The sequence below is a fragment of the Serratia sp. MF1(2023) genome (assembly GCF_030954545.1).
Classification (GTDB): Bacteria; Pseudomonadota; Gammaproteobacteria; order Enterobacterales; family Enterobacteriaceae; genus Serratia; species Serratia sarumanii.
This window is the reverse complement of the sequence record NZ_JAVHUX010000042.1, coordinates 1-57,671: the sequence shown is the minus strand read 5'-3', so window position 1 is coordinate 57,671 and position 57,671 is coordinate 1. Positions and strand designations below refer to the sequence as shown.

General features: G+C 60.7%; 50 protein-coding genes (1 of these 50 running past the window's edge). 29 read left to right on the top strand and 21 right to left on the bottom strand.

The genetic code is table 11. The annotated features are described in order from the left end of the window. From glgX to asd, 3 genes are all read right to left on the bottom strand, one after another. On the bottom strand, positions 1-27 hold the beginning of the coding sequence (gene glgX / locus REA38_RS20155) for a glycogen debranching protein GlgX (RefSeq protein ID WP_060420149.1). The gene continues 1,956 nt to the left of window position 1, outside the view; the window shows 27 of its 1,983 coding nt (coding positions 1-27); it begins with the start codon at positions 25-27; the stop codon falls past the left edge of the window. Then, the gene (gene glgB / locus REA38_RS20150; RefSeq protein WP_047570194.1) at positions 24-2,210 is read right to left on the bottom strand and encodes a 1,4-alpha-glucan branching protein GlgB; all 2,187 of its coding nucleotides are present in this window, start codon (positions 2,208-2,210) and stop codon (positions 24-26) included. Before glgB ends, glgX begins: the two co-directional genes overlap by 4 nt. A 442-nt stretch (positions 2,211-2,652) precedes the next feature. Next, entirely contained in the window at positions 2,653-3,756 is a 1,104-nt protein-coding gene (gene asd, locus REA38_RS20145; RefSeq protein ID WP_308886520.1) for an aspartate-semialdehyde dehydrogenase, read from the bottom strand. Positions 3,757-3,949: 193 nt separating this feature from the next. Between asd and REA38_RS20140 the strand changes: the two genes are divergently transcribed. Beyond that, on the top strand, positions 3,950-4,543 hold the full coding sequence (locus REA38_RS20140) for a YhgN family NAAT transporter (protein ID WP_033654449.1): 594 nt from the start codon (positions 3,950-3,952) through the stop codon (positions 4,541-4,543). A 30-nt stretch (positions 4,544-4,573) separates the two neighbouring features. Here the strand turns inward: REA38_RS20140 and gntK are convergent, their stop codons facing one another. The 3 genes from gntK to gntR form a co-directional block, all read right to left on the bottom strand. Then, complete coding sequence (gntK, locus tag REA38_RS20135; RefSeq protein WP_033636338.1) at positions 4,574-5,101, bottom strand: gluconokinase; 528 nt, start codon at positions 5,099-5,101, stop codon at positions 4,574-4,576. Positions 5,102-5,202: 101 nt separating this feature from the next. Continuing rightward, entirely contained in the window at positions 5,203-6,519 is a 1,317-nt protein-coding gene (gene gntT / locus REA38_RS20130) for a gluconate transporter (protein WP_033636339.1), read from the bottom strand. A gap of 340 nt (positions 6,520-6,859) precedes the next feature. Continuing rightward, positions 6,860-7,855: a gluconate operon transcriptional repressor GntR gene (gene gntR / locus REA38_RS20125; protein ID WP_004930833.1), complete on the bottom strand. Its 996-nt coding sequence runs from the start codon at positions 7,853-7,855 to the stop codon at positions 6,860-6,862. A gap of 224 nt (positions 7,856-8,079) precedes the next feature. On the opposite strand from gntR, the gene yhfZ reads away from it, so the two are divergent. From yhfZ to REA38_RS20085, 8 genes are all read left to right on the top strand, one after another. Continuing rightward, on the top strand, positions 8,080-8,991 hold the full coding sequence (yhfZ, locus tag REA38_RS20120) for a GntR family transcriptional regulator YhfZ (protein ID WP_101427510.1): 912 nt from the start codon (positions 8,080-8,082) through the stop codon (positions 8,989-8,991). Positions 8,992-9,001: 10 nt separating this feature from the next. Beyond that, entirely contained in the window at positions 9,002-9,358 is a 357-nt protein-coding gene (locus REA38_RS20115; RefSeq protein WP_033654451.1) for a hypothetical protein, read from the top strand. 92 nt (positions 9,359-9,450) lie between these two features. Next, positions 9,451-10,614 (top strand): YhfX family PLP-dependent enzyme, encoded by a 1,164-nt coding sequence (locus REA38_RS20110; RefSeq protein ID WP_049235331.1) that lies wholly within the window; start codon positions 9,451-9,453, stop codon positions 10,612-10,614. Between the two features lie 48 nt (positions 10,615-10,662). Further along, entirely contained in the window at positions 10,663-11,892 is a 1,230-nt protein-coding gene (locus REA38_RS20105; protein WP_041037050.1) for a phosphopentomutase, read from the top strand. Then, complete coding sequence (locus REA38_RS20100) at positions 11,885-12,778, top strand: phosphotriesterase-related protein (protein WP_041037052.1); 894 nt, start codon at positions 11,885-11,887, stop codon at positions 12,776-12,778. The genes REA38_RS20105 and REA38_RS20100 overlap by 8 nt, the downstream gene beginning before the upstream one ends. A gap of 13 nt (positions 12,779-12,791) precedes the next feature. Continuing rightward, positions 12,792-13,145, top strand: coding sequence for a DUF2620 domain-containing protein (locus REA38_RS20095; protein ID WP_033654455.1), 354 nt, complete (start codon positions 12,792-12,794; stop codon positions 13,143-13,145). A 10-nt stretch (positions 13,146-13,155) separates the two neighbouring features. After that, entirely contained in the window at positions 13,156-14,466 is a 1,311-nt protein-coding gene (locus tag REA38_RS20090) for a YhfT family protein (RefSeq protein ID WP_047570181.1), read from the top strand. 54 nt (positions 14,467-14,520) lie between these two features. Continuing rightward, a complete protein-coding gene (locus REA38_RS20085; protein ID WP_308886518.1) occupies positions 14,521-15,375 on the top strand; it encodes a phosphatase PAP2 family protein in 855 nt (284 codons plus the stop codon). Between the two features lie 75 nt (positions 15,376-15,450). Here REA38_RS20085 and REA38_RS20080 read toward each other — a convergent pair whose 3' ends face one another. Further along, positions 15,451-16,335 (bottom strand): hypothetical protein, encoded by an 885-nt coding sequence (locus REA38_RS20080; protein WP_308886517.1) that lies wholly within the window; start codon positions 16,333-16,335, stop codon positions 15,451-15,453. Positions 16,336-17,028: 693 nt separating this feature from the next. Then, on the bottom strand, positions 17,029-17,724 hold the full coding sequence (locus REA38_RS20075; RefSeq protein WP_033636340.1) for a pirin family protein: 696 nt from the start codon (positions 17,722-17,724) through the stop codon (positions 17,029-17,031). Positions 17,725-18,113: 389 nt separating this feature from the next. On the opposite strand from REA38_RS20075, the gene REA38_RS20070 reads away from it, so the two are divergent. Then, the gene (locus REA38_RS20070) at positions 18,114-18,629 is read left to right on the top strand and encodes a GNAT family N-acetyltransferase (RefSeq protein ID WP_308886516.1); all 516 of its coding nucleotides are present in this window, start codon (positions 18,114-18,116) and stop codon (positions 18,627-18,629) included. Next, positions 18,622-19,803, top strand: coding sequence for a P1 family peptidase (locus REA38_RS20065; protein ID WP_060428690.1), 1,182 nt, complete (start codon positions 18,622-18,624; stop codon positions 19,801-19,803). The genes REA38_RS20070 and REA38_RS20065 overlap by 8 nt, the downstream gene beginning before the upstream one ends. Positions 19,804-19,861: 58 nt before the next feature. On the opposite strand, the gene iolE is transcribed toward REA38_RS20065, so the two are convergent. The 4 genes from iolE to iolD are packed head-to-tail and all read right to left on the bottom strand — an operon-like array spanning position 19,862 to position 24,732. After that, positions 19,862-20,758, bottom strand: coding sequence for a myo-inosose-2 dehydratase (gene iolE, locus REA38_RS20060; protein ID WP_033654461.1), 897 nt, complete (start codon positions 20,756-20,758; stop codon positions 19,862-19,864). A gap of 59 nt (positions 20,759-20,817) precedes the next feature. Next, positions 20,818-21,702 carry a sugar phosphate isomerase/epimerase family protein gene (locus REA38_RS20055; protein ID WP_004930845.1) on the bottom strand — a complete coding sequence of 295 codons (885 nt, stop codon included), beginning with the start codon at positions 21,700-21,702 and terminating at the stop codon, positions 20,818-20,820. Between the two features lie 40 nt (positions 21,703-21,742). Further along, positions 21,743-22,756, bottom strand: a complete 1,014-nt coding sequence (locus tag REA38_RS20050) for a Gfo/Idh/MocA family protein (RefSeq protein ID WP_033649354.1) — start codon at positions 22,754-22,756, stop codon at positions 21,743-21,745. A gap of 35 nt (positions 22,757-22,791) precedes the next feature. Continuing rightward, positions 22,792-24,732 carry a 3D-(3,5/4)-trihydroxycyclohexane-1,2-dione acylhydrolase (decyclizing) gene (gene iolD / locus REA38_RS20045; protein ID WP_308886515.1) on the bottom strand — a complete coding sequence of 647 codons (1,941 nt, stop codon included), beginning with the start codon at positions 24,730-24,732 and terminating at the stop codon, positions 22,792-22,794. A gap of 545 nt (positions 24,733-25,277) precedes the next feature. Here iolD and iolC point away from each other — a divergent pair. Both iolC and REA38_RS20035 read left to right on the top strand, forming a co-directional pair. Next, positions 25,278-27,209 (top strand): 5-dehydro-2-deoxygluconokinase, encoded by a 1,932-nt coding sequence (gene iolC, locus REA38_RS20040; protein ID WP_308886514.1) that lies wholly within the window; start codon positions 25,278-25,280, stop codon positions 27,207-27,209. Between the two features lie 203 nt (positions 27,210-27,412). Then, the gene (locus REA38_RS20035; protein ID WP_004930856.1) at positions 27,413-28,249 is read left to right on the top strand and encodes a MurR/RpiR family transcriptional regulator; all 837 of its coding nucleotides are present in this window, start codon (positions 27,413-27,415) and stop codon (positions 28,247-28,249) included. Positions 28,250-28,290: 41 nt separating this feature from the next. On the opposite strand, the gene REA38_RS20030 is transcribed toward REA38_RS20035, so the two are convergent. The 4 genes from REA38_RS20030 to REA38_RS20015 all read right to left on the bottom strand — a co-directional run bounded on the left by REA38_RS20030 (position 28,291) and on the right by REA38_RS20015 (position 31,492). Next, positions 28,291-28,629 carry a type II toxin-antitoxin system RelE/ParE family toxin gene (locus REA38_RS20030; RefSeq protein ID WP_060431496.1) on the bottom strand — a complete coding sequence of 113 codons (339 nt, stop codon included), beginning with the start codon at positions 28,627-28,629 and terminating at the stop codon, positions 28,291-28,293. A gap of 14 nt (positions 28,630-28,643) precedes the next feature. Continuing rightward, positions 28,644-28,913, bottom strand: a complete 270-nt coding sequence (locus REA38_RS20025; protein WP_033649358.1) for a hypothetical protein — start codon at positions 28,911-28,913, stop codon at positions 28,644-28,646. Between the two features lie 174 nt (positions 28,914-29,087). Beyond that, the gene (gene iolB, locus REA38_RS20020; protein WP_308886513.1) at positions 29,088-29,909 is read right to left on the bottom strand and encodes a 5-deoxy-glucuronate isomerase; all 822 of its coding nucleotides are present in this window, start codon (positions 29,907-29,909) and stop codon (positions 29,088-29,090) included. Positions 29,910-29,986: 77 nt separating this feature from the next. Continuing rightward, complete coding sequence (locus tag REA38_RS20015) at positions 29,987-31,492, bottom strand: CoA-acylating methylmalonate-semialdehyde dehydrogenase (protein ID WP_015379335.1); 1,506 nt, start codon at positions 31,490-31,492, stop codon at positions 29,987-29,989. A gap of 556 nt (positions 31,493-32,048) precedes the next feature. Between REA38_RS20015 and REA38_RS20010 the strand changes: the two genes are divergently transcribed. Then, a complete protein-coding gene (locus REA38_RS20010; protein ID WP_308886512.1) occupies positions 32,049-33,491 on the top strand; it encodes a sugar porter family MFS transporter in 1,443 nt (480 codons plus the stop codon). Between the two features lie 32 nt (positions 33,492-33,523). After that, positions 33,524-34,360: a TIM barrel protein gene (locus REA38_RS20005; RefSeq protein ID WP_033649361.1), complete on the top strand. Its 837-nt coding sequence runs from the start codon at positions 33,524-33,526 to the stop codon at positions 34,358-34,360. Positions 34,361-34,395: 35 nt separating this feature from the next. Here the strand turns inward: REA38_RS20005 and fetB are convergent, their stop codons facing one another. The 3 genes from fetB to REA38_RS19990 all read right to left on the bottom strand — a co-directional run bounded on the left by fetB (position 34,396) and on the right by REA38_RS19990 (position 36,311). Continuing rightward, positions 34,396-35,169, bottom strand: a complete 774-nt coding sequence (gene fetB, locus REA38_RS20000; RefSeq protein WP_033636352.1) for an iron export ABC transporter permease subunit FetB — start codon at positions 35,167-35,169, stop codon at positions 34,396-34,398. Beyond that, positions 35,156-35,833 carry an iron ABC transporter ATP-binding protein FetA gene (gene fetA, locus REA38_RS19995; RefSeq protein WP_308886511.1) on the bottom strand — a complete coding sequence of 226 codons (678 nt, stop codon included), beginning with the start codon at positions 35,831-35,833 and terminating at the stop codon, positions 35,156-35,158. The genes fetB and fetA overlap by 14 nt, the downstream gene beginning before the upstream one ends. A 190-nt stretch (positions 35,834-36,023) precedes the next feature. Further along, entirely contained in the window at positions 36,024-36,311 is a 288-nt protein-coding gene (locus REA38_RS19990; RefSeq protein ID WP_103773141.1) for a FaeA/PapI family transcriptional regulator, read from the bottom strand. Between the two features lie 1,116 nt (positions 36,312-37,427). Here REA38_RS19990 and REA38_RS19985 point away from each other — a divergent pair. The 9 genes from REA38_RS19985 to REA38_RS19945 all read left to right on the top strand — a co-directional run bounded on the left by REA38_RS19985 (position 37,428) and on the right by REA38_RS19945 (position 46,352). Continuing rightward, positions 37,428-37,964 carry a fimbrial protein gene (locus REA38_RS19985; RefSeq protein WP_033636355.1) on the top strand — a complete coding sequence of 179 codons (537 nt, stop codon included), beginning with the start codon at positions 37,428-37,430 and terminating at the stop codon, positions 37,962-37,964. Between the two features lie 88 nt (positions 37,965-38,052). Then, positions 38,053-38,604: a fimbrial protein gene (locus REA38_RS19980; RefSeq protein ID WP_033649363.1), complete on the top strand. Its 552-nt coding sequence runs from the start codon at positions 38,053-38,055 to the stop codon at positions 38,602-38,604. A gap of 79 nt (positions 38,605-38,683) precedes the next feature. Beyond that, positions 38,684-41,185: a fimbria/pilus outer membrane usher protein gene (locus tag REA38_RS19975; protein ID WP_374213803.1), complete on the top strand. Its 2,502-nt coding sequence runs from the start codon at positions 38,684-38,686 to the stop codon at positions 41,183-41,185. A 30-nt stretch (positions 41,186-41,215) separates the two neighbouring features. After that, positions 41,216-41,959, top strand: a complete 744-nt coding sequence (locus REA38_RS19970; protein ID WP_033636358.1) for a molecular chaperone — start codon at positions 41,216-41,218, stop codon at positions 41,957-41,959. A gap of 11 nt (positions 41,960-41,970) precedes the next feature. Beyond that, positions 41,971-42,585 carry a fimbrial protein gene (locus REA38_RS19965; RefSeq protein WP_308886508.1) on the top strand — a complete coding sequence of 205 codons (615 nt, stop codon included), beginning with the start codon at positions 41,971-41,973 and terminating at the stop codon, positions 42,583-42,585. Further along, positions 42,563-43,507 (top strand): fimbrial protein, encoded by a 945-nt coding sequence (locus tag REA38_RS19960; protein ID WP_308886507.1) that lies wholly within the window; start codon positions 42,563-42,565, stop codon positions 43,505-43,507. The genes REA38_RS19965 and REA38_RS19960 overlap by 23 nt, the downstream gene beginning before the upstream one ends. A gap of 8 nt (positions 43,508-43,515) precedes the next feature. Further along, a complete protein-coding gene (locus tag REA38_RS19955) occupies positions 43,516-44,046 on the top strand; it encodes a fimbrial protein (protein WP_223307131.1) in 531 nt (176 codons plus the stop codon). Between the two features lie 109 nt (positions 44,047-44,155). Then, positions 44,156-44,779, top strand: a complete 624-nt coding sequence (locus tag REA38_RS19950) for a LuxR C-terminal-related transcriptional regulator (protein ID WP_308886506.1) — start codon at positions 44,156-44,158, stop codon at positions 44,777-44,779. 79 nt (positions 44,780-44,858) lie between these two features. Next, a complete protein-coding gene (locus REA38_RS19945) occupies positions 44,859-46,352 on the top strand; it encodes a PLP-dependent aminotransferase family protein (RefSeq protein ID WP_060439534.1) in 1,494 nt (497 codons plus the stop codon). Here REA38_RS19945 and REA38_RS19940 read toward each other — a convergent pair. Continuing rightward, positions 46,349-47,266, bottom strand: coding sequence for a DMT family transporter (locus tag REA38_RS19940; RefSeq protein ID WP_374213802.1), 918 nt, complete (start codon positions 47,264-47,266; stop codon positions 46,349-46,351). The two genes, REA38_RS19945 and REA38_RS19940, sit on opposite strands and share 4 nt — an antisense overlap. A 283-nt stretch (positions 47,267-47,549) precedes the next feature. On the opposite strand from REA38_RS19940, the gene REA38_RS19935 reads away from it, so the two are divergent. The 4 genes from REA38_RS19935 to REA38_RS19920 all read left to right on the top strand — a co-directional run bounded on the left by REA38_RS19935 (position 47,550) and on the right by REA38_RS19920 (position 54,418). Then, complete coding sequence (locus REA38_RS19935) at positions 47,550-48,788, top strand: SrfA family protein (RefSeq protein WP_308886504.1); 1,239 nt, start codon at positions 47,550-47,552, stop codon at positions 48,786-48,788. Further along, on the top strand, positions 48,788-51,733 hold the full coding sequence (locus REA38_RS19930) for a virulence factor SrfB (RefSeq protein ID WP_308886503.1): 2,946 nt from the start codon (positions 48,788-48,790) through the stop codon (positions 51,731-51,733). Before REA38_RS19935 ends, REA38_RS19930 begins: the two co-directional genes overlap by 1 nt. Beyond that, on the top strand, positions 51,730-53,910 hold the full coding sequence (locus tag REA38_RS19925) for a virulence factor SrfC family protein (protein WP_308886502.1): 2,181 nt from the start codon (positions 51,730-51,732) through the stop codon (positions 53,908-53,910). Before REA38_RS19930 ends, REA38_RS19925 begins: the two co-directional genes overlap by 4 nt. 94 nt (positions 53,911-54,004) lie before the next feature. Further along, positions 54,005-54,418 carry a VOC family protein gene (locus REA38_RS19920; protein ID WP_060706893.1) on the top strand — a complete coding sequence of 138 codons (414 nt, stop codon included), beginning with the start codon at positions 54,005-54,007 and terminating at the stop codon, positions 54,416-54,418. A 77-nt stretch (positions 54,419-54,495) separates the two neighbouring features. Here REA38_RS19920 and REA38_RS19915 read toward each other — a convergent pair whose 3' ends face one another. Beyond that, positions 54,496-55,695: an NAD(P)/FAD-dependent oxidoreductase gene (locus REA38_RS19915; RefSeq protein WP_130042594.1), complete on the bottom strand. Its 1,200-nt coding sequence runs from the start codon at positions 55,693-55,695 to the stop codon at positions 54,496-54,498. Positions 55,696-55,995: 300 nt separating this feature from the next. Here REA38_RS19915 and pitA point away from each other — a divergent pair, with 300 nt between their 5' ends. Then, positions 55,996-57,498, top strand: a complete 1,503-nt coding sequence (gene pitA, locus REA38_RS19910) for an inorganic phosphate transporter PitA (RefSeq protein WP_033636373.1) — start codon at positions 55,996-55,998, stop codon at positions 57,496-57,498. Positions 57,499-57,671: the final 173 nt, after the last annotated feature.

Sequence of the window (57,671 nt, the reverse complement as noted above, 5' to 3'; positions counted from 1 at the left end):
GGCGAGGCCGGCAGTCAGCTCCGTCATGGCGCCTCCCGCAGCAGATAAATGGTCGCCAGCGGCGGCAGCGTCACGCAGATGGAAAAGTCGCGGCCGTGGCTACCGACCGCTTCGGAAGAGACCCGCCCCTGATTGCCGGCGTTGCTGCCGTGATAGTGGTGCGAATCGGTATTGAGGATCTCGCGATAGTCGCCGGCGCGTGAGAGGCCGATGCGGTAGCGGTAGCGCGGCACCGGGGTAAAGTTGCTGATGGCGATCAGCTCATTGCCCTGCGAATCGTAGCGCGCGAACGCGAATACCGAGTTGTCGTGATCGTCGACCACCAGCCACTCGAAGCCGTCCGGGCGGTAGTCACGCTCGTACAGCGGCGCCTGCTGCCGGTAGCAGTGGTTCAGATCGCGCACCAGCCGCTGCACGCCGTTGTGCCAGTTATCCAGCCCCTCCAGCAAATGCCAATCGAGGCTGGTATCGAAATTCCACTCGCGCCCCTGCGCAAACTCGCAGCCCATAAACAGCAGCTTTTTGCCCGGATGCGCCCACATAAACCCGTAATAGGCGCGCAGGTTGGCGAACTTTTGCCAGGCGTCGCCCGGCATGCGGTCGAGGATCGATTTTTTGCCATGCACCACTTCATCGTGCGAGATAGGCAACACGAAGTTCTCGGTATAGGCATACAGCATGCCGAAGGTCATCTGGTTGTGGTGATACTTGCGGTGCACCGGATCGCACTTCATGTAATTGAGCGTGTCGTGCATCCAGCCGAGGTTCCACTTGTAGTGGAATCCCAGGCCGTTGGCGTCCGGCGGCAGGGTGACGCCGGGATAGTCGGTGGACTCCTCCGCCAATGTCACCGCGCCCGGCTGCGCCTGGCCGATAGTCTGGTTGGTATAACGCAGGAAGGCGATCGCCTCCAGGTTCTCGTTGCCGCCGTAGTAATTCGGCACCCACTCGCCGTCGGCGCGGCTGTAATCGCGATAGATCATCGACGCCACCGCATCGACCCGCAGCGCGTCGATACCGAAACGCTCCAGCCAATACAGCGCGTTGCCCGCCAGGTAGTTGCGCACCTCGTGGCGGCCGTAGTTGTAGATCAGCGTATTCCAGTCCTGGTGGTAGCCCTCGCGCGGATCGGCGTATTCGTACAGCGCGGTGCCGTCAAAATTCGCCAGGCCGTAGGCGTCGCTCGGGAAATGCCCCGGCACCCAGTCGAGGATCACGTTGATGCCCGCCTCATGCGCCGCCGCCACGAACGCCCGGAAATCGGCCGGCGTGCCGAAGCGCCGGGTCGGTGCATACAGCCCCAGCGGTTGGTAGCCCCAACTGCCGTCGAACGGATGCTCGTTGATCGGCAGCAGCTCGATATGGGTAAATCCCATGTCCTTCACATAGTCGATAAGCTGCACCGCCAGCTCGCCGTAGCTGAGCCAGAAATGGTTGTCGGTGTGGCGGCGCCATGAGCCGAGATGCACCTCGTAGATGGCGATCGGCTGGTCAAAATCGTTGGCGCGGCGGCGCGCCTGCGTCGACGGCACCACCTCCGGCAGCGGCGCCACCAGCGAGGCGGTGTCCGGGCGCATCTGCGCCTCGAAGGCGTAAGGATCGGCTTTCAACTGGGTATTGCCGTAGCAATCGACGATTTCATATTTGTACAGCTGGCCGGCCCGCACGCCGGGCAGGAACAGCTCCCAGATGCCGTTTTCACGCCGCAGACGCATCGGATGGCGGCGGCCGTCCCAGAAGTTGAACTCCCCCACCACCGAGACGCGCTGGGCATTGGGCGCCCAAACGGCAAAGCTGACGCCGTCGACGTCATCCAGCGTGGCGAGATGAGCCCCCAGGCGTTCATAGGGGCGCAGGTGCGTGCCCTCGGCCAATAGCCAGCTGTCGATGTCCTGCAGCAGCGGGCCAAACCGATAGGGATCGTCGACAGTCTGTTGGTGATCGCGCCAGCTGACCTGCAGCTGATAGCGGAAAGGATTTTTGCGCCGCGGCACCACGGCACTGAAGAAGCCGCGCGGATCGTCGCAGTTCAACTGCACCAGCCGCCGGCCGGTTTGCTGTTCCACCAGCCAGACTGCGCCAGCGTCCGGCAGCAGCGCGCGCACCTGCAGACCGTTATCGGTCGCATGCATGCCAAGCAGAGCAAAGGGGTCGGCGTAATGGCCGGAGATGATCTGATCAATCACGTCACGATCGGGAAGTACAGGCATAGTCTTCTTCCTTAGATTAACAGCATGATCTAAGCACGGCTTGTTGGTTATTCCTTGGCCGTTTTGGTCATCATGCAATGCATTCGGTATCCAAAGCGTGATTGCGGTCGGTTATTGACCAATCTTTACTCTGCCGACCTGAATTTCGCTCTTTATGCTTATTTTTAGAAATATTTCAGTCATGGTGAAAAATTGTTCGCCCATGCGTTAAGCATAGCCAATGTCTGTTAAAAACTGCTCAGCATTGCTCAGGAAAATTCTTCATTAAGAAAACTGCCAGCCTGGCGGCGCCGGCATGCGGCGGCCGACGAGGAGATATGCGGGGTACAGCTCATTGAAGCAGGGCTTGCGATGACGTTGCCCGACGCGGACGCGGCGAACAAAAAAGTGGAAAATAAGGCTTTAGGGGGCTGAAAGTAGCCAGCCCCCAGGAAGTGCGGGTTTACAGCAGAATACGCAGCATGCGGCGCAGCGGCTCGGCCGCGCCCCACAGCAGCTGGTCGCCCACGGTGAACGCCGACAGGTACTCCGGCCCCATATTCAGCTTGCGCAGACGGCCGACCGGCGTATTCAGCGTGCCGGTCACCGCCGCCGGCGTCAGTTCGCGCATGGTCAGCTCACGGTCGTTCGGGATCACGCGCACCCAGTCGTTGTGCGTCGCCAGCATCTGCTCGATTTCCGGCAGCGACACGTCTTTTTTCAGCTTCAGGGTGAACGCCTGGCTGTGGCAGCGCAGCGCGCCGACGCGCACGCACAGGCCATCGACCGGGATCACGCTGCCGGTGTTCAGAATCTTGTTGGTTTCCGCCTGGCCTTTCCACTCTTCGCGGCTCTGGCCGTTGTCGAGCTGCTTGTCGATCCACGGGATCAGGCTGCCGGCCAGCGGCACGCTGAAGTTATCGGTAGGCAGTTTGCCGCTGCGGGTGGCCTCGGTCACCTTACGCTCGATATCCAGAATGGCGGAAGCCGGATCCTGCAGCTCCTTCGCCACGTCGGCATGCAGCATGCCCATCTGGGTCAGCAGTTCGCGCATGTGGCGCGCACCGCCGCCGGAGGCCGCCTGATAAGTGGCGACCGACGCCCACTCCACCAGATCGTTGGCGAACAGGCCGCCGAGCGACATCAGCATCAGGCTGACGGTGCAGTTGCCGCCGACGAAGGTTTTGATGCCGTTGTCCAGGCCCTGCTGAATCACCGCGTGGTTGACCGGATCCAGGATGATGATGGCGTCGTCCTGCATGCGCAGCGAAGAGGCCGCGTCGATCCAGTACCCCTGCCAACCGCTGGCGCGCAGCTTAGGATAAACTTCGTTGGTATAATCGCCGCCCTGACAGGTAATAATGATATCGAGCGCGCTCAGCGCGTCGATGTCATACGCATCCTGCAGCGTGCCCTGCTGGCCGCCGAAGGCCGGCGCGGCGGAACCGTGCTGCGAGGTGGAGAAAAAGACCGGGCGAATGGCGTCGAAATCGCGCTCTTCCGTCATGCGTTGCATGAGAACCGAGCCGACCATTCCGCGCCAACCGATGAAACCAACGTTTTTCATAATATCTGTGTCCCGCCCGGATAAGGGCTTATGTAGGTGATAACGAGTTGTGTGCAATATCTCCTCACCTTACAAAATGTCGGCGCGGGCGCAAAGTGAATTTATTCGATGGCTGGGGATTTCTCAGCAATCCTTCTTATAGGCAAGGACGCGGCCGGAAAGGCCGAGGCGTTTTCCCGATCACGAGGTCACCATGACAGAGATGATTTCCGCTACGGTATTGCTGTTTTTAATTATGGATCCGCTGGGCAACCTGCCGATTTTCATGTCGGTGCTCAAGCATCTGGAACCGCGCCGCCGCCGGGTAGTGCTGATCCGCGAGCTGCTGATCGCCCTGCTGCTGATGCTGATCTTCCTGTTCGCCGGCGAGAAAATTCTGGCGTTCCTCAACCTGCGCACCGAAACCGTCTCCATTTCCGGCGGCATCATCCTGTTTCTGATCGCCATCAAGATGATTTTCCCCACGCAGGAGGGCAACAGTTCGGGGCTGTCCGCCGGCGAAGAACCCTTTCTGGTGCCGCTGGCGATCCCGCTGGTGGCCGGGCCGTCGATTCTGGCGGCGCTGATGCTGCTGTCGCACCAGTATCCGCACCAGCTGCCCCATCTGGTGGCGGCGCTGTTGATCGCCTGGGGCCTCTCTGCGGCCATTTTGCTGATGTCGAACCTGTTCCTGCGCCTGCTGGGCAGCAAAGGCGTCAGCGCGCTGGAACGGTTGATGGGGCTGATTCTGGTGATGCTGTCGACCCAGATGTTCCTGGACGGCATACGGGCTTACATGAAGCTGTAGGCGCCTGGCGGCGCCGACGACGGCCCGCGCTCAGCGGGCGGTGATGCGGTTGATGCAGGCGAGCGTGTCGGCGACCACGCCGTCCAGCGGCTGGTTGATGTCGATCGCCTGCACATCCGGCTCCTGCTCGCCCGGCTCTTCCAGCGTGGCGAACTGCGAAACCAGCATCTGCGGTTTGAAGAAGTGGCCCTTGCGCTGTTTCAGGCGCTCCTCAATCACCGTCTTGTCCCCTTTCAGGTAGAGGAAATGCAGGTTGCGATTGCCTTCGCGCAGGCGGTCGCGATAGCTTTTTTTCAGCGCCGAACACACCAGCAGCGACACCGGGTTGGTGCGTTGCATGGCGAAGATGGCGTCGTTCAAGGCCGCCAGCCACGGGGCGCGATCGTTGTCGTCCAGCGCGTGCCCGGCGGCCATTTTGTTGATGTTGGCGCGCGGGTGCAGGTAATCGCCGTCCAGCATGGCGGCATCGGCCTCGTGGGCGACGGCGCTGGCTACGGCGGATTTGCCGCTGCCGGAGACGCCCATCAGGATAAATACGTGATTCTGCGGATTACTCATTGTGTCATGCCCTTATGGGAACTGGCGCGAGCGCGCCAAATGCGTCCCGACTGATAAAGATACTCTGGAACGCCGACGCCCCGCAGGGCGCCGGATAAAGATTATACGACCGTCGCCAGCAGCAGGCAGCCCACCAGGCCGCACACCGAGATGATGGTTTCCAGCACCGACCAGGATTTGATGGTTTCCATGATGCTCAGGTTGAAGTACTCCTTGAACAGCCAGAAGCCCGGATCGTTAACGTGCGAGAAGATAACGCTGCCGGAACCGACCGCAATCACCATCAGCTCAGGGCTGACGCCGGTGGTGGCGATCAGCGGGGCGACGATGCCGCCGGCGGTGATCGCCGCCACGGTGGCGGAACCCAGCGCCAGACGCAGCGCGGCGGCGATCGACCAGGCCATCAGAATCGGCGAAACGTTGCTGCCTTCCATCAGGCCGGCGATGTACTGCTCGACGCCGCTGTCCACCAGCACCTGCTTGAAGGCGCCGCCGCCGCCGATGATCAACAGCATCATGGCGATGATTTTAATCGAATCGGTGATGGTGCCCATCACTTCATCCATGGTGCGGCCGCGGTTCAGGCCGAAGGTGAAGATAGCGATCAGCACGGCGATCAGGGTCGCCATCACCGGGTCGCCGAAGAACTCGGCGAAGCGCAGCAGGCTGTGGCCCTTCGGCAACACCATTTCAGCGACCGCGCGCAGCGCCATCAGGATCACCGGCACCAGCGACGTGGCGACGCTGACGCCAAAGCTCGGCATCTCCGCTTCGGTAAAGGTTTTCGGGTTGTACAGGCCTTCCGGCACCGGCTTGTCGATGCCTTTCAGGAAGCGGGCATAAACCGGGCCGGCCAGGATCACCGTCGGGATCGCCAGCAGCGTGCCGTACAGCAGGGTTTTACCCATATCGGCATGGAAGATGGTGGCGATGGCGGTCGGGCCCGGGTGCGGCGGCAGGAAGCCGTGGGTCACCGACAGCGCGGCGGCCATCGGCACGCCGACGTACAGCAGCGGGATGCGCGCGGAGGCGGCGATGGTGAACACCAGCGGCAGCAGCAGCACGAAGCCCACTTCGTAGAACAGCGCGAAGCCGACGGTGAAGCCGGTCAGCACCACCGCCCATTGAATGTGTTTTCTGCCGAACTTGTCGATCAGCGTGGTGGCGATGCGCTGCGCGCCGCCGCAGTCCGCCAGCAGCTTGCCGAGCATGGCGCCGAAGCCCATGATCAGCGCCAGGCTGCCCAACGTGCCGCCCACGCCGGCCTTGATGGAGCCGATGACTTTATCGACCGGCATGCCCTGTGCGATCCCGACCGCCAGGGCAACCAGCACCAGAGAGATAAAGCCGTTCAGCTTGAAGCGGATCATCAGCAGCAGCAGCAGCGCTACGCCGCCTGCAACAATCACTAATGGCATAATTTTTCTCCAACCTTTTATCGCGACTCTCTTTACGATAGGCGTAAAGCGTGCGGTTGTTTTATTTTTAGGCTCTTTCCCGGTGTTTAAGAAGAGCTGTAGGTGTTGTTGAGTCAGAGGTTCAGTCTTGCAGCAAGATGACCGCACACTCGTTGTTACCGGTATCATGATACCGGTAACAACATGAGCGCCGGAACCGGGTAAGCGGCTAAAATTCGCGTTCTGGGACAGAGATCAAACTTATGCCGGCAACGAGCGGCGGGCTTACAGGCGGGATAACCCGCGCGCCTCAGGGCGCGCTGCAAAAAGAAAGGGTGTTAAAACAGAACGTTAAAATGGCTCAGATACTGCCGCCGGGGATCACGGTGAAACCGACGTCCACCATGCGCGGGCACACCGTTTCGCCGCGCAGCCGGGCCAGCAAGCGCTCGGCGCCGATCTGCCCCATGCGTTCGCGCGGCGTCAGCACGCTGGCCAACTTCGGCACCATCACCTGGCCGATATCATGGCCGTGGAAACCGGCGATCGCCATGTCCTGCGGGATCGACAGCCCCTGCCGCTGGCACTCGAAGGCCGCGCCGATCGCCAGGTCATCGTTGGTGCAGAAGATACTGTCGATCTGCGGATAGTCGCGCTGCGCCTGGCGCAGCAGCTCGCCGCCGGCGGAATAGGAGGAAGAGCGTGCGGTCATGATGCTGTACGGCTCCAGGCCGGATTCGCGCATCGCCTGCTCATACCCCTGCTGTTTGATGATGGTACGTTCATCCTGTCGGGCGCCGAAATAGACCACGTGACGGTGGCCGTGCGCGATGATCTGCTGGGTCATCTGGCGCGCCGCCTCGAAGTTGTTGAAGCCCACCGCCAGATCGATGCACGGCGAGACGCAGTCCATCAGCTCCACCACCGGAATGCCCGCCACCTCGATCATTTTCAGGGTGCGTGGCGTGTGATGGCGTTCAGACAGGATCAGGCCGTCGATATTGTAAGAAAGCAGCGAGGTCAGACGCTCTTCTTCACGCTCCGGCAGGTAGCCATAGTGCGCCAGCATGGTCTGGTAGTTGTGCGCGTCGGTGACGCTTTCGATGCCGCGCAGCACTTCGGCGAACACCTGGTTGGTCAGCGACGGCAACAGCACGCCAATCGCCCGGCTGGTGGCGTTGGAGAGGATGTCCGGCGCGCGGTTGGGGATGTAACCCAGCTCATCCAGCGCGACGGCGATTTTTTGCTGCAGGGCGGCAGAAACCTGGTCGGGATTGCGCAGATAACGGCTCACCGTCATCTTGGTCACGCCCACCTTGTCCGCCACATCCTGGAGTACCGGCCGTTTTTTCTTCATTATCAATGAACTGACTAACCGTGAATGGGCAGTCATTTTAGCAAAAAAAACGGCGGGCCGATATTGTCGGTTATGCGACGGCCAACAGAACTCACAGATTCTCCGCGCCAAGCGGAAACCGATAACCGCTACGTGCACTTCATCACACATTCGCCGTAATTTTTGGATCTCTCCACGCTTTTGGTGTATCCCTGACATAAATCTTCACTTAAATGAATATTTAAATGAGCCGCAGTCAATTTATAAAAAAAGAAGGGTTATCGCTGAGCTGTCTGGCGATGTACTTGCTGGGATGCCAACCGGGGGAGCGATTAAAAACGATTGGCGAACTGGCCCACGACAACGCCCTGTCCATCGGTTTGATGCAGGCGGCGCTCAAGACACTGGAAAACGCAGGCTGCATAACCGTACAACGCAGCGGGCGCAACGGCAGCTTCTTAACCCATGTGGACTATAGGTCGCTGCTGGATTACGCCAACATTTCCCGCGTTGTTTGCGCCATGCCGTTACCCTATACCCGCGAGTACGAGGGGCTCGCCAGCGGATTGAAGCGCGAGTTTTCCGACGTACCGTTCTACTTCGCACATATGCGGGGAGCGGATATTCGCGTGGAATGTTTGCGCAATGGCATTTATGACCTGGCGGTCGTCTCGCGTCTGGCCGCCGAAGAGTATGTAAGCCGGCCGGAAAACGGGGTGAAGATCGCGGCGACGCTTGGAGAGCATTCTTGGGTATCGCATCAAATCATTCGCCGCCGCGGGGATCACGGCGCGGTGCGCAGAGTCGGCGTGGACTGCCGTTCGATGGACCAAAAGCTGCTGACGGATATGATTTATGACCCGGCGGCGGTCGCACGGGTGGAAATTCCTTACCACGACTGCCTGAGCCGGCTCGAAAACGGCACCATCGATGCCGTCGTCTGGAACGTCGAGAACCGCCAGGTGTTGGCTCGCTACGGGCTGGAGGCCGTGCCCCTGGAAGGGGATCAACGCGTCGTGCTGGCGACGGAGGCTACCATTTTAATCCGCAGCGATGACCGAAGCACCGGGAAACTGCTGGATACTTTTGTCGATACGCATCGGGTTCGCCAGCATCAGCGCGCCGTGGTGTCAGAAGAGATTGAGCCCAGCTATTGAAGGAGAGATTGTGGAAGAGAAGATGAAGCTGCTTTGCCAGGCCGGAGTGATAGATGAAGATATCTTCCGCGGCATGTTGCAAGTCATTGACGATCTGGAAACGCGCTGGGGGCGCCCGCTGCCCGAGGAACAGGGATGGATGGCCATCGCGCATATGGCGAACGCGCTGATGCGTTCACGGCGCGGCGAAATCATCGCACCGCTGGGCGAGGATTTTCTGCAGGAGATCGCCGCATCGGGTGAACTGCCCCGCCTGCGGCGGCTGAATGATGGGCTGCTGGCAAAGTTCAGCGTACGGCTGCATCCCAACGAGGAAGGTTATCTCTTGGCCAACCTGTTCGGCTTGTCTCCCCAACAGCGGCATTGATTTTTTCGCAACAAATGTTCAAAAAAATGAATATTTAAACAACGGCCAATCTGATGTTCCGGAAACCGCTGTCTTAAGGAGTTGCCAACCCTATGTTTTTAGATGCGCTACGCAAACAAAATCAGCCGCTGATTGACGCGTCGATCGGGCTGCTGCGCCAGCACAAACTCACGCCGGACACCTGGGTGATCGATGTGGATATGGTGAAACAGAATGCGCGCCGCATTCTGCAAACGGCGGAAGAATATCGTGTGACGCCGTATGTGATGAGCAAGCAGTTCGGCCGCAATCCCTGGCTGACCCAACAAATTATCGACCAGGGGTTCAGCGGAGCGGTGGCGGTGGATTTCCGCGAGGCGCGATGCCTGGCCAATAACGGCGTGCCGCTTCGCCATCTGGGGCATTTAGTGCAAATTCCGGACGGGGAAATCGAGAGCGCGCTGCGATGCCGGCCGGAAGTCATCACGGTTTTCTCATTTGAGAAAGCGCGCAGGATCGCCGAATGCGCCCGGCGTCTCGGCATGCGGCAACGCCTGCTGCTGAAAGTATGCCAGACCGGCGATATCGTCTACCCCGGTCAGGAAGGCGGCTTCCAGCCTGACGAGCTGGTCGATGTCGCGGCGCGCATCGCCGCGCTTGGCGGCGTGGAGATCGTCGGCGTCACGAATTTTCCTTGCGCCCTGGCGTCGGCAACGGCGGGCGAAAGCCTCACCACGCCGAACTTTACCACGCTGGTCAACGCGGCGAAAACGCTGCGCGCGGCGGGCTTTCCTATCGAGCAGGTTAACGCCCCGTCGGCCAATAGCTGCAACACCATCCCTGCGCTTGCCCGCGGCGGCGCGACGCATATTGAACCTGGCCACGCGTTTACCGGCACCATTCCGGCCAATGAATACGGCGATCAACCGGAACGCATCGCCATGCTGTATCTGTCGGAAGTGTCTCATAACGCAGGATCGAACAGCCTGTGCTTCGGCGGCGGCTATTACCGCCGCGGCCGCCTACGGAACGCACTGGTTTTCGCCGGGGATACCCCCAGCGAGACGCGGACACTGCCGTTCAAATCGGACAATATCGATTACTACCTGGGGCTGGAGGGCAATTTCGCGGTTGGCAGCCCGGTAATCATGTGTTTCCGCACGCAGATCTTCGTCACCCGCAGCGACGTAGCGCTTATCCAGGGCATCAGCGCAGGCCGGCCAACGCTGGCCGGGCTCTACGACAGCCTGGGCAATCCCATCGTCTCGCGGCAATAGCCAAACGCCGTCGGCGTCTTAGCCGCCAATATCAGGGGGGAACACAGCATGAACAAATTTGTAGTCCTGGTGATCGACAGCTTTGGCGTCGGCGCCATGGAGGATGTGCCGCAAGTCAGGCCGAACGACGCAGGCGCCAATACCTGCGGCCATATCTTGCAGCAATGTCCCGACCTGCGCCTGCCCGCAATGGAAAGATTGGGCCTGATCAACGCGCTGGGATACCGGGCCAACGTGATGGGGCCCAATCCGCAGGCAAACGTCGGCAAAGCGGCGCTGCAACATGAAGGCGCCGACTCGTTCATGGGGCATCAGGAAATTATGGGAACTCAGCCCAAACAGCCCTTCAGAATGCCGTTCGGCGAAATCATGGATAAAACGGCTGGCGCCCTGCGGAAAGCGGGCTACCGGGTGCAGCGGCTCCCGGTGACGGCGAATACGGCATACCTTTGGGTCAACGACGCCGTGGCCGTCGGCGATAACCTTGAAACCGACCCCGGCCTGGTCTACAACGTGACCGCCAATCTGAACCTGATCGATTACGACACGGTCAGAAAAATCGGCGCCATCGTTAGGCGATGCGCGCCCGTGAGCCGCGTCATTGTCTTCGGCGGAGAAAGCACCAGCAACGAAGCCATCGCCGCAGCGGCGCAAAGCCGGCAAGACATGTACGCCGGCATCGATGCCCCGCGTTCGGGCGTCTACCGGCAAGGCTTCCGGGTCGTTCATTTGGGTTACGGCGTCGATGAGGCCGTACAGGTTCCCGCCTGTCTGCAACGTCAAGGCATCCCGACATCCCTGATAGGGAAAGTGGCGGATATCGTCGCCAATCCCGACGGCGATAACTTCGGCGGGATTGTCGATTCCGCGCAAATCATGGCGCTGACCCTGAGCGAAGCGCAACGACCGGGCCGGCGGTTTATCTGCACCAACATTCAGGAAACCGATCTGGCCGGGCATGCGCAGGATGTGGCGCGTTATGCGGAGCGCCTGCAACTGGTGGACGGATATCTGGCGCATCTCATGTCGCTGCTGGATAAGGACGACGCGTTAGTGGTCATGGCCGATCATGGCAACGACCCGACGATCGGGCATTCACAGCACACGCGCGAGTGCGTGCCCCTGCTGGTCTGGCGCCCGGGCGTTACTGGCGTCCGGCTGGGAGATCGGGCCACGCTGTCCGACGTGGGCGCCTCCGTTTGCGACGCCTTCGGCGCTCCCGCACCGCAGAACGGCACCTCTTTTTTCTCATTATTGCAGGGGAATTCTCATGGCTGATCAGATTGAATGGCTCAACGCCGACGGCTACACCTATGCGCATGAACATCTGCACATCGATCTTTCACCGTTTAAGCATAACGATGACTGTCGCCTCGACAGCTATGCTCTGCTGCGCGATGAAATGGAGGCGTTGATGGCGCGGGGAGTCCGCAACATCGTCGAGGTAACGAACCGCTATATGGGGCGGGATGTCCACTTCATCGCGCGCCTGATGCGCGACACCGGTATCAACGTGCTGCTCTCCACCGGCTACTACCAACAGGATTTCTATCCCGAACACGTCGCCACCCGAGACGCGCAAACGCTGGCCGCCGAAATGATTGCCGAAATTGAATGCGGCATCGACGGCAGCGGCCTGTGCGCTGGCGTGATTGCCGAAATCGGCAGCAGCGAGGGCCACATCACGCCCGACGAATCAAAAATGTTCCACGCCGCCGCCCTCGCTCACCACGCCACGGGGCGGCCAATCTCCACGCATACCAGTTTCAGCACCATGGGGCCGGAGCAGCTCGCCCTGCTGCAATCTTACGGCGTGCCGGCCGACCGCATCGTGATTGGCCACTGCGATCTGAAAGACAATCTGGAAACTGTCTTGCACCTGATCGATCGGGGCGCGTGGGTGCAGTTCGACACCATTGGCAAAAACAGCTACTACCCGGATGAAAAACGCGTGGCGATGCTGAGCGCGCTGTCGCAACGCGGCCTGCTCGAGCGGGTGATGCTGTCGATGGACATCACGCGCCGTTCGCATCTGCGCGGCAACGGCGGCCCCGGCTTCAGCTACCTCATGGACAGTTTCGTTCCGCTGTTGCTGGAGGCGGGGATCGGTCAGCAAGCCGTGACCGCAATGCTGCAACACAACCCAAATCGGTTCTTCAAATAATAAGGTGATAGCCATGAAAAAAATCGGAATTGCAGGTTTACAGCGGGAACAGATTAAACAGGCCATCGAGAGCGCCGCCCCAGGCATTTTTGACGTCAGCATCTTAAGCGACATGGACGCCGCCGCCCGAGTCAAAAACGGCGAACTGGACTATTTCATCGGCGCCTGCAATACCGGCGCCGGCGCTGCGCTGTCCATCGCGATAGCCATCATCGGCTTCAACAAATGCTGCACGATCGCCAAGCCGGGCATTCGTGCGAAAGAAGAGCAAATAACGAAGTGGGTGGCGGAAGGAAAAGTCGCGTTTGGCCTTTCGGTCGAGCACGTCGAACATGCGATCCCGCTGTTGATTCGGCAACTGTCATAAGGAGGCGAAAATGGACCCTATCCTTTCCGTCATTCTGGTGTCCCTGTTGACGGGCATGACGGCGCTGTTATCTCACCGTTCGGCGGCAGTCTTTCATGACGGCATTCGCCCTATCCTTCCGCAACTGGTGGAAGGCCATATGAACCGTCGGGAAGCGGGCAGCATCGCTTTTGGCCTCAGCATAGGGTTCGTGGCCTCCGTCGGTATTTCATTTACCTTGTCCACCGGCTTGCTGAACAGCTGGCTGCTGTTTTTGCCTACCGACATCATCGGCGTGCTGGCCGTCAACGTGTGGCTGGCATTCATTCTCGGCGCCATCTGGGGCATTCTGGTCTTCACCAGCCTGCAGCCCATCAACCAACTCCTGACCTCGCTGCCGGTAGACATCATTGGCGCGCTGGGGGAACTGAGTAACCCGGTCGTGTCGGCCTTCGCGCTCTTTCCCCTGGTCGCCATTTTCTACCAGTTCGGCTGGAAACAGAGCGTGGTCGCGGCCCTGCTGGTGTTGCTGTCGCGCCTGATCGTCGTGCGTTATTTCCCGCATCTGTTCCCGGAGTCGATCGAAATCTTCGTCGGTATGGTTTTGCTGTTGGGCATCGCGATTTTCCGCGATCTGAGAGATCGGCGGACTTCCCCAACGGGTGAAGAGGCTTCGGCCCCGTCGATGTTTGAGGAGCGCACACAGCGCATTATCAACAACCTGCCGCTTATTGCCGTAACCGGCGCGCTGATTTCTGCCGTCGCCAGCATGAAGATCTTCGGAGGCTCCGAAGTCTCGATTTATACGCTGGCGAAAGCCTACGCGCCCGGCATCTCGCCCGAAGAATCAGACGCCCTTCTGCACCAGGCGGCGCTGGCCGAATTCATGCGCGGGCTTGGATTCATTCCGCTGATCGCCACTACCGCGCTGGCGACCGGGGTATATGCGGTGGCGGGCTTCACGTTCGTCTTTGTCGTCGGTTACCTTTCCCCCTCGCCCTGGCTTGCCGCACCGGCGGGCGCCATCGTCATCACGCTGGAAATCCTGCTGCTGCGCTATATCGGCAAATGGCTGGGCCGATATCCTTCAGTGCGCAATGCATCCGACAATATCCGCAACGCGATGAATATGCTGATGGAATTCGCCTTGTTGATCGGCTCCACTTTCGCGGCCATCAAAATGGCCGGGTACACGGGCTTCAGCATGGCGGCGGCGCTCTATTTCCTTAACGAAGCGCTCGGCCGCCCGGTGCTGAAAATCGCCGCGCCGGTGGTGGCGGTCATTATCACCGGCATTCTGCTCAATATTTTCGGCTGGATCGGCCTGTTTGTGCCGCAGTGATCAAACCGTCGCCATTACTGAAACAGCGTCATGCCAGGAAGGGAATATATAACGATGGCTATATTCGCTCTGAACATAAAACGAAGCGCCGTTACAGGGCTCGCCCTGATTTGTCTGCAAAACGCGCCGGCGCATGCCGAGTCCATCGCGCCCAACAGCGATACCCGCGAGCGGTGGCGGGTAGACTATTCGGATATCGGCTATCCGAATGTAGGCTTTTCTCCCTACATAGAAGGCTGGATCAACGGTTATCTTACGCCTGCAGACTATCCGGACGGCGCGGCAATCCTGCCGGCCCCGCCGATTGAAGGCAGCGCGGCCTGGAAAGCCGACGAGGAAAACTTTTACCAGCTTCGCAAACTGCGCGATACGCCCCGGGGCAGGTTGGCGGTGGAGGATGCCAATCTGTCCTTCAATGCCATCGGTCGGGCTTTCTCCGCAGCGTTGGGGACGGAGATATCGCGCCAGCGCACGCCGCATACCCACCTTTTGCTGAGCCGCCTGCTCACGGACGCCGGCTATGCTTCCAACGGCGCGAAAAAGGCCCACGCCCGCATTCGCCCCTACTCCGCGCTGCGGGTGGAGAGCTGTACCCCGCAAGAGCACAGTGCGCTCAGCAACGATGGCGGTTCCTATCCCTCCGGGCATGCCGTAACCGGTTTCGTATGGGCGATGACGCTGACGGCCATGGTGCCGCAACGTGCGACGGAGCTCATGCGCAAGGGTTATGAGTTTGGTCGCAGCCGGCTGATTTGCGGCGTACACTGGGCCAGCGATGTCGAAGCCGGCCGCGTGTTGGCGGCCGGTGCCTTTGCTCGATTGCAAGCCAGCGCGGAATATCAGCAGCAATTTCGGGAAGCAAAACGAGAGATAGGTCGGCTGTTGCAGCAGCAAACGGAAGAACGCTGACCCTTAGCCCGCGTCGATTCCCCCGCGCTTGCGCGCGGGGGAATCATGCCATTCCGCGGCGACTATGGAAGAGCATTAGGGGTTAAACGGTGTGTCATAGCCAGCGAACTGATAGACATACTGCAAAATCGCCGTGCCGTTTTCATCCGCCCGATTTTCACGATCGACCAGCAGGGCGGTAATGCCCTCCGCGCCGCGCAGATGGGCGCCGCCGAGTAAACCCGACAGCGTGATTTCCACCGCATCCGGCACGCCCGGCGGCGGCGTCAACACGGGATGGCATTCAGACCAACGAATAGTGGTGCCCAAATAATCATTCAGGGTTTTGCCTCTCTCCGCCAGCAAACGCACCATGCCCTCGTACTTATCGACAAAATGATCTTTGGCGACATAGTCCTGTTTATCCGGATCGAGAACATCGTCAAAACTATTAATGCCGTGTTTGCCGGTAAAGGTCCCTTGCCAGGTATTCACATCCGTGACATGCACTTCGCCTTTGCCAGGCAGATTCATGACCTTATCCCGCACGCCGTTGGCCCAATTTGACACCGGCACGTCGGAATAATATTTAGGGAGATGGTTTTCATCATAATGCGTGTAATATCCCAGATCCCAGAAGTCTTGTTCGCTGAGCTGGTAACCGATAAAACCGAGATAGTTCATCGTCGCATACTGCATTTGCTTGAACATCTGAGGATCCGTTGAACCTTGAGTATAGTATTTGCCGATACCCAAACGCTCGAAATATTCTTTTATCGAGACATTGCTTTTGGTTGTCGTGCCATCCTGGGCCCGAATAACCCGGCCGGGATACTCCACATCCTGATAAGATGTCGCGGTTGGATTATCATAATTTTCCGCATAATATTGCGCTTTTTGTGGATCGATCGTGCTTTCGAAAATGAGTATCGCATTTAAGAAATCATCATAAGTGCCGTTACGTTCATTTTTAATTTTCATCATTTTTCCTCTATCTCCAGGTATGAGATTGTTTTCTGCAATGGCATTCAGCGTATCGAAATCCCGTACGCGTGAGCTCGGACGCCCCTCTGTGGCGCGATTGGAAAACCAAAAAATAAACTGACGAAAGAAATTAAAAATATATTTAGCACGCAACCCACTAAGCGGCTATCGTCCAAGTCAAAAATCAGCCACCGTTCTGGCACTCATTTCCGGACCGTTTTATTTCCGTATTTCAGCCCGTCAATATTATTTGACCATCAGTTCACAGACGCCCTACCTGAAATTAACATCATGCAAACACAAACAATGGCATTGCCTTTGCAATTAATACGTTATCAGGAAATAATTTATTTATATAATAATTCTAAATCCTTTATTAAATCGCTCGATAAACAGACAGGCTGTAAATATTATTATCAATAATGTAAAGCCAGCTTAATTTAATCGTTGCCGCTCTTATGTCAGGCGTATAAAAATCACACAGCGGCTCCAGAATTAACTTTCTTGCTCAAAAGAAGGCAAACACTTTTTGCAGCCTGGCGCGAAGGAAACGCCAGAAAACCGAGGAAATAACCGGGCCATAACAAGAAAACCAACCCGCACTCCAGGCTAAGCCTGAAGCACCAGGTTGGTCATATTGCGCCGCCAGCCGCATCAGCGGAAGGCAACAACTTGATATTTACCGCCTAATCACACCGGCGGCAGATCGAACAGCAGGATTTCGCTCTCTTCGTCGGCCTGAATCGTCAGACCCGATTCATCCCACACCGCAAACGCGTCGCTGATGCCGGCGGCCTGGCCGTTGACCGAGACCTTGCCGCGCACCACCTGGATCCAAATGCGACGGCCGGCGGCGATCGGATACTCACCCTGCTCGCCTTTATTCAGCGCCCAACGCGACAACGTCATATCCTGGAACACCTTCAGCGAACCGTCGCGCGCATCCGGCGACAGCACCAGCTGACGGCCCTGCGGCGCGTCGAACATACGCTGCTCGTAGCGCGGCTCCAGCCCGACCTGATCCGGAATGATCCAAATCTGGTACAGGTGCAGCGGACGATCCTGATTGGCGTTGTACTCGGAGTGACGTACCCCGGTGCCCGCGCTCATGATCTGGAATTCGCCGGCCTGGATCTGCTCCTTGTTGCCCATGCTGTCCTGATGCTCCACCGTGCCGCTCAGCACATAGGTCAGGATTTCCATGTCCTTATGCGGGTGGGTGCCGAAACCCTGCCCGGCGTCGATCACATCTTCGTTGATCACCCGCAGCGCCGAGAACCCCATAAAGTTCGGATCGTAGTAGTCGGCAAATGAGAAGGTGTGCCAGCTATCCAGCCAGCCATGATTGGCGTGGCCGCGGTCTTCCGCTTTACGTACATAAATCATATTCAACTCTCCTCAATGTTTTTTTACAGTCTAGTCCTGCGGGCAGAATAAGAAAGCGTAAAAAACTCATGCCTCTGTTCAAAAATTTCGATGGAATGAAACGGCGGATGGGCAACGGATTTGTTGAAGGCGGAAGCGGTTGAAAAAGGGCAAAAAAAAAGCCAGCACCCGAGCTGGCTAAGTAAACACTGGAAGCAATGTGAGCAATGTCGTGCCTTCGCAGCGAGAGTATCAAGGGTTGATGCCCTCCCCGGAACGCATCGCAATAATAATCATTATCATTCGCACCTGTAAAGCGTTTTTTTTGACCCGTTGAAATAATATTGACTCAAGGCAGTAAACGGATAAATTCAGAGGTTATTCAACCGGTAAGCAACAGGAGCAGCGAGATGAGCGAGATCGTGATACGCCACGTGGAAACAACGGATGCGCAGGCCCTGCATCATCTTTATTCGCTGGCGCCCGTCTACCGCGATACGCTGCAGCTACCGCTACCGTCCGTCGAGTCCTGGCAGAAGCGCCTCGCCAATCCCGAACCGGGTACGCATAACCTGGCGGCCTTCATCGACGGGCAGCTTACCGGCCAGTTGGCCGTCATGCTGAATCAGCGCGTGCGCCGCCGCCACGTGGCCACCTTCGGCATCGGCGTCGATCCGCGCTACCACGGCAAAGGCGTCGGCAGCCGCCTGATGCAGGCGATGATCGACCTGTGCGACAACTGGGCGGCCATCGAACGCATCGAGCTGACGGTGTTCACCGACAACCCGGCGGCCATCGCGCTGTACCGCAAATTCGGTTTCGAGATAGAGGGCACCAGCCGCGCCTATGCCATGCGCGACGGTGTGCTGGTCGATGCCTACCATATGGCGCGTTTGCGCTCCGGGCAGCCGCACGGCGATGCGTAATCGTCCCCACCCGCAGGGGCCGCTGCGCCGGCCCCTGAACATCAACCGCCGAACCTTTTTACAAGCGCTGGCCGGCCTGACCGCCGCCGTCGGCATATTCTCTCCTCTCACCCCATTAGGTGCCGCTATGCCAACTTCCGCCGCCGGGCGCCCAGGCGCCCGCAACCTGATTACCGATGTGCCGGGCCTGAAGGTCGGCGTGGCGCAGGACAGCCGGGTGCGCACCGGCGCGACGGTTATCCTGCCGGACAGCCCGGCGATCGCCGCCGTGGACGTGCGCGGCGGCGGCCCCGCCACCCGGGAAACCGACGCGCTGGGTGAAGACAATTTGGTGCAGACCGTCGATGCGCTGACGTTCAGCGGCGGCTCGGTTTACGGCCTGGCGGCGGCGGACGGCGTCGCAGCCTGGCTGGGGCAACAGGGTAAAGGCTACGCGCTGCGCCCGGCGCCCGGCGTGCCGGTCTCCCCGATCGTGCCCACCGCCTGCCTGTACGATCTGGCCAACGGCGGCGACAAAAACTGGCAGCTCACGCCGCCGTATCGCCAGTTGGGCATCGATGCAGTCGGCAAGGCCGGGCTGGATTTTCCGCTCGGCACCGTCGGCGCCGGCTATGGCGCCATGACCGGCATGGGCAAGCTGAAAGGCGGCCTCGGCTCGGCATCTATCATTGCCGCCAATGGCGCTACCGTCGGCGCGCTGGTGGCGGTCAACAGTTTGGGTGCGGTGGTAGCGCCCGGCACCCGCGCCTTCTGGGCGACGCCCTATGAAATTGACGGTGAATTCGGCAACGGCGGCGCGGCGGCGCTGGCGCAACTGCGCGCCCAAGGCGAAGATTGGATGGAACAAGAGCCGCAGGGCGGCAGAAAGAACACCACCCTGGCCTGCATCGCCACCGATCTGGCGCTGACGCGAGTGGAGTTGAAACGGGTGGCCATCATGGCGCAAGACGGCATGGCGCGCGCTATTCGCCCGCTGCACAGCCCGTTTGACGGCGACGTGGTGTTCGCCCTGTCCACCGGGCAGCGCGAGGTTCAGGGCAGCCGCGAACTGGCGGTGCTGCAAATCGGCGCGCTGGCGGCGGACACCCTGGCCCGGGCGATCGCCCGTGGCGTGCATGCCGCCACGCCGTGGCCAGGCAGCCAGGTCGCAACCTGGCAAACGCTCGGCGGCTAACACGCCGCCACCAAAAAAGGGGCGCTGGCGCCCCTTAATCATGATTAACCCTCGCCGCTTAAATGCCGGCGGTTTCCCGAATATAACGGCGCGCTTTTACCGCATACTCGAACGGGTTGGCCAGCGCCGGGTCCTGCTCGGCCTCCACCACCATCCACCCTTTGTAACCGCGCTCGTCCAGCAGCTTGAACACCGGCCTGAAGTCGATCACACCATCACCCGGCACGGTGAAGGTGCCCTTCTTCACGCCGTCGAGGAAGCTCAGCTTGTTGGCCTTCACTTCCGCCACCACCTCATCGCGCACGTCCTTCAGATGGACGTGGTTGATGCGCGGCAGATACTTCTCCAGGATCGCCATCATCGCCTGCTGGCTGCCTTCCGAATAGTAGGCGTGGCCGGTATCGAACAGCAGGTAGACGTCATCGTTGACCATGCTCATGTAGCGATCGATTTCGGCCGCGGTTTGAATGCCGGTGCCCATGTGGTGGTGCAGACAAACCTGCATGCCTTTGCCGGCAGCGATCTTCGCCAGCTCGTTGTAACCTTCGGCCACCCGCTGCCACTCTTCATCGCTGAAGTACGGCTTCTCTTCGAATACGCCTTTGGTGGTGCCCTGAATGCTCTTGCTCTGCTCGGAGCAGCCGATCACCCTGGCGCCCATGGCATGCAGGAAATTCATGTGGTTGATAAATTCATCGATGGTTTTGTCTTTCTGGCCGTCGGCGAAAAAGGTGCTGAACCAGGCGTTGCAGATCTGGATACCGCGAATGTCCAGCATCGGTTTCAGCACCGCCGGATCGCGCGGGTATTTGCTGCCTACTTCGCTGCCGGTGAAGCCGGCCAGCGCCATTTCGCTGACGCACTGCTGGAAGGTATTTTCCTTGCCCAGATCGGGCATGTCGTCGTTGGTCCAGCCGATCGGCGCAATGGCCAATTTCACGTTGTCTTTATTCATGGTCTGCCTCGGTGCTTGGAGGGCCGCCGGCGCAAACGCCGCCGGCGAGCCGAATAAGATTATTTGCCCAACAGCTCTCTTTCGATGCGCTCTCTGGTCGCCACCGCCTGGCTCGGCATCTTTTCCGGGTAGCCGAACAGCGAAGTGCAGATGATCGATTCGCCGCCGACCTTGAAGCTGCGGTTGGCAAACTCCATGTCGCGCAGCGTCTGAAACAGGGCGTCGAAATTCACCTCGCCTTCGCCGATGCCGACGTGCTGATGCACCGCTGCGTCTACCCCCGGCGGGTTGACGATATAGCGGCAATGCTTGGTGTGGTTCATGGTGTCGGCAATCAGCACGTGGGAAAGATCGTCCCCGGCGTACTGCAGCATGCCGGCCACGTCGCCCTGCCCCTTGTCGTAGTAGAAGGTGTGCGGCACGCTGTAGAGGTATTTGACGTGATCGCTGCGCAGCGATTTCACCAGATCGGCGGTTTCGTTGCTCAGTTCGCAGAAGTCCCACGGGTGCGACTGGATCTCCATACGAATGCCCTCGCGCTCGACGATCGGCAGCAGCTCCTCCATCGAGCGATACCACAGCTCCTCGCAGATCTCCGGTTCGTTGGGGTTGCCCGCCAGTTCGGTGTTGATCACCTGCACGCCCATTTCCACCGCGATTTCGATCATCCGCCGCCAGTTTTTGACCGCCGCCTGGCGGCGATCCTCCCCCGGCCCGGACCAGCGGTACACCACGATAAATGAGGAGATCTCAACGCCGGTCGCTTTCAGGGCGTTTTTATACTCCGCCATGATTTCGCGGCTGGCCTTCGGATGCTTGTAAAACGGGTTGATCTGCGGGTGCGGCGACTGCTCGATATATTTGTAGCCCCAGTCCGCCACCTGTTGAACCATTTTGGTGACGCCCAAATCCCGGATAACGTCGACATCAAAAGCGATCTTCATGGTCACTCCTCTGCAATCGTAGGTATGGGGGACAAGCCGATTATTTGTTGTAGAACGCCGGGCGCGCCGGCAAGGTCACCGGCACAATCTCGCCGCTGAGCTGGGCCGCCACGCAGGCGTCGGCGGTCACCGCGGCGGCGTAGCCGTCCCAGGCGGAAGGCCCGGTCAACTTGCCCGCGGCCACGTCGTTGATGAAGCCCTGTAGCTCAACGTCATAGGCGTCGATAAAACGATCCTTCCAGTCGGTCAGGATTTCGGTCGACAGGCGGGCGCCGCTGCGCATCTGCACCGAAGACGGCTCCGGCAGTTTGGCGATGCCGGTTTCCCCTACCACTTCACACTGAATGTCGTAGCCGTACTGGCAGTTGACGAAGATTTCGACGTCAATGCGCGTGCCTTTGGCGGTTTCGAACAGCACAATCTGCGGATCTTTTAGGTGTGGGAACGCCTTCGGGCTCTTGCGCGGGAACACCACCTGCACCGACACATAGTCGTCGTCGAGCAGCCAGCGCAGCACGTCGATTTCGTGGATCAGGGTGTCGGTGATCGCCATATCGGTGGTGTAGGCTTCGCCGACCGTCGGGTTGCGGTGCGCGCAGTGCAGCATCAGCGGCTCGCCGATCTGGCCGCTGGTCAGCACCTGTTTCAGCGCGCGATAGCCCTGGTCATAGGGGCGCATAAAGCCGACCTGCACCAGCCGCTTGCCGTGTTTCGCTTCGGCATCGACGATGTTTTTGCAGCCCTGCGCGGTCACCGCCAGCGGCTTCTCGCAGAATACCGGTTTGCCGGCGGCGATGGCCGCCAACACGAACTCTTCGTGGCTCGGCCCCCAGGAGGTGACCAGCACCGCCTGCACATCGGCGGCCTTGATCAGATCGTGGCCGTTGTCATACACCCGCGCATCCAGCTGCAGATCGCTCACCACCTTGGCGGCGTTGTCGCGATTGATGTCGTTCACCGCCACTACGCGGGCGCCCTGCAACACTTTGCTGCAGCGACGGATATGATCGCGGCCGATGGCGCCGGTGCCGATAACCCCAATGTTCAATGTCATTTTCGCTACCCTCGAGATTTATGTATGAAAACGAATCAGTAATCGCGCGCCTTATCGATGTTTTCCTGCAGCTTGCGCGCCACTGCGACGATTTTCTCGCTGTCGGCCACCTGAGCGCCGCCCACGCGCCACCAGCTGAGATACTTGTGCACCATGGTCTTCGGCAGCACCTTGATGTCCAGCAGCGTGGACACGGTCTGCCTGCGGGCGTCGGCCAGCGCATCGAGCAGCTGCTGCTCGGTGGTGACGCGATAGGTTTTGCAACCGTAAGCCGCCGCCAGCATGGCGAAATCGACCGGCACCAGTTTGCCGTCGAGCTTGCCGCCCTGTGGATTACGGAAGCGGAATTCGGTGGTGTAGCTGTCCATGCCGTGTTCCATCTGCAGGTTGTTGATGCAGCCGTTGGTTATGTTGTCGAACAGCATCACGTTGATCTTGCAGCCTTCCTGAATCGAAGTGACCAGTTCGGAATGCAGCATCATGAAGGCGCCGTCGCCCACTATCGCGTACACCTCGCGCTGCGGCTCGGCCAGCTTGACCCCCAATGCGGCGTTCACCTCATACCCCATGCAGGAGTAACCGTACTCCACGTGATAACCGTGCTCGCCGCGGTTGTGCCACACCCGCTGCAAATCGCCCGGCAGGCTGCCGGCGGCGGCGACGATCACGCTGTCCGCCGGCAGCTCGCGGTTCAGCACCCCCAGCACCCGGCTCTGGGTCAGCGCGGAATCGGTCTGGGCGATAAATTCGGCGAACACCCGCTCGCGATCGAGGTGATCGTCTATCTCCGGCACAAAGCCTGCGCCGCCGTATTCCACCGCGTAAACGCGCTCGGTCTCTTCACGCTGGGCGCTGCGCGCCGCGGCGATGGCGTCGCCCCAGCCGGCGCGGTACTCGGCCTGCGCCAGCAGTGCGCCCAGTTCGCTCAGGGCCTCGCGGGCGTCCGCCAGCACCTGCACGCCGTCGAGCTTGCCGGCGTCAAAGGCGCTGACGTTGATATTGAGGAAGCTGACGTCCGGATTTTGGAACAGCCATTTGGACGAGGTGGTGAAATCGGTGTAACGGGTGCCGACGCCGATCACCAGATCGGCCTGACGAGCCAGCGTATTGGCCGCCAGGCAGCCGGTTTCGCCAATGCCGCCGAGGTTGAATTCATGGTCGCTCGGCACCGTGCCTTTGCCGGCCTGGGTTTCGGCGAACGGAATGCCGAAGCGCTCGGCGAATTCGCGCAGCGCCCGCCCGGCCTGCGAGTATTTCACGCCGCCGCCGCACACCAGCAGCGGTTTGCGTTTGGCCGCCAGCAGCGCCAACGCGTCCGCCAACATGCCGTCGGTCGCCGGGCGGCGATCGAGCCGATGCACGCGTTTTTGGAAGAAATAGTCGGGATAGTCGTAGGCTTCACCCTGCACGTCCTGCGGCAGACACAGCGTCACCGCGCCGGTTTCCGCCGGATCGGTCAGCACGCGCATCGCGTTGATGCAGGCGCTCATCAGCTGTTCCGGCCGCACGATGCGGTCCCAGTATTTGCTCACCGCGCGGAACGCGTCGTTGGTGCTGATGCTGAGATCGTAAGACTGCTCGATTTGCTGCAGCACCGGATCCGGCTGGCGGGATGCGTAAACGTCGCCCGGCAGCAGTAATAAAGGAATGCGGTTGGCGGTGGCGGTGGCCGCGGCGGTGATCATATTGGCGGCGCCGGGGCCGACCGATGAGGTGCAGGCGTAGATCTGCCGGCGCAGCTTCTGTTTGGCGAAGCCGATCGCCGCATGGGCCATCCCCTGCTCGTTGCGGCCCTGATGCACCCGCAGATCGCCGCTATCCTGCTCCAGCGCTTGCCCCAGCCCCAGCACGTTGCCGTGGCCGAAAATCGCAAAAATGCCCGCGACGAATTTGGTTTCCACACCGTCGGCCAGCAGATACTGGTTATCGAGGAATCTGACGAGCGCCTGCGCCATGGTTAGCCTGATCTTGCCCATTTACTCACCCTTTAGATTGAGGGCCGCCCCGGAAAGGGCTCGCGCCGAGCCGACAATTCCGTGTTTGTGTTACGCGGCGGCAGCTATTATCTTGAGCAGGCGATGCTCGCTGCTCACGAAGTCGACAACCTGAAACGTGAAGCGATTATAAACAAATATATTTTTCATAAAATCACATTACAGAAGAAACATTTCATTTTGCGATAAAGATCGCATAATGCATGAAAAGCCCGTTTCATCTCGTGATTCAGCCTTCACTGGCTTCGCGCCACGCACCGGCCAATAAAAGCCGTTGGCTCATGGGCTGACCGCCTTTTACTCTGTCATTTTCCCTCTTTTATGCGCGCCCCGGCCCCCCTCCCGTAGCCGTTTCACCGCCTTTTCCCACGCCTCTGTCGATGTTTTAAACGCATCACATTTTTGGGGTGTAAATTTCATTCTATATTGAAATTGAAATTTTCATTCCCCATACTGTCCACATGCTTCCTGCAGGGCGCCACGCTCGGGCCGCCGCCGGAGTTTTGCTTAAACAGAAGGAAACGGGTATGGCTACACAAGAAAAACAGCTTGATGTCATTTGTCTCGGGCGCATCGCCGTCGATTTCTATGCTCAGCAGATCGGCGCGCGGCTGGAAGACGCCGGCACATTCGCCAAGTACCTCGGCGGTTCTTCCGGCAACGTGGCCTACGGCACCGCCATTCAGGGGTTAAAATCCGGCATGCTGGCGCGCGTCGGCGACGAGCACATGGGCCGCTTTCTGCGCGAAGAACTGCAGCGCGTCGGGGCCGATACCCGCTGCCTGATCACCGACAAACAGCGATTAACCGGCCTGGTGATCCTCGGTATCAAGGATCAGGAAACCTTCCCGCTGATCTTCTACCGCGAAAACTGCGCGGACATGGCGCTGACGCCGGACGACATCGATGAGGCCTACATCGCTTCCTCGCGCGCGCTGGCCATCACCGGCACGCACCTGTCGCACCCGAACACCCGCGCCGCGGTGCTGAAGGCGCTGGAATACGCGCGCCGCCACGGCCTGCGCACCGCGCTGGACATCGATTACCGCCCGGTGCTGTGGGGGCTGACGTCGCTGGGCGACGGAGAAACCCGCTTTGTGGAATCGGACCAGGTGACCCGCGAGCTGCAGGAGGTGCTGCACCATTTCGATCTGATCGTCGGCACCGAAGAAGAGTTTCATATCGCCGGCGGCAGCACCGACACGCTGACGGCGCTGAAAAACGTGCGCCGGGCCACGGCGGCCACGCTGGTGTGCAAGCGCGGCGCGCAGGGTTGCTCGGTGTTCGAGGGCGAAATCGCCGATGGCTGGGAACAGGTGAAACTGCACGCCGGCGTGCGGGTTGAGGTGCTGAACGTGCTGGGGGCCGGCGACGCCTTTATGTCCGGCCTGCTGCGCGGCTACCTGAGCGATGAGGGCTGGGATCAGGCCTGCCGCTACGCCAACGCCTGCGGCGCGTTGGTGGTCTCGCGCCACGGCTGCGCGCCGGCGATGCCGACCAAACGGGAGCTGGACGACTACCTGCTGCGTGAACGGCAGGTCACGCGCCCGGACCGCGATGCGCGCCTGAACCACCTGCACCGGGTCACCACCCGCAAGCAACAGTGGCCGGAACTGTGCGTCTTCGCCTTCGATCACCGCAAACAGCTGGCGGACATGGCACGCGAAGCCGGCGTCGGCGAGGAGCGCATTCCGCGCCTGAAAACCCTGCTGCTGACCGCGGCGCAACAGGCCGCCGCGCAGGCCGGCCTGAACGGCAACAGCGGCATTCTGGCCGACACCACCTACGGGCAGGCGGCGCTGAACGAGATCACCGGCCAGGGATGGTGGATCGGCCGGCCGGTAGAGCTGCCCAGTTCGCGCCCGCTGCGCCTGGAGCACGGCAATATCGGCTCGCAATTGATCGACTGGCCGCAGGAGCACGTGGTGAAGTGCCTGGTGTTTTATCACCCGCACGACGCGGCGGAACTGCGTCGCGAGCAGGATGAGCTGATCGCCGACGTCTACCGCGGCTGCTGTAAGTCCGGCCACGAGCTGCTGCTGGAAGTGATCCTGCCGGACAACAACCCCGACAAAGACGAACGTTATTACCTGGAGATGATTGAGCACTTCTACCGGTTGGGCATTCAGCCGGACTGGTGGAAACTGCCGCCGCTGAGCGCGGAAAACTGGCGGCGGGTCGGCGCGCTGATCGACACCTACGATCCCTACTGCCGCGGCGTGCTGATCCTGGGGCTCGACTCCCCAGAAGCGGTGCTGAAGGCGGGCTTTGCCGCCGCCGCGGATGCGCGCTGGGTGAAGGGTTTCGCCGTCGGCCGCACTATCTTCGGCCAACCTTCGCGCCGCTGGCTGCAGGGGGAAATCGACGACGCCGCCCTGATCGAGCAGGTGAAACAAAAATACCTGACGCTGATCGGTTTCTGGCGCCAGTACCGCCCGCAGGCGGGCGGCGCGCACTGACAGCGAGAGCAGGTTCACGTCCCCTTAAGGCCATTTCGCCGCTTTAAGGGGATTTTTTTGCCTATTTTCTGTGAAGTCGCGCAATGTGCGATCGAATAAATCGCTTTTTGAGGAAATGAAATTTCCGCTCCGTCTGTTAAAATACCCTGTCAATATTTCAGGCGTCAGGCCAATGCGCCTTCACCCCACTGCGAGCCGAATGGATGAACAACCCAACTCAACTTTCGCTGTTACAGGACGAGATCCGCCACCGTTATGAAACGCTGAGCAAGCGTTTGAAGCAGGTGGCGCGCTATATTTTGGATAACAGTAACAGCATCGCTTTCGATACCGTTGCCTCCATCGCCGCACAGGCCAGCGTGCCGCCTTCCACCCTGATCCGTTTCGCCAACGCCTTCGGCTTCAGCGGCTTCAACGAAATGAAGCAGGTGTTCCGTCAGCATCTGATGGAAGAGACGGTGAACTATACCGAGCGCGCGCGCCTGTTCCGCCAAACCTCTACCGACGACAACGTCGCGCCGGAGAAACCGGCGGAAATTCTCAACGTATTCACCATGGTCAACGCGCAGGCGCTGCAGCAGCTGGCGATGCAGATCGCCCCCGAGCAGCTGGATCGCGCCGTCGAGTTGCTCAACAACGCCGAAAACATCTACGTGATCGGCCTGCGCCGTTCGTTCAGCGTCGCCTCCTATCTCACCTATGCGCTGCGCCATCTGGAGCGCCGCGCGTTTCTTATCGACGGCCTGGGCGGCATGTTCACCGAACAGCTGAGCATGGTGAAACCGAAGGACGTGGTGATCGCCATCAGCTATTCGCCGTACGCCCGCGAGGCGGTGGAACTGGTGGAATTGGGCGCCAAGCGCGGCGCGCAGCAGATCGCCATCACCGACAGCCAGGTCAGCCCGCTGGCCGCCTTCAGCGACGTCTGTTTCGTGGTGCGCGAAGCGCAGGTGGACGGGTTCCGTTCGCAGGTGGCCTCGATGTGCCTGGCGCAGACGCTGGCGGTTTCGCTGGCGCTGAATAACGCCCGGGACGAGTAAGGCTGGGGTGAACGCGCCCGACAGGCTCGGGCGCGGCGGGGTTATTGCAGCAACAAATAGCGGTAGAGCGCGCTTTCCAGATCCTGCTTCATGCTGATGAAAAGCAGAATCTCAACCGTCTGGCCGCCGTAGTCATAGATGACGCGGTATTCGCTGTCGGGATCCAATCGCTCGTGCAACCGCACTCCCATGCCCGCCAGCACGGCGTTGAAGCGGTAGCGGGCAGGATCGTCGGCAATTGCCGCGAGGGACGATAACAACAGATTGTCCACGAACACCCCGGCCGCGACTGCTCCTATCGTTCCGCTCTTATAAGACTCGATGTCTTTCAGGCTCCATTCCGCCGCCGGCGCGACGGTAAAACGTATTTCCTGGGGCATCCTGCACCTCGGGCCTATTTCCGCGCGTCACGCAGCCGCTGCAAGGTTTCTTCGGGCGACAGACCACGCTGATTTTTAATCTCTTGCTTCGCCAGCATAGTCAGTTTCAACAACGCGTTGGACTGGCGCTCCAGATTGCGTTCCCGAATTTCGGCCTCTCTCTCAGCCGCCGTTTGTACAAACAGCTCGGCAACACCATTTTTTGTGACGTAAACCCCGCCTTCAAACAGGTCGGGCGAACCTAATCCTTCGCGCGCCGCTTTTTGGGACATGGTAGTCGTCATGGTTCTTCCTCCTGTGTACCGGCAATTTCGTTGCATAACAGCGGTTCGTTAGATTCACTCAGCCAGGGAGCGATCGCGTGCGGACAGATTATCATTTGAGCAAGATGGAGGGCAAATTTAGGTCAAATTTATACCCTGATAAAGAATAAGCCCGGCAAGCCGGGCCTCAGGCGCTTATTGCGCGGCGGGATAGCCGTCGCCGTTAATCCAGGCGTGGTCTTTTTCCCAGGTGAATTTCCACTGCCGCACCGGCCCGGCCATCACGTTGAGATAATAGTTGTCGTAGCCCGCCAGGGTCGCCACCGGGTGATAACCGCGCGGCACTTTCACCACGTCCCGATTGTAGACCGGCATGCATTCGTCGAGCGTGCGATCGTCGGTATAGATGCGCTGCATGCAGAATCCCTGCTCCGGCTGAATGCGGTGATAATACGTCTCTTCCAGATAGGTTTCGTCCGGCGAGTCTTCCCGATCGTGCTTGTGGCTCGGGTAGGAACTGGTGTTGCCCTCGTCGGTGTAAACCTCCACCACCAGCAGGCTGTCGGCCGGCTCGCTGTCCGGCAGAATGTTGTGCACCAACCGCTGGTTGCGCCCCTTGCCGCGCCGCTCCACGCCGATATCCGCCGGCGTAATCAGCCGTGAAGGCAGGTGGCCGCTGCCGGGCGCGCTGCACACCGCCAGCTCCAGATCGGTTTCTGCCCGCACGTCGATGCGATCGTGGTGCGGCACATACACCGCGTAAGGCGGCGTGCGCTCGAACGGGCTCATGCGTTTGCCGATATGCGGGTATTCGGCGCGCAGCGTGGCGACGGAGGCGATACCGACCACCAGCACCAGGCACAGCTCCTTGTCACCGCACTCCAGCTGCAGCGACTGCCCGGCGGCCAGGCGATAAACGTCGAAACCGACATAGCGCCACCCGGCATTTTCCGGCGTCACGTGCTGAATACGCCCCTCGGCGTTCGGCGTCTGACATTTGGCAAGCAGTGAAGACATCTCGATTCTCCTGTTAACTCCCCGTGCAAAGGCCGTTGCCCCGAAGGAGCAACGGCCCGCTCATACTTTGCGATCGCTTAACCCAGCGTCGGCATGCTGAATTCGGACACCGTCTGCTGCCCGGCCGGCCAGCGCGCGGTGGCGGTCTTCATGCGCGTGTAGAAGCGCACGCCGTCGGTGCCGTGCACGTTAAGCGCGCCGAACACCGAGCGCTTCCAGCCGCCGAAGCTGTGGAACGCCATCGGCACCGGCACCGGCACGTTGACGCCGACCATCCCGGCCTGCACTTCCTGCACGAACTGGCGCGCGTAGTGGCCGCTGCCGGTAAAGATGGCGCTGCCGTTGCCAAACTCGTGGCCGTTCACCGTGTCGATGGCGGTGCGGTAATCCGGCACCCGCACGATGCCCAGCACCGGCCCGAAGATCTCTTCACGGTAGATGCGCATGTTCGGCTTCACATGGTCGAACAGCGTGCCGCCGACGTAGTAGCCTTCAGGATAGCCCGGCACCTGATAATTGCGGCCGTCGGCCACCAGGGTGGCGCCTTCTTCCACGCCCAGATCGATGTAACCCAGCACCTTTTTCTGGTGGGCGGACGACACCAGCGGCCCCATTTCATTCTCTTCTCCGCCCTGCTGCAAGCCCGGCCCGACGCGCAGCTGCGCGATCAGCGGCTTCAGTTTGGCGATCAGTTTATCGGCGGTGTCGTCACCGACCACCACGGCGATCGGCAGCGCCATGCAGCGCTCGCCGGCGGAGCCGAACGCGCCGCCCATCAGCGCGTTGACCGTGGCGTCCAGATCGGCGTCCGGCATGACGATCGCCTGGTTCTTCGCCGCGCCGAAGGCCTGCACCCGCTTGCCGTGCGCGCTGGCGGTGGTGTAGATATGTTCCGCCACGGTGGAGGAGCCGACGAAGCTCACCGCCTGAATGCGCGGATCGGTGCACAGCTGCGCCGCGTCTTCATTGGCGCAGTGCACCACGTTGAACACGCCGTCCGGCAGGCCGGCTTCTTTCAGCAGTTCCGCCAGGCGCACCGAGGCGGAAGGCACCAGCGCCGGCGGCTTGAGGATGAAGGTGTTGCCGCAGGCCAGCGCGATAGGGAACATCCACATCGGCACCATCGCCGGGAAGTTGAACGGGGTAATGCCCGCCACCACGCCCAGCGGCTGCATCAGCGAGAAGCTGTCGACGCCGCTGCCGACGTCCGGCGAATACTCGCCCTTGATCAGATGCGGGATGCCGCAGGCGAATTCGACCACTTCCATGCCGCGCGTCAGTTCGCCCAGCGCATCCGAGTACACCTTGCCGTGCTCGCTGACGATAAGCTCGGCCAGCTCGTCGCGGTGCTGTTCCAGCAGCGCCTTGAAATTGAACATGATGCGCGCGCGGCGCAGCGGCGTGGTGCGCGACCAATCGGCAAACGCCCGATGGGCCACGTCGATGGCCTGCTTGACTTCGGCGGCGGTGCTCTGCGTGACGCGCCGCTCAACCTGCCCGCTGGCCGGGTTGTGCACGTCTACGGTTTGATTGCTGCTGCTCAGGCACACCTGCCCGTCAATAAAGTTACCCACGGTTTTCATGTCACGCCCTCTTTTCAAGTCCGCTGTCGCCTGGCCACTCGCCGGCGGCGCGGCGTTAATCGTCCCGCTCGCCAAACCCCGTCGGCAAGCCGGCTACATCCTGACCGGATGCAGCAAACTCTATTTCATTGAAAAAAAAGTTTCAAATAAATTGTTTTGAAAAATTTGTTTTTAGTGCGTGAGGTCGCAATTTTGCGGTGTCGATCGGGTTGGCGCTTTCATTACCGCGCCAGGGAAAGCGCAACGGCGCAGGAGAAACCAGGGGCAATACACACTGACTTTGCTACAGAAAACCCGCACCGCGCCTGCCCTGTCGCCGTTACCGCCCGCCCCAGAACGCCCAAGGCGCCCGGATCGCGCGTGACGGTTTTTTTTGAACTGGATCTAAAAATCAATATTCCATTATTCACTAATTATGAAATAAATGTTCTTGTTTGTTCCAGCATTTATCGACGACATCGCCTTGATGACAGGCACGGTTCACACCCTTCCGCTCGCCCTCTTCCCGATAACCCAACCGTGCGGATGGAAGCCAGGATAAAAATCGGAGCAACACATGTCATATCAGCGTAAGCACAATACCGGCTACATATTGCGAATTTGCGGCATCGCCGCCCTGGGCGGCATTCTGTTCGGCTACGATACCGCCGTGATCTCCGGCGCGATCGAAGCGCTGAAAACCTATTTCAATCTCAGCCCGGCCGAAACCGGTTGGGCGGTCTCCAACGTGGTGATCGGCTGCGTGGTCGGCGCCTTCGCCGCCGGGCCGCTGGCGGCGCGCTGGGGCCGTAAAAAGGCGCTGATGCTGGCGGCGCTGCTGTTCACCGTTTCCGCCGTCGGCGCAGCCTTGGCCCCGACCTTCACCTGGTTCGTCATCTACCGCATCATCGGCGGGCTGGCGGTCGGCATCGCCGCCACCGTGTCGCCGATGTACATGTCGGAAGTGTCGCCAAAGGACATGCGCGGGCGCGCGCTCAGTATGCAGCAGTTCGCCATCGTGTTCGGTCAGATCGTGATTTTCTACGTCAACTTCAAAATCGCCAGCCTCGCCAGCGAAGCCTGGCTGGTGGAAATGGGCTGGCGCTGGATGTTCGCCTCGGGCGTCATCCCTTGCATTCTGTTCTGCATCCTGGTGTTCGTCATTCCTGAGTCGCCGCGCTGGAACGTGATGATGGGCCGCGACGATCAGGCGCTGGCGATGTTGACCAAGGTTTCCAACGCCGCCCACGCGCAGAATCTGCTGAAAGAAATCAAAGACTCGCTGCAGCAGGATCAACAGCAGCGGCATCGGAAGCTGAACTACGGCGATGTGCGGGTGCGTTTCATCCTGTTCGTCGGCTGCATGATCGCCATGCTGCAGCAGGTGACCGGCGTCAACGTGATGATGTACTACGCGCCGGTGGTGCTGAAAACCGTCACCGAAAACGCGCAGGAAGCGCTGTTTCAGACCATCTGGATCGGCGTGCTGCAGCTGGTCGGTTCGGTCATCGGCGCCATGCTGATGGATCGCATGGGCCGCATTCCGCTAATGCGTTACGGCACGCTGGGCGCCATCACCGGCCTGCTGCTCACCTCGTACGCGCTCTACACCCAGGCCACCGGCTATTTCGCGCTGTTCGGCATGCTGTTCTTCATGGTGTTTTATGCGCTGTCTTGGGGCGTCGGCGCCTGGGTGCTGGTGTCGGAAATCTTCCCGAACCGCATGCGCGCGCAGGGGATGAGCATCGCCGTCGGCTGCATGTGGGTCGCTAACTTCGCGGTGTCGCAGTCGTTCCCGATGATCAACGACCACCCTTACCTGTTCTCGCATTTCCACGGCGCCTTCCCGATGTGGATCTTCGCCGCCTGCTGCCTGTTCAGCTACTGGTTCATCGGCCGCTATATTCCGGAAACCAAAGGCGTCTCGCTGGAAAAAATGGAGCAGGTGGTGCTGGCCAAACGCCACCGCCACCCCCTGCCCGACGGCAAGCCGCTGCCGCTGGAAAACGGCAAATCCTGATCTCTCAACCCTGACCGCTGGAGTAATGCCTCATGACCATTGCACTGGACCGCTTCTGCATTAACCGCAAGATCGCGCCGAATCTCGATCTGGACAGTTTTTTCCGCCTGGTGAAACGCTGCGGGCTCAGTAAGGTTGAGCTGCGCAACGATATGCCCAGCGGCAAGGTGACCGACGATCTGAGCGACGCGCAGCTCAATGCGCTCGCTGCGCAATACGGCATCGAGATCGTCACGATCAACGCCCTCGGCATGTTCAATCTGATGGACAACCCGGCGGCGCTGCAGCAGCGCGCCGAAGCGTTGCTGGCGCAGGCGCAGGCCATCCACAGCCGGGCGCTGGTGCTATGCCCGCACTGCAGCGCCGATGACACGCGCAGCGAGCAGCAAAAACGCGACGACACCCTCGCCGCGCTGCGGCTGCTGGCGCCGCTGTTTGCCCGCTATGGCGTACAGGGGTACGTCGAGCCGCTGGGCTTCGGCATCAGCTCGCTGCGATCGTCGCTGCTGACCCAGGCGCTCATCCGCGATTCGGGCGCGCCGTACCGCATCGTGCTCGATACTTTCCACCACTATTTAAGCGGTGTGGCGCAGGCCGACTTCGACGCGCAGATCCAGGTGGCGCAGATCGGCCTGGTGCATCTGTCCGGCGTGGAGGATGGACGAGATAAAGGCGCGCTGAGCGACGAAGAGCGCATCATGTTGAGCGAGGGCGATCGGCTGGAGAGCCGCCGCCAGGTGCAAAACCTGGAACGCCTGGGCTACACCGGCGTCTATGCCTTCGAGCCCTTCTCTTCGCAGCTGGACAGCTGGAGCGAGGCGGATATCGAACGGGAAATCCGCCAGAGCATCGCCCTGCTGCAAGGGTAAAAAAACGGCCTCCGCGGAGGCCGTTTTTCATGGCGTTACTTCAGGTTGCCGACCACCAGCTGGTGGCGCGCGTTGTAAAACTTACGGTAGGCCAGATAGCAGGCGATGATGGTCGACAGGCTGGCGGTGGAAAGCAGCATGAAGGTCACCATAATCTGGTATTTGATCGCTTTCACCGGGTCGATGCCGGCGAAGATCAGCCCGGACATCATGCCCGGCAGGCTGACTAGCCCAACGGTTTTCGCCGAATCCACGGTCGGGATCAGCGAAGCGCGGATGCTGTCGCGGATCAGCGCCGCCGAAGCGAACTTGGGCGTCGCCCCCAGGCTGAGCATCTCCTGAATCTTCTGCTGCTCGCTTTTGAAACGCTGGCCGAGGTTGGTGTAGCACAATCCCACCGCCACCATGGCGTTACCGGCGATCATTCCGGAGATGGGGATCACCTGCATCGGCGTAAATTCGATGGAGCCGGTCAATACCAATACCGCCAACGTCAGCACCGCGCCGGTGGTGATGGCGATAAACGACGTCACGAACGCGTGTTCGACGTACTTGCTGCGTTTCTTGGCGTTGTAGGCCGCGTTAAAGCAGATGAACAGCACCATCAACACGGTGAGCACCGCGTTATCCAGATCGAAAATGTACTTCAGCACGTAGCCGACGATGATCAGCTGCACCACCGCGCGGCAGATGCTCCAGATAATGTCCTTTTCCAGCGCCAGCTTTTCCCGGTGGCTGATCAGAATGGCGACCACCACCAGGATCATCGACAAGCCTAAGGATTCGTTGGTGATGTTATGCTGATTCATGCTGTTGCTCCTGTTGCTCGGCGCCGTGCGCGCGCAGGGTGATCACCTCGTCCGCATGCGCTATCTCTTCGGTATCGTGCGTCACCCACAGCACCGCCAGCCGGTGCTCCGCCACCAGCTGATGCACTATCTCATTGACGTTGCGCTTATTTTCCTCGTCCAGCGCGCTGGTGATCTCATCGAGCAACAGCACCCGGGGCATAAACTGCAGGTTGCGGATCAGGGACACGCGCTGCTTCTCCCCGCCGGACAGCTCATTGATGCTTTTGGTCAGCATCGCCTCCGGCAGCCCGAAACGCGCCAGATCGGCCTGCATTTTTCGTTCATCCGGCGACTGTTGACGGATCTGGTAGGGCAGCGCCAGATTGTCGTAAACCGTATTGCCGAACAGCGCCGGCGTCTGGAAGCAGTAAGAAACCTGTTTGCGATACGCCTCCGGCGACATCCCGGCGATCGCTCGTCCGTCGAAATAGAGGTTTCCGCTGGTCGGATCCATTAAGGAAGAGATGATTTTCAGCAGGGTGCTTTTCCCGCAGCCGGAAGGCCCGGTGATCAGTTTGAACTCGCCTTCACCCAGCGTGAAAGAGACGGAGTCCAGGATCACCTGGTTGTCTATTTGATAATGAATATCATCCAATCTCAGTATGTCTTTCTTTTCCTTCATTACGATGCCGGCTCCCTACACCTGTTCCCGTCTGAGCGATAAGTATATGGCCGCAAAAAACATATTAGCAATGCCTGTGCGGATGGCAGCGAGCGGAGAGGAGGATTGACGGAGCAAAACGCCCCGTCAAATAATAAATTTTACTAATGATTAGCTGTAGGAATAGTCAAAAGCGACCGCCAGGGTCGAATCACTCTTTTTTTATCGCTGCCTGTTCGTCGCAGCTGTACCAGCGTAGAGAATTGTTGATGCTGCGGTGGGTGCAGCGAACCTTGCCCTCCTTTTCCAGCGCCAGCAGCAGGGTGCGGGTGGTATAAATGTTTTCGCCGCATTTATCCGCCAGCTCGCGCGTCTTCGGCCACTGCTCCGGCGGGGGATGCAGGCCCCCGGCCCCTTCCACAAGATCCCGGCACAATCCCCGCAACATATCCAGCATCAGCGATTTTCTACTTTCAAACGTTTTCGGCACCTTGGCCATAGCATTCCTCCTGAGTGGTTACTGCTGAGCCCCCGTTCATGACTGCACGTCAGTGATGCGCAGGGGCATAAATCACGGCGGCGTCCGCGCAAACGACGTTGTTCCGATAAAATAGACCTGGCGCTGTCTATCACCGCGCGAATGAATATTTATTAATGAATCCAACCTTTGCCGATAAAATGTCATGCATTGTTCCTCGGATTTTTCACTAGGATTTTTCTGTGCAATTTTTTTCATGGTTATCATGATATGAAGATGTTTAAACAATCCCATAACGAACTGCGAATACATAATTACCAACATTGTCAACGCATGCGCCTTACATCTGTTAAATGCATTAATCGCAGTAATCATTCCATCGTTCATCCTTTGATTATCACTTAGGTCATTATTATGTAATGCCTACGGCATCACCTGCCCTTTTCTGGTTAATCACAATGGGTTAAATAACATAAGCGCGTCCAAAAAATAGCATCTGATAAGAATAATCTTCCCCCTGCCTTGTTGTTATTTTTTTGTTAACGACTCTTCGACAAACCATCGACAACCCAGGAATAGGCGGTGGAACGCCATAGGGACAACTAACCACACAAAATCATACAAAACAAATGCTTATGTTTTTCATTTTGTTTCATAAAGAAAATTCTTCAATGTTCGTCAAAGCGTAATATTAGCAAAGCGATATTGCGCATTGTAGGGCAACCGCTATTACAGTCGATCTAATATCTCGCATAACCTTATTTATGCAGTCATTTATTCTGGATAATATTTACATACGATCTATTGGTTTTTGATCTTATATTTAACTTTTTCCTTTTGGTTTTATATTCTGAATTTGAGTTATTTCAACAAAATCTATTTCCAAGCAATGCTATTGTTTGCAAGAATATTCCCAGCAAAACGCCATACCGATATTCGGGTTTTAAAATCAAATAAAACCGACCAAACATCACATAACCATTTCGTTATTAAAAGCAAATAACGAAAAGTGTGCGTATTGCCCAAAGCAAAAGGATCTGGCTCCCATCGCAGTGCGGCTAACAGGGCGTTGCTGCTCTGCGGGGATTTAGGTGTGCTTTTCTTTTTATTTAAATACTCTCTACAGGAACCTGAGAAATGAAACTGAATAAATTAATGCTGGCGACCGCCATTGCTTTTTCTACCGCCTCCGTTGCACATGCGGCGCCGACCCCGAACCAGGGCAGCGGCACCGTGACCTTTAGCGGTGAAATTATCGATGCGCCTTGCAGCATCACGCCGGACTCCGTCGATCAAACCGTCCCGATGGGCCAGATCAGCAGCCGCATCCTGGCCAAAGAAGGCAAATCCAGCGCCGAACCCTTCAGCATTGAGCTGAAAGACTGCGCGCTCAACACCATGAAAAACGTCAAGGTGACCTTCACCGGCACGCCGGATGCCGTCAACAGCAAATTGCTGGCGCTGAGCGGTTCCGCCAGCGGCGCAGGCATCGTGATTTACGACCAGCTGCACGCCAAGGAAGTTGAGCTGGGCACCGCAACGGACGGCCAGGGCCTGAACGAAGGCAACAACGCCCTGAAATTCGCCGCATACCTGCAAGGCAACAGCGCTTCCGGCGCCGTCGTGCCGGGCCAGTTCACCAGCGTGGCGAACTTTACCCTGGCTTATCAGTAAGCCTCGTTGGGGATGCCGGCGCGGGCATCCCCATGCTTAACGACGCCGGCTCCGGCAAAGGAACCGATCTCGACAGGGAGAAGCCAGCATGACCATCCATTGGCGAGGCGCATTGCTGATCGCGCTCAGCATCGGCAGCGCTAGCGCCACGGCGAAAACTCAGGGCCACGGCAAAGTCAGCCTGGGCGGCGAAATCGTCGAAACGCCGTGCAACATCGCCGGCGACAGTTTGGATCAAACCGTTGATTTCGGGCTGGTTTCAATGAGCGACGCCGGGCGAGATGCCCAGCCGAGCCTCATCGGCAGCCGCCGCCACTTCGCCATCAGGTTGGTGAACTGCGAACTGGCCAGCCAGATAAAGCCCGATTTTATTTATCGCGCGGCCAACCTCACCTTCAGCGGCATCGCGGATAGCCAAGATCCGCAATGGCTCGCCGTCCATGGCGAGGCGCGCGGCATGGCTATCGAGTTGCTGACCGACGCCGGCACCCCGATCCCGCTCGGCAGCACGACGGCGGATTATCTGATCGTTGCCGGCGATAACACGCTGCGCTTTGGCGCCCAGCTGCGCATTCACCCCGACAGGGCACGGGCGGGCGGTTTCAGCTCATTGGCCAAATTCACCCTGTCTTATCTGTAGCCGGTTTTCGTTAGGAACGCTGTACAGCATTACGTATTCAGGTCTTACGGGATGACCTGCTATTAGGCGCGGATTTGCCATGAGTGATCATTCTATGACGTCTTTACTGACAATAAAAAAAACGCCCATCATCGTCATTCTCTCTGTTCTCTGGGCAAAACCGGTCTTTTCCGCCACGGAATTCAATACCGACGTGTTGGATATCGGCGAACGCAGCAAAGTGGACTTATCCCGCTTTTCCGACGCCGATTACGTCATGCCGGGCACCTATCTGCTGGATATCAAAATCAACCAGAAAACGCTGCCCCAGCGCAGCATTCAGTATTTCCCGTCGCCGGATAACAAGAGCGGCAGCCAGGTGTGCCTGCCGCCTGACCTGGTGGAAAAAATGGCGCTGAAAGAAGAAGCGGCCAAAAAAGTCACCCTGTGGCGCGACAACCAGTGTGCCGACATTCGCGGCATCAAAGGCGCAACGGTTTCCGATCGCATCAGCGGCGGCGTGCTGGCGATCACCATTCCGCAGGCCTGGATGAAATACTCCGATCCCGACTGGACGCCGCCCGAGCAGTGGGACGATGGCATCCCCGGCGTGCTGCTGGATTACAATCTCAGCGGCCAAATCGGTAAACAGCACCACGACAACGGCACCGCCGAAAGCCTCAGCAGCTACGGTACGTTGGGCGCCAACCTGGGCGCCTGGCGCCTGCGCGCCGATTATCAGACCGATTTCAACCAACAATACGGCCGGCGCGACAGCAATTTCGACTGGAATCAGATCTACGCATACCGCGCGCTGCCGATGCAGGCCGCCAGGCTGACGCTGGGTGAAACCTACCTGAATTCGCCGGTGTTCGACGCCTACCGTTTTACCGGCCTCAACCTCGCCAGCGACGAGCGCATGCTGCCGCCCAACCTGCAGGGTTACGCGCCTGAAGTACGCGGCATCGCCAAAAGCAACGCGCGGATCACCGTCTCTCAGGAAGGCCGCACGCTGTATCAAACCACGGTGCCCGCCGGGCCGTTCGCCATTCAGGATCTCAGCAGCTCGGTACGCGGCAAACTGGATGTGAAAGTGGAAGAACAAGACGGCAGCGTTTCCACTTTTCAGGTAGATACCGCCAGTATTCCTTATCTGACCCGCCCCGGCTACGTGCGCTATAACGTGGCGCTGGGCAAGCCGTCTGCCTACGATCACCGCACGCAAGGGCCGGTGTTCTCCGCCGGCGATTTCTCCTGGGGCTTGAGCAACGCCTGGTCGCTGTACGGCGGCGCGCTGCTCGGCGGCGATTACAACGCCTGGGCTCTCGGCCTGGGGCGCGACCTGAACCTGTTCGGCGCCCTGTCGGTGGACGCCACGCAGTCGATCGCGCGCCTGCCCGATGAACCCAGCGCCAAAGGCATGTCATTCAAGGTCAACTACGCCAAGCGTTTCGACGAGCTCAACGGCCAAATCACCTTTGCCGGCTACCGCTTTTCGCAGCGCAAATTTATGACCATGTCGCAGTACCTGCAGGCGCGCTACGGCGACATTGACGATCGCTACAGCGGCCGACAAAAAGAGTTGTATACCGTCACCGCCAGCAAAACCTTTATGGCGGAGGACAGCGCTCAGGCGATCACCGCTTATCTGACCTACTCACACCAGACTTACTGGGACGCAGGCGCGCAAAACCGCTACGGCATGTCGACCAGCAAGCTGTTCGACTTCGGCGGGATCAGCAACATCACCGCCTCGTTGGCGGCCTATCGCACTCACTATCGGGGCCGCACCGACGATAGCGCGATGCTCAATTTCACCGTGCCTATCGGCGAGCACAACCGTCTGGGCTACGCGCTGCAGGTCAATAACCACGACGTGACCCAAACGGCGACCTACACCGACAACAGCGACATCAACAATACCTGGCAGGTCGGCAGCGGCGTCACCCAGTCCGGCAAACCGACGGCGAGCGGTTACTACACCCATAACGCGTCGTTCGGCACGCTCAACGCCAACGCGTCTTATCAGCAGGGCAGTTACTCCTCGATAGGCGGAACTTTCCGCGGCGGCCTGACCGCTACCCGGCACGGCGTCGCCGCGCACCAGAACGCCGGCAACGGCGGCAGCCGCATGATGCTGGATACCAACGGCGTCGCCGGCGTGCCGATCAACAACGGCCGCGCTTACAGCAACCGCTTCGGATTGGCGGTGATCTCGGACATCACCAGCTACTACAACACCGATACGCGCATCGACGTCAACAAGCTGGCGGACGACGTTGAAGCCACGCGCGCGGTGGTGCAAGGCACGCTGACGGAAGGCGCCATCGGTTATCGCCACTTCGAGGTGGTGAAAGGCAGCAAGCTGTTAGCCACCATCAAACTGGCGGACGGCAGCGAACCGCCGTTCGGCGCCACGGTGCTGAGTGCAACCGGACGGGAGATCGCGGTGGTGAACGACGGCGGCTCGGTGTATCTGACCGGCGTCCAACCGGAAGAGCGGTTGGACGTCGCCTGGGAAGGCCGCCGTCAGTGCCGCATCGCCATCCCAGGCACCGCCAAACCGCTGGACCGGCTGCTGTTGCCGTGCACCAAACCGTAATCCGCAACACATTGAGAGTAGACGCATAACATGAACAAACATTCGATAGCAGTAACCGCGGGCAGCCTGGCGTTGATGACGCTGGCTTCGACGGCCGACGCGGCGATCGCGTTGGATCGCACGCGCGCCATCTATGTGAGCGACGCCAAATCGATCAGCCTTAACATAACCAATGAGAACAAAGAGTTGCCTTTCCTTGCTCAGGCCTGGATCGAGAATGCGCAACATCAAAAGATCGTTTCGCCGCTGGTGGTATTGCCACCGTTGCAACGGGTGGAGGCCGGAGAACGCAGCGTCGTGCGCATTACCAAAACGCCGGAAGCCGAGCTATTGCCGCAAGATCGCGAATCGGTGTTTTATTTCAATTTGCGCGAAATTCCGCCCAAAAGCAGCAAAGCCAACGTGATGCAGCTGGCGCTGCAAACGCAGATCAAACTGTTCTTCCGCCCGAAGGCCATCGTCGCGCCGCAGGGTGAGATATGGCAAGAACAGCTGGTGTTCCACAAAACCGCCGACGGTTTCACCATCGAAAATCCGACGCCGTTCCACATCACGCTGACCGGCATCGCCCGTCAGACGCAGAAACAAGGCGGTGGCGCGATCGGCGATTTTCAGCCGGTGATGCTGTCCCCCAAATCCAGCGAAAAAGTGCGTTTGCGCGACCATGGGTTCGACACCTTCGTCGTCACCTATATCAATGATTTCGGCGGCCACCCCGAGCTGCGCTTCACCTGCAGCGCTAGCCTCTGCACCGCCGCACCCGGAAAAAAATAAGGAGATACGGCATGGCTGACTTCACCGGCCGCCTGCGGCCTCTGCTGATCGGCGCCTTGCTGCTCGGCAACGGCGGCGCCGCGATGGCCTCTCCGCCGGGAGAGGTTCAGGGCACCAGCGGCACCGTCGGTTTTCAGGGCGCTCTGCTGAGCTCTCCCTGCAGCCTGGCGCCGGACAGCCGCGATCAGTCGGTCGATCTCGGTGAGATCGGCACGCTCGCCTTCCGGCGTGTCGGCGATCAAAGCGCACCGGTACGTTTTCGCCTCGCCTTTACCCATTGCCTGCTGGGCGCCAAGGCGCTGGCAGACAATCCGGCCGGCATGCGCAACGGCGACGCCGGCAGGCTTTACCTGCGGGGGGAGCAGGCCGCCACGCTGGTGTTCCTCGGTGAAAGCGACCCCGACAATCCGCAGCTGCTGAGGCTGCACGGCGGCGTACAAGGCGTTGGCCTGCGGCTGAAAGATCAACGGGGCCGCGCGCTGTCCCTCAACCAACCCGGCGCCCCCTATGTCTTGCAGCCCGGCGGCAATACGTTGTGGTTCAGCGCTCAATTGGAATCAACCCGTCCGTTCATCGAAGCAAACCAATTCAAAGGAGTGGTGCATGTCCAGCTGGTCTATTTATAAACGCCTGGCGTTGCTGGGTTGCCTGGCGACGCCATTCGGCGCTCAGGCGCTGGAATGCCACCTGAATACCGAGAGCGGCATTACCGAAGAGAGCGAGGATATCGGCCGGTTGACCATACCGGCCACCTTACCGGTCGGCAGCCGGCTTTGGACCTCTAAACCGATGAGCCGCGACGTTATGTGCTGGGCGCACGCCAGCAAACCCAAGGGGGAATGGGTTTACTTCTATCCCAATCCGGACAACCGGCAGTTCGCCGCCGGCATCGCCATGGGGGTGATTTATAACGGCCGGGATCTCGGCTTGATCAACTCCCGAGTACAAACCGATATGTTTCGTACCCCCAAGCAACGGGAGCTCGGTCATGTCAACTATCAGGTTTATTTGCAAAAAACCGGAGAAATCACCGAAGGGGGCGCCAGTCAGATCGCCGTTTTTCAGCTCGATGGCGTAGGCGGCATCAACGTCCACCCGGGAAAAAATTACCGTTTCACCCTAACCGGGCTGGATAAAATCAAGGTGATCCAGTGCGCCGCTTCGGTGGAGCTTTCAACCCCGGAAGGCGTTGACTTCGGTGAGATCCCGACCTGGAAACCCAATGCGGGCACCGTAGCGAGCAAGGATTTCAGCATCTTGATCCGCAAAAACGGCTGCAGCGACAGCTTCGCGCTGGAGGCCAATTTCATGGTGAAAAACAGCACGCTGACCGACGCTACCGGCTTGAATATGGACAATGGTTCAACCTTGCGCATCCACGATAATTCCAACCCCAAATGGATTAAATACAATCAGTTCGACAGCTTTGCCGACATGAGTGGCCGCGATCAGGTGCAAAAATCCTACAGCGCCTCATTGCAGGCCACCGGGGAAGGACAGGAAGGCAATTTCCGCAAGACCGTAATCTTGCTGATTAATTATATTTAATGGTGGTGATGATGAAGAACTATCGGACAATCACCGCTCTGTGCGGCATCGGTTTTCTATTTTCCTCCGCAGTCGCGGCGGAAAATAAGGAAATAGACTTTTTCGGCTCCGTGGTAAGCAGACCCTGCAATATCGACCCGCAGTCTCTTCACCAGACCGTCGAGATGGATACGGTGTTGATCAAAACCTTGTACCGCTACGGCCACACCAACCCCGTGTCATTTTCCATTCGCTTAACCGACTGTAAAACCGCCGTTTTCAAATCGGTCACCGCCACCTTTACCGGCACCGAAGATGCCGAACTGCCGGGCAAGCTGGCGATCAACAATGGCGCCAACGGCGCCGCTATCGCGCTGTTTGACGGTGCTGGCAAAGCGATTGATCTGGGCACGCCGACCGATGCGGTGACATTGCAAGACGGCCCCAACGCCCTGAGGTTCAGCGCCTATGTCCAGGCCCGGCCGAGCGCGATGAAAGATAAAAGCCTTACCGAAGGCGAATTCAGTTCCGTCGCCAATTTTGTGCTGGCGTACCAATAAGCCCCGCACCGCCCCAGGGAAATCAGGAAAACGACCGGCGCGCGAACGCCGGCGATTGGCCGTCACCGTTCGCTCCGGCGCGGCGCCGCGGCCTTTTAAGGAGCCACCCATGCCAGATATTCGCTTCACGCTGTTCGACAGCGATAACTTCTACCAGCAGGGGCTGCGTCTGCTGCTGCAGGACTATCTGCACTCCCTGAACGAATGCCAACGCCTGTACCCGCAGTTCTCGCCGCTGGCGCTGCAGGCGTTGGATAACATCGAAATCGTGTTCCGCACGCCGGAAGAGCGCTGGGGCTGCGCCTGCTGCTACCGGAGCCCCTACGGCATCCCGCGCCAGCGGCAGCTGACCTTGCTGACCCTCGACGACACGGCCCAGCAACAGGTGAAAAACCTGTCTCCGCTGTTCAGCATCCACCGGCGCGACTCGGTTTACGCCATTCGCCTCAAGCTGCAGATGGCGCTGGAAAAATTCATTCAGCAGCCGTGGATGGCGCTGCACGCCGCCGACATATGGAAATGCCAGGCCTGCCGCCTCGCCGCGCTGAGCCACTGTGAGAAAAAGGTGCTGGGCCTGATGAGCAGCGGCATGTCCGCCTGCAGCATCGCCGGCCTGCTGCAGCGCAGCCAGAAAACCATCAGCGCCCACAAACGTTCGGCGATGCGCAAGCTGAACGTGCGCAAAAACAGCGAGTTGAATCGGGTGCTGCTGAATCAGCGGGAGCTGAACTGAACGACAACAGGCTCGCGAGTGACGCCAGAGTGGTTTACTCTGAATACTCATTTTCGCACTGCAAAGCGAGCCGGAATGCATGCCCAGAACAGCCAAAGCCGTTGACGTCCCCGCCCTCGGCGAGCTCGATCGTCAGGCGGGTCAACTTAGCCACCAGCTGGCGCAGGCCCTGCGCCAGGCCATCCACCGGGGCGATCTGAAAGCGGGCGATCTGCTGCCCTCGACGCGCCGGCTGTCGGCGGCGTTGAATCTGGCGCGCGGCACGGTATTGGAGGCGTTCGCTCAGCTAACGGCGGAAGGTTTTCTCGAACCGCAGCCCGGCTCCGGCACCCGGGTCGCCCACTATCAGGCGTCGCGTCGCACGCCGCACGCCACGGTGCAGGCCGCTCCGTCCACAGCCGTGCCGCTTTCCGCACAGGCGCAGCATCTGGCGCGCTTTGCCGCCCAGGCGCGGGCGTTGCCGCCGGTGCCGTTCACCGTCTCGGTGCCGATCGGCGATACCGCGCCCGACGATATCTGGCGGCGGCTCGGCAACCGCATCCGGGCGCGCGGCCCCGGCGCCCCGTCAGGCTACGGCGATCCGCTGGGCGCGTTGCCGCTGCGCGAAGCCATCTGCGACTATGTGCGCCGTTCCCGCTCGGTAAACTGCACGCCGCAGCAAATCCTCATCACCTCCGGCACGCAACAAGGGCTCTATTTGGCCGCACAGATCCTGCTGGACGCCGGCGACAGCGCCTGGGTGGAAGACCCCGCCTACGCCGGCATCACCGCCATTTTCGACAGCCTGTTTCGCGATCGGCGCATGATTAGGGTGCCCGTCGCCGCCGACGGCATCGACGTCGCCGCCGGTATCCGCCTGGCCGCCGACGCCCGCGCCGCCTTTGTCACGCCGTCGCATCAATATCCGCTGGGCATGCCGATGAGCATGGCGAAAAGAAGCGCCCTGTTGGGCTGGGCCAAAGAGCGGCAGGCCTGGATCGTGGAAGACGACTACGACAGCGAGATGCGCTACGCCGGCCACCCGTTCCCTTCGCTGCAGGGGCTTGCGCCCGAGCGAACGCTCTATCTCGGCACCTTCAGCAAGGTGCTGTTCCCTTCGCTGCGGCTGGGTTACGCCATCGTGCCGCCACCGCTGGTCGACGCCTTTTGCGGCGCCAGGATCCTGATGGATCGCCATCCGCCCAGCGCGGATCAACACGTGCTGGCCGCCTTTATCGCCGAAGGGTATCTCGACCGGCATATCCGCAAAATGCGCGGCGTCTACGCCGAGAAACGCCGGGTGCTGATCGAGGCGATCAACACGCACATCCCCGCTGAGCTGGCGATAGTGCAGCCCTGCGATCAGGGCATGCACATGGTGCTGTGGCTGAGGAAAGATCTCGATGACGTGCGGGTCGCCCAATGCGCCAACGAAGCCGGATTGGCGCTGCGGGCGGTGTCGCCGATGTATGCGCCCGGCCACGGTGAGCCGGGTCTGGTGCTGGGATTGGGCGGTTACGCCGACCGCCAGGTGCAACAGGCGGTGGAACGGCTCGGACAAGTGATCCTGGCCTGTGCCGGCAGCGGCGCCTAGCGGGAAAAGCGCTTGGCGCCGAACACGCAAACCACCACGCCGGCCATCACGGCGATCATCATCGGCTGGACGGTTTCCTGCAGCAGCCAGCCCGCCAGCGCCAGGCCAAAGAACGGCTGCAGCAGCTGCAACTGCCCGACGGCGGCGATGCCGCTCTGCGCCAGGCCGCGATACCAGAAAATAAACCCAATCCACATGCTGAACACCGAGACGTAAACCAGCGACAGCCAGGCGGCGCCGCTGACGGCAGGCCAACCGGCCGGCGCCGCCAGCCAGGTGGCCGCCAGCGTCAACGGCAACGCCGCCACCAGCGCCCAGGAGATCACCTGCCAGCCGCCGATCCGGCGCGACAGCACCGCCCCTTCGGCATAACCCAGGCCGCACAGCAGCACCGCACCGATCATCAGCGCATCCCCTTGCCAGGCTCCGCCGCTCCCCTGGCTTAACGCGAAAGCGCCCACCAGCACGGCGCCGACGCCTGAAAAAGCCCAAAAAGCGGGCTTGGGCCGCTCTCCGCCGCGCAAAACGCCAAAACTGGCCGTCGCCAACGGCAGCAGGCCGATATACACCAGCGAATGCGCCGAGGTGGTGTGCTGCAGCGCCAGCGCCGTCAGCAGCGGAAAACCGATGACCACGCCGAGCGCCACAAACAGCAGCGGCGGCAAATCGGCCCGCGTCGGCCGCGCCTGCCGGGTGATCAGCAGCGCACACAGCGCCAGCAAGGCGGCGATCGCCGCCCTGACCGCCGTCAGAAACAGCGGATCGAGCTCCAGCACCGCCACCCGCGTGGCGGGCAGCGAGCCGCTGAAAATAATCATGCCGAGGAAGCCGTTCATCCAGCCCTGGGGCGAATGCCCGGCGGCGGGATGCGCAGGGGGAACAACGAGAGTTTTTTCAGACTGACTGTCCGTCATGTGAACGCTCCGCACGCCTGAGGCATACCGAAATCGGCAACCCGCGAGGCGATGTCATAGTGAAAGAGAACATCGTTCCCCGGCGTCACTTGCCGGGGCCAGGTTCTATTTTTCAGATAAAGCGGTTCACGGACAGGTCCGGATAGCGAGATTTTCACTGTGCCGGTTCCGCTAACGCCAAAGAAGGGCGTTTTTCGGGCTGTCCTTGGCCGTTTGGCGGCTCTGCCTGCGGGGTATCATGGACTTTTATGCGTTTTTGCAGAACAGGACAAGGTGCGGTGCCGTGGTGAAACCCTTCTTACGCAGTGGCAGTTTGGATGATGTGCTGGCTTTAGGTGAAAACGGGCAACCGATCTACGCCTGCGCGCAGCAGCTGCGGGAAACCCTGCGTCTTCGCCGGCAGCAGCAGGCCGCCGACTGTCTGGCGATCCCCCAGCCGAACGAAAGCGGCACCCGCATCGACTGGTATGCGCCCTTCCCCGGCAAGGTCACCTCCTGGCTGGCGGCGAGCGACGCCCAGCGCGCGCAGGCGGTGCGCCACCTGGAACACTGCCTGACGATCTTCCGCAGCCTGACGGAACAGGCCCAGGCGACCGATCACCCCAGCCATCGCCTGTTCGGCGCGCTGCTGGCCAAAGCGATGCACATGCCCGACCCCAACCACGTTTACCTGGTGGACGATCGGCCGGTGCTGACCTTCTGGGGCTTTATCAAGCCGCAGGCGCAGAGCCCGGACGATCCGCTGGCCTGCCTGCGCCCGCTCGAATCGGAAGTGGAAAAACCGGCGCCGATCGCCGCCGCACCGCGCAAGACGGCCGTTGTCGAACCGGTAAAACCGGCCCCGGCCGCCGAGCCTGAACCGGCGCCCGCCCCGGCAGCGCCTATCGAATCCTCTGCCGTCGTTCGCCCGCGCCGGCGCTACGCTCTCTGGCTGTTGCCCGTACTGTTGCTGGGCAGTGCGGCGCTGGCCGCCTGGCTGCACCGCTCACCGCCGCCGCAACCGGCGATGCCGGCGGAGGTCCAGCATCCGGCGCCGCCGGAAAAAACCGCCGCGCCGTTGCCCAAGCTGCGCTTACCGCTGGCGCACGCGACGCTGATGCCGCCGCCCCCGGCGCCGGTCATCCCGCCGCCGCTGGACAAACATGCGCTGGTGCTGCCGCCCAAGGCGGTGAAGGCCGGCTCCACCCGTTTCCTTAATGGCAAATGGCGCGCCACGGTGGCGCTGAAAGACCCGATTACCGGCAAGCGCCCCAGCCTGCAATATCGTCTGAACGGCGGCAAAGGCAGCGCCGTTATCGCCTACGGCGACGGCGTCAGCTGCCGGGTGGCGGTCGAAGCCGGGCTGATGCAGTCCGGCAATCTGGTGATCAACAGCCGCACCAAGGCGCGCTGCAGCGACGGCAGCCGCTACCAGATCCCGGAGATCGTCTGCCGCCAGGGCGAAACCGGCGCGGCGGAGTGCACCGGCCGCTACGATGCGGACACCACCTATCCCATGACGTTCAAGCGCGAGAGTAAATGATGCTGGCACCCCTTACGGACTACAAACACGGCATTACGCTGATTCAGGACAGCGGCATTCAGTTTCTGGACTTTGCCCTGACGCCGCTGCTGGACGCCGAGTTTCCCGGCAAATTCGTGCGCAAGACCGCCAGCGGCCCGCTGCTGCGCCTGCAATGGGAGGCCGAGAGCGGCAAATACCAGCTGCCGGCCGTGGGCGACCAGGCCGCCGAAGTGGTGCGGCCGGAGTTCAGCTATCCGCTGCAGCAGTCGCTGCACCTGCTGGATAAGCTCTGGTTGCCGCTGCCCTGCTTGCGCCACACCCCGGCGGGCCTGTTCTTGTCGGGCCCGGACAACTGGGCGCGCCTGCAGGTGGTGCAGTTGGATGAACCGGATCAGGATGGCAACCTGCTGCGCATGGTGCTGGCCTTCGACACCCGCGCTGCGGCGCCCGGCCAGGAGGCGCTGGCGCCGGGCGAAAGCGATCTCGGCACCGATCTCCGTTTCGCGCTGGCGCACCGCAACCACGAGCTGGGCGAGTTCCTCGATCTGACCTGGGTGGACGGCTGGCTGCGCGAGGCGTTCAGCCAGCGCGCCGCCGAGCGGGAGCAGCGCGCCGAAGTGGAGATCAACGCCGGGCTGAAAACCTTCGAGTATCAGGCGCACTACCTCAATCTGTTGCACATGCTTGGCCATCAGCTGGCGGTGCCGCAGATAAAGATGGTGGCGGCGACGCTGCAGCAACCGGCGATCGACGTCGATCTGGTGCTGGACGTCGGCAACTCGCACACCTGCGGCGTGCTGGTCGAGGATCATCCGGAGGAGAGCAACGGCCTGAAGCAAACCTACGAACTGCAGCTGCGTTCGCTGTCCGAGCCGCACCGCGTCTACAACGAACTGTTCGAGAGCCGGGTGGAGTTTTCTCGGGCCGGCTTCGGCAAGCCGCATCTGTCTTTCCAGAGCGGGCGCGACGACGCCTTCCAGTGGCCGTCCATCACCCGCGTCGGCCGCGAAGCCGCGCAACTGGCGCAGCGGCGAACGGGCCATGAAGGCACTACCGGCATTTCCAGCCCGCGCCGCTACCTGTGGGACGAGGAGCGCTATGCGCCCGGCTGGCGCTTCAACGAGCAGCACGAGCCGATGGCCGCCGCCGCGCCGTTGACCACCCTGATCAACGACGAAGGCGTGCCGCTGTTCGCCCTGCCGACGGCGCAACGGCTGCCGGTGTTCGCCGCCCATTACAGCCGCAGCGCGGTGATGACGCTGATGCTGAGCGAGCTGCTGGCGCAGGCGCTGATGCAGATCAACAGCATCGCCCAGCGCAGCCGCATGCCGAACGCCGCCGCGCCGCGCCGTTTGCGCGCCATCATTCTGACGCTGCCTTCGGCGATGCCGAAACCGGAGCGCGAGATCTTCCGCCGCCGCATGCAGGAGGCGATCGGGCTGGTGTGGAAGGCCCTCGACTGGCACCCGCAGGATGCGCCGTTCGACGGCGCGCACGCCCGCTTCCCGGCGCCGCAGGTGCAGATGGAGTGGGACGAGGCCACCTGCGGCCAGATGGTCTATCTGTACAATGAAACCCAGGTGAACTTCGCCGGCCGCACTGACGCCTTTTTCGCCGCCATGGCCCGGCCCGACCGGCCGCTGGCGCCGGATGAGCAGGCGGGCAAAACGCTGCGCATCGCCTCCATCGACATCGGCGGCGGCACCACCGATCTGGCGATCACGCACTATTCGCTCGACGACGGCGTGGGCAACAACATCAAAATCAACCCGCGCCTGCTGTTCCGCGAGGGCTTTAAGGTCGCCGGCGACGATATCCTGCTGGACGCCATCCAGCAGTTTATCCTGCCCGCCGTGCAGCAGGCGTTCGAAGCCGCCGGCGTAAGCGCCGCCCCGGCGTTGATGGACAGGCTGTTCGGCAACGAAGGGCGTATGGACGGGCTTTCCACCCTGCGTCAGCAGGCCGCGCTGCAGATTTTCATGCCCGCCGGGCGCGCGCTGCTCGGCGCCTATGAAGAATACGACCCGCTGGACAGCCGGGCGGAAATCGCCGCCAGCCTGGGCGATCTGCTGCCGCAGCCGCCGACGCCGCAGGTGCTGGCGTTTATCAACGGCGAGGTGCAGCGCGAAGCCGACAGCGACGCCTTCGAGATTCTGCACACCCCGCTGGTGATCCGCCTGGCCGATCTGCACGCCGCCTTCTTGTCCGATCGCATCGGCATCGGCCGCTGCCTGCGCCTGCTGGCCGAGGTGGTGGCGCTGTATACCTGCGACGTGCTGCTGTTGACCGGCCGCCCGGCGCGTTTCCCCGGCGTGCAGGCGCTGCTGCGCCACCTGCAGCCGCTGCCCGCCAGCCGCATTCTGCCGCTCGAGGGCTACCACACCCGCAGCTGGTACCCGTTCAACAAACGCGGCCGCATCGACAACCCGAAATCCACCGCCGCGGTGGGCGCCATGCTGTGCCTGCTGGCGATCGACCTGCGGCTGGAGAGCTTTTACTTCAACGTCGGCGATTTCCAGCCTTACTCCACCATTCGCCACCTGGGCATGCTGGACGGCAACAACATGCTGGCGGACGATAACGTCTATTACCGCGACATCGATCTGGATCGCGCCGACTTCGCGCTCGACCCCGCCGGCAGCTTCCAGCTGCGCGGCCCGCTGCGCCTGGGCTTCCGCCAACTGGACAACGAACGCTGGCCGGCCTCGCCGCTCTATACGCTGACCATCAATGACGCCCAGCTGGCGCGCAAACTGGCCGGCGACGCGGTGATCACCCTGCGGCTGGCCATTACCGCCAGCGCCGAACAGGGCGCGGAAAGCGTCAGGATCGCGCAGGCGTTGCTGGCCGACGGCAGCCCCGTCCCGGCGCACCATCTGCAACTGAAACTCAATACCCTGGCTGCCAGCGCCTCCGGCGCGACCCACTACTGGATAGACAGCGGGAGCATTTACCCACGATGAAAGCTATCACTACCGCCCAATCGGCCCCGAACCACGCACTCAGCGCCGGCATTCTGCAGGCGATCGCCTGGGTGGACACCGCGCGCCGGCAGTCCACCCGTTTGGAACGGGAAGCCGATCGCCTGACGCTGCGCCTGCGCCGTTGCCATAACCGCGCACTGCAATTGGCGAAGGCACAACCTGCGCAGGTCGCTATCGGCCTGTACGGCCACAACGCCGCCGCCAAGGCCCACCTGCTGGCGGCGCTGGCCCCCGGCGCAGAAAGGCTGCACGGCGACGCCGCGCTGGCGGTGCGTTACTGCGCCACCGCGCCGACGCCGTCCACCGAGTATCCTCTCGCCCTCGCGCTGCTCGATGAAGCGCAGTGGCTGGCCATCACGCTCGATGCCGCCGCGATGGGCGGCTTCCGGCTGGACTGGGACGCCCGCGCGATCGCCGGCCATCTGCAAGCGTTGGCGCGTCACCGCCAAGCCGTCGCCCTCGACGGCCTCAGCGACAGCGATGTGCTGGCGCTGTGGGATAGCCAACGCCGCCACGGCGACAAGGGGCAACAGACGCTGGACAGGCATTTCTGGCCGCAGGCCGTGGCGCTGGCGCCGCAGCTGAGCATCGACGATCGCGCGCGCCTGTTTGCGCCGCTGTGGGGAGAGGAAACGACGCTGACGGCGCATTATCGCCAGCTGGCGCACACGCTGCATGCCCTCGGCGGCAGCCGACAGGTTCATGCTCCGCACCGCGCCTTACCGCTGCTGACCGCGAGCGCCGCAGCGGAAAACGCCGCGATCGTCGTGATGGCCGAACACGGCGGTGAACGGAAGATCGCGTTGAGCGATCTGACCTGGCTGACCGCCGAAGTCACCACCGTTCTGCCGCAGACGGCGCAGGCGGGCCTGCCCGCCGACGTGGCGCTGATCGACCTGCCCGGCAGCCGCGCCTGCCCGCAGGCGGAACCGACGCAGCGGCTGCAACAGGCGAAACGCGCCCATTTGCTGACCCGCTGCGCAGACGGCCTGCACGCCAACCTGCTGCTGGTGGCCGATGCCGCCGCCACGCCGCAGGACGCCGCTCGCGTCGGCCAGGCGCTCGCCAACTGGGTCAATCAGACTCAGGGAGAAACCCCGGCGCTGCGCCAGCGCCGCAAACCCGGCCTGATCTGGGCGATCACGCCGTTCGATCAACGCGGGGAAGGCAAAGCGCGCCCCGACGACGCCGTACAGCGCCAGGTCGGCGAGCCCGGCGACAGCTGGGCCACGCTGCTGGCGCTGGATGAACAGGATTGCCGCCGCATGGTGAGTTACCTGGCCACCCAGGCGCGCCCGGCCCAGAAGCAAGCGCGCCTGCTCGAACAGCGTGAAGAGTTGCTGCGTGAGCTGACGGAAAGCCTGCTCGGCAACTGGCTCACCGCCGCCGATCCGCACGCGGCGCAGCAACGCGGCCAACAGCTGCTGCGCGCGCTGCAGGCGCAGGCCGGCCGCCACGGCGAACTGCTGGAACGGCTGTTGCCGCAGCGCGATACGTTACGCCAGCTTTATCAGCAACAGCAGCACGCCGCGCCGGCCCCGACGACGACGCCTGTACCGTTCGGGCTCGACATCGATCTGTTCGGCGCACCGGAAACCCCGGCACCCGGCGAGCCCCCCGCGTCATCCTTTGCCGCGCGGGTATTCGCGGATTGGATCAACCATCTGCGCAGCCTGCCGGACAGCCGCCGGTTGCTGGAGCTGCTCGGCGTCGAAAAGCCGCACCTGGAACTGCTGGTCGATGCGCTGATCGGCGCCGCCTGCCGCCTGCGGCTCGATGATGAGCTGGAACGCGCGCTGTGCGCCGGGGGCCTGCCGGAACAGAGTGAAGATCGGCAAATCAGCCAGGCGCTGGCGATACTGGGCGACTTCGTCGCCTGGCTCGGCTTCCAGCGGCGCGATGCGGCAACGCGCCCCGAGAGCCGCGTCAACCCCGGCCAGCCGATCTTTACCCCGCCGCCGCAGCCGGCGGTGGACTGGAGCAGCCAGCAGCGGTTAACCCGGCTGGCGCCGACGCCGACCAAAAACACCGCGTTTTATATCTATGACTGGCTGATCGGCCTGCAAACCCTGCTGGCGGAGAATGCGGCGACGGAAAGCGCGCTCGGCGAGGCGCAGCGCGCGGCGTTGGAAGAGATCGTGGCGACTCTGCGATAAGCGGCGGCTCTGGCAGCAATAGGGGGCGAAAACAGGATAAATCGGGCGTTGCCGATTATGCTGATGAGTAACGCAGCGATTCTGGGAGAAAATCATGCCCCCTTTCAGCCTGAAGACTATCGATCATGTGGTTCTGCGCGTGCGCGATGCGGAAAAAAGCCTGCGGTTCTATACCCAGACGCTGGGTTGCGACATCGCCAAACGGCGGCCCGATTTGGGGCTGGTGCACCTGCGCGCCGGAACGGCCATGATTGATCTGGTCGACGTGAACGGCCAGCTTGGAAAAAAAGGCGGCGACGCGCCCGATCCTCACCGGCAAAATGTCGATCACCTCTGCCTGCGCATCGATCCTTTCAACGAAGACGAACTGCTGGCCTATCTGCGATCGCAGGGGATCGCCGTCGACCCTGCTGAATCGCGCTACGGCGCGGAAGGCGACGGGCCATCGATTTACTTCAGCGATCCGGACGGCAATCGCATAGAGCTTAAGGGGCCGGCGGCCGATTAAATCACGGTGTGTTCCGGATGTCGGATAACCATAAAATAGCCTTCTAAATCGGCCTAGCCCCTTCACGCTGCTGAACGTTAACGCCCCTGCGCCGCCAACGCCTGGGCGCAGGCCCAGGCCGAGCTCCACGCCCACTGGAAGTTGTAGCCGCCCAACCACCCGGTCACGTCCACCACTTCGCCGATAAAATAGAGCCCCGGCGCCTTGTGGGCTTCCATCGTCTTGGAGGAAAGTTCGTTGGTGTCGACGCCACCGAGCGTCACTTCTGCCGTGCGGTAGCCTTCGGTGCCGTTCGGCTGCACGCGCCAGTTCTGCAACAGCTCCACCAGCGCCGCCTGCTGCGGCGCATTCAGCTGCTTCAGCGTGGCCTCCGGCAGTTGTCCCAGGGTTTGCAAGCACTCCACCAACCGCTTCGGCAATTGCAGCGCCAGGGTGTTTTTCAGGCTTTGGTTCGGGTGCTGGCGGCGTTGATCATCCAGGAAGGCCGCCAAATCCAGCTCAGGAAGTAAGTTAATGCTCACATACTCACCCGGTTGCCAGTAGCTGGACAGCTGCAGCACCGCCGGGCCGGACAGGCCGCGATGGGTAAACAGGATGCTTTCACGGAAGCTGACGCCGTTCTCGGCGGTGATCACCGCCGGCACCGAGACGCCGGACAGCGTCTGCACATGCTCCAGCAGCGGCTTATGCAGGGTAAACGGCACCAGCCCGGCGCGCGTCGGCAGCACCCTGAGGCCGAACTGCTCCGCCAGCTTGTAACCGAACGGCGAAGCGCCCAGCCCCGGCATGGACAAACCGCCGCTGGCCACCACAAGTGAGCGAGCACTCACTTTTTCACCATTCAGCGCCAGCGCGTAACCATGTTCGGTTTTCTCCACGCCCAGCACTTCGCTGCGCAGGCGCACCGTCACCTGGCCCAGCTCGCACTCTTTGACCAGCAGATCCACCACCTGCTGCGCCGAGTCGTCGCAGAACAGCTGCCCCAGCGTTTTTTCATGGTAGGCGATGCCGTAGCGGTTGATCAGATCGATGAAGTCCCACTGGGTGTAGCGCGCCAGCGCCGACTTGCAAAAGTGCGGGTTGTTCGACAGGTAGGCCGCCGGTTCGGCGTACATGTTGGTAAAGTTGCAGCGCCCGCCGCCGGACATCAGGATCTTGCGGCCCGGTTTTTTGCCGTTGTCGAGCAGCAACACGCGGCAACCGAGTTGCCCCGCCTGCGCGGCGCAAAACATGCCGGCGGCGCCCGCCCCAATCACTACGACATCAAACTGTTCCACCTGAGCCTCACTTATCAAAACCACAATCGCGACAAAAGGGCGCCATATTACGCCGTTTCGCCGCCGGTCACCGCCAAATTCACGGCGGCAGATTGTAAAGCCCCGGCGCCGCCAACGCCATAGTAAGAAAATATTACAGAGGTCAGAGGAGAATAACGCATTGATATTCCATATTTTTGTTATAGGCGCGTCATCATTTCGTCATGTCCAAATCAAAAAAACGTCATATTTTCCTTTTCCCCGGCCCCGGTTGTCACTGATAATGCGCGGCGTTCATGTCCACAAACTGGCGTAACGCTTATGCTGCATTTGTTCGCTGGCCTGGATTTCCATACCGGCCTGATGTTAATTCTCGCATTGTTGTTCGTGTTGTTTTATGAAGCCATCAACGGTTTTCATGATACGGCCAATGCGGTCGCTACAGTTATTTATACCCGCGCCATGCGCTCGCAACTTGCGGTCGTGATGGCAGGTTTGTTCAACTTTCTTGGCGTAATGCTCGGCGGTTTGAGTGTTGCTTACGCCATCGTCCACTTGCTGCCTACCGATCTGTTGTTGAACGTCAGTTCAGCACACGGATTAGCCATGGTCTTCTCCATGCTGTTGGCGGCAATCATCTGGAACCTCGGCACCTGGTATTTCGGTCTGCCGGCCTCCAGTTCCCATACGCTGATAGGCGCAATCATCGGTGTCGGTTTAACCAACGCCCTGATGACCCACACTTCAGTGGTGGATGCGCTTAACGTCCCGAAAATGATTGGCATTTTCCTTTCTCTGCTGTTCTCGCCGCTGGTCGGCATGATGGTGGCGGGAGTGATGGTGTTCGCCTTGCGCCGCTATTGGAGTGGCACCAAGAAACGCCAGCGTATCCACATGACCCCTGCGGAACGTGAAAAGGTCGACGGCAAACGCAAGCCGCCGTTCTGGACCCGTATCGCGCTTATCCTGTCGGCGATTGGCGTCAGCTTCTCGCACGGCGCCAACGACGGCCAGAAAGGCATCGGCCTTATCATGCTGGTGCTGATCGGCGTTGCGCCGGCCGGCTTCGTGGTCAATATGAATGCAACCGGTTATGACATCACCCGTACGCGTGACGCCGTGACCCACCTGCAGCAATATTACCAGCAGCACGGCGACGCGCTGTCGCATGCGGTGTCGTTGACGCCGCTGGTGCCAAGCCCGGATGACGAAGCTGCGCCGAACAAGCCGGCCGAGTTCCACTGCGACAGTTCGCGCGCCATGCCGGCGATCGAGCTGGCTCAGGGCATGCTGACCAACCTGCAAAGCTACGATCAGCTGACGGTTGAGCAGCGCAGCCACCTGCGCCGCCTGCTGATGTGCGTGACCGACACGGCGGATAAAGTCGCCAAGCTGCCGGAAACCTCATCCGCCGACCAGCGCTTCCTGAAGAACCTGCGTCAGGATCTGCTGCAGACCGTCGAGTACGCGCCGATGTGGATCATCGTCGCCGTCGCGCTGGCGCTGTCGCTCGGCACCATGGTGGGCTGGAAACGCGTGGCCACCACCATCGGCGAGAAGATCGGCAAGAAAGGCATGACCTACGCCCAGGGCGTATCGGCCCAGATGACCGCGGCGCTGTCTATCGGCGTGGCGAGTTATACCGGCATGCCGGTCTCCACCACCCACGTCCTCTCTTCGGCGGTTGCCGGGACGATGATCGTGGACGGCGGCGGCGTGCAGAGCAAAACCGTGAAGAACATCCTGTTGGCCTGGGTACTGACCCTGCCAATCTCGATCCTGCTTTCCGGTGCGCTGTATTGGGTTGCGTTGAAGCTGATCTAAGCGATAAGCATCATGAGGAAGGCGGCCGCAGGGCCTAATGCCGATCGTTTAAGGATCAATTGACCGATCCGGTAGTTGCTGTAAAAAGGGTCCATGGCATCATCATGGACCCTTAAAATGGAACTTTCCCAGGCTCTTGGCATTATCAATTTCACCACACCCGAGCGTGCTCG

Bases quoted from the DNA above. Each gene is read 5' to 3' on its own strand.
- yhfZ (WP_101427510.1), top strand. From the start codon at position 8,080: ATGAGCCGCAGTCAATTTATAAAAAAAGAAGGGTTATCGCTGAGCTGT.
- REA38_RS20105 (WP_041037050.1), top strand. From the start codon at position 10,663: ATGAACAAATTTGTAGTCCTGGTGATCGACAGCTTTGGCGTCGGCGCC.
- iolC (WP_308886514.1), top strand. From the start codon at position 25,278: ATGGCTACACAAGAAAAACAGCTTGATGTCATTTGTCTCGGGCGCATC.
- REA38_RS19960 (WP_308886507.1), top strand. From the start codon at position 42,563: ATGTCCAGCTGGTCTATTTATAAACGCCTGGCGTTGCTGGGTTGCCTG.
- REA38_RS20100 (WP_041037052.1), top strand. From the start codon at position 11,885: ATGGCTGATCAGATTGAATGGCTCAACGCCGACGGCTACACCTATGCG.
- glgB (WP_047570194.1), bottom strand. From the start codon at position 2,210: ATGCCTGTACTTCCCGATCGTGACGTGATTGATCAGATCATCTCCGGC.
- REA38_RS20010 (WP_308886512.1), top strand. From the start codon at position 32,049: ATGTCATATCAGCGTAAGCACAATACCGGCTACATATTGCGAATTTGC.
- REA38_RS20005 (WP_033649361.1), top strand. From the start codon at position 33,524: ATGACCATTGCACTGGACCGCTTCTGCATTAACCGCAAGATCGCGCCG.
- REA38_RS19990 (WP_103773141.1), bottom strand. From the start codon at position 36,311: ATGGCCAAGGTGCCGAAAACGTTTGAAAGTAGAAAATCGCTGATGCTG.
- REA38_RS20095 (WP_033654455.1), top strand. From the start codon at position 12,792: ATGAAAAAAATCGGAATTGCAGGTTTACAGCGGGAACAGATTAAACAG.
- REA38_RS20050 (WP_033649354.1), bottom strand. From the start codon at position 22,756: ATGACATTGAACATTGGGGTTATCGGCACCGGCGCCATCGGCCGCGAT.
- REA38_RS19940 (WP_374213802.1), bottom strand. From the start codon at position 47,266: ATGACGGACAGTCAGTCTGAAAAAACTCTCGTTGTTCCCCCTGCGCAT.
- REA38_RS19950 (WP_308886506.1), top strand. From the start codon at position 44,156: ATGCCAGATATTCGCTTCACGCTGTTCGACAGCGATAACTTCTACCAG.
- REA38_RS20025 (WP_033649358.1), bottom strand. From the start codon at position 28,913: ATGACGACTACCATGTCCCAAAAAGCGGCGCGCGAAGGATTAGGTTCG.
- iolE (WP_033654461.1), bottom strand. From the start codon at position 20,758: ATGAATAAAGACAACGTGAAATTGGCCATTGCGCCGATCGGCTGGACC.
- fetB (WP_033636352.1), bottom strand. From the start codon at position 35,169: ATGAATCAGCATAACATCACCAACGAATCCTTAGGCTTGTCGATGATC.
- REA38_RS19975 (WP_374213803.1), top strand. From the start codon at position 38,684: ATGAGTGATCATTCTATGACGTCTTTACTGACAATAAAAAAAACGCCC.
- REA38_RS19985 (WP_033636355.1), top strand. From the start codon at position 37,428: ATGAAACTGAATAAATTAATGCTGGCGACCGCCATTGCTTTTTCTACC.
- REA38_RS19925 (WP_308886502.1), top strand. From the start codon at position 51,730: ATGAAAGCTATCACTACCGCCCAATCGGCCCCGAACCACGCACTCAGC.
- REA38_RS20035 (WP_004930856.1), top strand. From the start codon at position 27,413: ATGAACAACCCAACTCAACTTTCGCTGTTACAGGACGAGATCCGCCAC.
- pitA (WP_033636373.1), top strand. From the start codon at position 55,996: ATGCTGCATTTGTTCGCTGGCCTGGATTTCCATACCGGCCTGATGTTA.
- REA38_RS20090 (WP_047570181.1), top strand. From the start codon at position 13,156: ATGGACCCTATCCTTTCCGTCATTCTGGTGTCCCTGTTGACGGGCATG.
- fetA (WP_308886511.1), bottom strand. From the start codon at position 35,833: ATGAAGGAAAAGAAAGACATACTGAGATTGGATGATATTCATTATCAA.
- asd (WP_308886520.1), bottom strand. From the start codon at position 3,756: ATGAAAAACGTTGGTTTCATCGGTTGGCGCGGAATGGTCGGCTCGGTT.
- REA38_RS20065 (WP_060428690.1), top strand. From the start codon at position 18,622: ATGCGTAATCGTCCCCACCCGCAGGGGCCGCTGCGCCGGCCCCTGAAC.
- REA38_RS20110 (WP_049235331.1), top strand. From the start codon at position 9,451: ATGTTTTTAGATGCGCTACGCAAACAAAATCAGCCGCTGATTGACGCG.
- REA38_RS20070 (WP_308886516.1), top strand. From the start codon at position 18,114: ATGAGCGAGATCGTGATACGCCACGTGGAAACAACGGATGCGCAGGCC.
- REA38_RS19920 (WP_060706893.1), top strand. From the start codon at position 54,005: ATGCCCCCTTTCAGCCTGAAGACTATCGATCATGTGGTTCTGCGCGTG.
- REA38_RS20055 (WP_004930845.1), bottom strand. From the start codon at position 21,702: ATGAAGATCGCTTTTGATGTCGACGTTATCCGGGATTTGGGCGTCACC.
- REA38_RS19970 (WP_033636358.1), top strand. From the start codon at position 41,216: ATGAACAAACATTCGATAGCAGTAACCGCGGGCAGCCTGGCGTTGATG.
- REA38_RS19965 (WP_308886508.1), top strand. From the start codon at position 41,971: ATGGCTGACTTCACCGGCCGCCTGCGGCCTCTGCTGATCGGCGCCTTG.
- gntK (WP_033636338.1), bottom strand. From the start codon at position 5,101: ATGAGTAATCCGCAGAATCACGTATTTATCCTGATGGGCGTCTCCGGC.
- REA38_RS19945 (WP_060439534.1), top strand. From the start codon at position 44,859: ATGCCCAGAACAGCCAAAGCCGTTGACGTCCCCGCCCTCGGCGAGCTC.
- REA38_RS19955 (WP_223307131.1), top strand. From the start codon at position 43,516: ATGATGAAGAACTATCGGACAATCACCGCTCTGTGCGGCATCGGTTTT.
- REA38_RS19930 (WP_308886503.1), top strand. From the start codon at position 48,788: ATGCTGGCACCCCTTACGGACTACAAACACGGCATTACGCTGATTCAG.
- REA38_RS20085 (WP_308886518.1), top strand. From the start codon at position 14,521: ATGGCTATATTCGCTCTGAACATAAAACGAAGCGCCGTTACAGGGCTC.
- REA38_RS20015 (WP_015379335.1), bottom strand. From the start codon at position 31,492: ATGAAAACCGTGGGTAACTTTATTGACGGGCAGGTGTGCCTGAGCAGC.
- iolB (WP_308886513.1), bottom strand. From the start codon at position 29,909: ATGTCTTCACTGCTTGCCAAATGTCAGACGCCGAACGCCGAGGGGCGT.
- iolD (WP_308886515.1), bottom strand. From the start codon at position 24,732: ATGGGCAAGATCAGGCTAACCATGGCGCAGGCGCTCGTCAGATTCCTC.
- REA38_RS20080 (WP_308886517.1), bottom strand. From the start codon at position 16,335: ATGAAAATTAAAAATGAACGTAACGGCACTTATGATGATTTCTTAAAT.
- REA38_RS19980 (WP_033649363.1), top strand. From the start codon at position 38,053: ATGACCATCCATTGGCGAGGCGCATTGCTGATCGCGCTCAGCATCGGC.
- gntR (WP_004930833.1), bottom strand. From the start codon at position 7,855: ATGAAGAAAAAACGGCCGGTACTCCAGGATGTGGCGGACAAGGTGGGC.
- REA38_RS20030 (WP_060431496.1), bottom strand. From the start codon at position 28,629: ATGCCCCAGGAAATACGTTTTACCGTCGCGCCGGCGGCGGAATGGAGC.
- gntT (WP_033636339.1), bottom strand. From the start codon at position 6,519: ATGCCATTAGTGATTGTTGCAGGCGGCGTAGCGCTGCTGCTGCTGCTG.
- REA38_RS20075 (WP_033636340.1), bottom strand. From the start codon at position 17,724: ATGATTTATGTACGTAAAGCGGAAGACCGCGGCCACGCCAATCATGGC.
- REA38_RS20140 (WP_033654449.1), top strand. From the start codon at position 3,950: ATGACAGAGATGATTTCCGCTACGGTATTGCTGTTTTTAATTATGGAT.